The organism is Lacticaseibacillus sp. YLM2-1 (assembly GCF_056583465.1).
Map to the genome: position 1 here is coordinate 1,960,184 of NZ_CM152617.1, position 57,671 is coordinate 2,017,854.

48 protein-coding genes and 2 pseudogenes (2 of these 50 running past the window's edge) are annotated in these 57,671 nt (G+C 43.8%); 10 read left to right on the forward strand and 40 right to left on the reverse strand.

The window, feature by feature from the left end:
• Positions 1-163 carry the 5' portion of a hypothetical protein gene (locus AC07KQ_RS09545; protein ID WP_003566305.1) on the reverse strand. It extends 32 nt beyond the left edge of the window, so only the first 163 of its 195 coding nucleotides appear in the window; the start codon lies at positions 161-163; its stop codon lies off the left edge, out of view.
• A 71-nt stretch (positions 164-234) separates the two neighbouring features.
• Here AC07KQ_RS09545 and AC07KQ_RS09550 point away from each other — a divergent pair, with 71 nt between their 5' ends.
• Genes AC07KQ_RS09550 through AC07KQ_RS09560 form a run of 3 tightly spaced genes read left to right on the forward strand, consistent with a single transcriptional unit; the run spans position 235 to position 3,538 of the window.
• Entirely contained in the window at positions 235-2,064 is a 1,830-nt protein-coding gene (locus tag AC07KQ_RS09550; RefSeq protein ID WP_149591159.1) for a monovalent cation:proton antiporter family protein, read from the forward strand.
• A 55-nt stretch (positions 2,065-2,119) separates the two neighbouring features.
• A complete protein-coding gene (locus AC07KQ_RS09555) occupies positions 2,120-3,019 on the forward strand; it encodes a proline-specific peptidase family protein (protein ID WP_016379770.1) in 900 nt (299 codons plus the stop codon).
• A gap of 57 nt (positions 3,020-3,076) precedes the next feature.
• Positions 3,077-3,538, forward strand: a complete 462-nt coding sequence (locus tag AC07KQ_RS09560; protein ID WP_003595483.1) for a hypothetical protein — start codon at positions 3,077-3,079, stop codon at positions 3,536-3,538.
• A 122-nt stretch (positions 3,539-3,660) separates the two neighbouring features.
• Here AC07KQ_RS09560 and AC07KQ_RS09565 read toward each other — a convergent pair whose 3' ends face one another.
• The 3 genes from AC07KQ_RS09565 to hemH form a co-directional block, all read right to left on the reverse strand.
• Positions 3,661-4,905, reverse strand: a complete 1,245-nt coding sequence (locus AC07KQ_RS09565; protein WP_003577841.1) for an ISL3 family transposase — start codon at positions 4,903-4,905, stop codon at positions 3,661-3,663.
• A 214-nt stretch (positions 4,906-5,119) separates the two neighbouring features.
• A complete protein-coding gene (locus AC07KQ_RS09570) occupies positions 5,120-6,472 on the reverse strand; it encodes an Nramp family divalent metal transporter (protein WP_003595484.1) in 1,353 nt (450 codons plus the stop codon).
• On the reverse strand, positions 6,459-7,424 hold the full coding sequence (gene hemH / locus AC07KQ_RS09575; RefSeq protein ID WP_003566318.1) for a ferrochelatase: 966 nt from the start codon (positions 7,422-7,424) through the stop codon (positions 6,459-6,461). The genes AC07KQ_RS09570 and hemH overlap by 14 nt, the downstream gene beginning before the upstream one ends.
• A 157-nt stretch (positions 7,425-7,581) precedes the next feature.
• On the opposite strand from hemH, the gene AC07KQ_RS09580 reads away from it, so the two are divergent.
• On the forward strand, positions 7,582-8,241 hold the full coding sequence (locus tag AC07KQ_RS09580; protein WP_003566320.1) for a histidine phosphatase family protein: 660 nt from the start codon (positions 7,582-7,584) through the stop codon (positions 8,239-8,241).
• A gap of 352 nt (positions 8,242-8,593) precedes the next feature.
• Here AC07KQ_RS09580 and AC07KQ_RS09585 read toward each other — a convergent pair whose 3' ends face one another.
• Both AC07KQ_RS09585 and AC07KQ_RS09590 read right to left on the reverse strand, forming a co-directional pair.
• Positions 8,594-10,402 (reverse strand): FtsX-like permease family protein, encoded by a 1,809-nt coding sequence (locus AC07KQ_RS09585; RefSeq protein ID WP_003585113.1) that lies wholly within the window; start codon positions 10,400-10,402, stop codon positions 8,594-8,596.
• Positions 10,403-10,414: 12 nt separating this feature from the next.
• Positions 10,415-11,173, reverse strand: coding sequence for an ABC transporter ATP-binding protein (locus tag AC07KQ_RS09590; RefSeq protein ID WP_003595487.1), 759 nt, complete (start codon positions 11,171-11,173; stop codon positions 10,415-10,417).
• 300 nt (positions 11,174-11,473) lie between these two features.
• Here AC07KQ_RS09590 and AC07KQ_RS09595 point away from each other — a divergent pair, with 300 nt between their 5' ends.
• From AC07KQ_RS09595 to hflX, 3 genes are all read left to right on the forward strand, one after another.
• The gene (locus tag AC07KQ_RS09595; protein WP_003602832.1) at positions 11,474-13,129 is read left to right on the forward strand and encodes an APC family permease; all 1,656 of its coding nucleotides are present in this window, start codon (positions 11,474-11,476) and stop codon (positions 13,127-13,129) included.
• A gap of 135 nt (positions 13,130-13,264) precedes the next feature.
• On the forward strand, positions 13,265-14,146 hold the full coding sequence (locus tag AC07KQ_RS09600) for a diacylglycerol/lipid kinase family protein (protein WP_149591162.1): 882 nt from the start codon (positions 13,265-13,267) through the stop codon (positions 14,144-14,146).
• 137 nt (positions 14,147-14,283) lie between these two features.
• Positions 14,284-15,579 (forward strand): GTPase HflX, encoded by a 1,296-nt coding sequence (gene hflX, locus AC07KQ_RS09605; protein ID WP_003595494.1) that lies wholly within the window; start codon positions 14,284-14,286, stop codon positions 15,577-15,579.
• A gap of 137 nt (positions 15,580-15,716) precedes the next feature.
• Here hflX and AC07KQ_RS09610 read toward each other — a convergent pair whose 3' ends face one another.
• The 13 genes from AC07KQ_RS09610 to AC07KQ_RS09670 all read right to left on the reverse strand — a co-directional run bounded on the left by AC07KQ_RS09610 (position 15,717) and on the right by AC07KQ_RS09670 (position 33,393).
• On the reverse strand, positions 15,717-16,673 hold the full coding sequence (locus tag AC07KQ_RS09610) for a polysaccharide deacetylase family protein (RefSeq protein ID WP_016383940.1): 957 nt from the start codon (positions 16,671-16,673) through the stop codon (positions 15,717-15,719).
• 241 nt (positions 16,674-16,914) lie between these two features.
• Positions 16,915-17,967, reverse strand: a complete 1,053-nt coding sequence (locus AC07KQ_RS09615; RefSeq protein WP_003585120.1) for an acyltransferase — start codon at positions 17,965-17,967, stop codon at positions 16,915-16,917.
• A gap of 174 nt (positions 17,968-18,141) precedes the next feature.
• On the reverse strand, positions 18,142-20,973 hold the full coding sequence (locus AC07KQ_RS09620) for a C39 family peptidase (RefSeq protein ID WP_225442011.1): 2,832 nt from the start codon (positions 20,971-20,973) through the stop codon (positions 18,142-18,144).
• Between the two features lie 284 nt (positions 20,974-21,257).
• Positions 21,258-23,213 carry a GH25 family lysozyme gene (locus tag AC07KQ_RS09625; protein WP_149591262.1) on the reverse strand — a complete coding sequence of 652 codons (1,956 nt, stop codon included), beginning with the start codon at positions 23,211-23,213 and terminating at the stop codon, positions 21,258-21,260.
• Between the two features lie 215 nt (positions 23,214-23,428).
• Positions 23,429-24,820: an O-antigen ligase family protein gene (locus AC07KQ_RS09630; protein WP_149591261.1), complete on the reverse strand. Its 1,392-nt coding sequence runs from the start codon at positions 24,818-24,820 to the stop codon at positions 23,429-23,431.
• 11 nt (positions 24,821-24,831) lie between these two features.
• Positions 24,832-25,950, reverse strand: a complete 1,119-nt coding sequence (locus AC07KQ_RS09635; RefSeq protein ID WP_016382140.1) for a glycosyltransferase — start codon at positions 25,948-25,950, stop codon at positions 24,832-24,834.
• Positions 25,951-27,495, reverse strand: a complete 1,545-nt coding sequence (locus tag AC07KQ_RS09640; RefSeq protein ID WP_016379500.1) for a lipopolysaccharide biosynthesis protein — start codon at positions 27,493-27,495, stop codon at positions 25,951-25,953.
• 37 nt (positions 27,496-27,532) lie between these two features.
• Positions 27,533-28,501, reverse strand: a complete 969-nt coding sequence (locus tag AC07KQ_RS09645; protein WP_149591260.1) for a glycosyltransferase — start codon at positions 28,499-28,501, stop codon at positions 27,533-27,535.
• Entirely contained in the window at positions 28,488-29,558 is a 1,071-nt protein-coding gene (locus tag AC07KQ_RS09650; RefSeq protein ID WP_149591259.1) for an NAD-dependent epimerase/dehydratase family protein, read from the reverse strand. The genes AC07KQ_RS09645 and AC07KQ_RS09650 overlap by 14 nt, the downstream gene beginning before the upstream one ends.
• 5 nt (positions 29,559-29,563) lie before the next feature.
• The gene (locus AC07KQ_RS09655) at positions 29,564-30,268 is read right to left on the reverse strand and encodes an IspD/TarI family cytidylyltransferase (RefSeq protein WP_003585138.1); all 705 of its coding nucleotides are present in this window, start codon (positions 30,266-30,268) and stop codon (positions 29,564-29,566) included.
• Position 30,269: 1 nt separating this feature from the next.
• A complete protein-coding gene (locus tag AC07KQ_RS09660; protein ID WP_003585140.1) occupies positions 30,270-31,136 on the reverse strand; it encodes a LicD family protein in 867 nt (288 codons plus the stop codon).
• A gap of 22 nt (positions 31,137-31,158) precedes the next feature.
• Complete coding sequence (locus AC07KQ_RS09665) at positions 31,159-31,977, reverse strand: glycosyltransferase (protein WP_149591258.1); 819 nt, start codon at positions 31,975-31,977, stop codon at positions 31,159-31,161.
• 15 nt (positions 31,978-31,992) lie between these two features.
• On the reverse strand, positions 31,993-33,393 hold the full coding sequence (locus AC07KQ_RS09670) for a sugar transferase (protein ID WP_149591257.1): 1,401 nt from the start codon (positions 33,391-33,393) through the stop codon (positions 31,993-31,995).
• A 279-nt stretch (positions 33,394-33,672) separates the two neighbouring features.
• Between AC07KQ_RS09670 and AC07KQ_RS09675 the strand changes: the two genes are divergently transcribed.
• Positions 33,673-34,284, forward strand: coding sequence for a hypothetical protein (locus AC07KQ_RS09675; RefSeq protein ID WP_016382142.1), 612 nt, complete (start codon positions 33,673-33,675; stop codon positions 34,282-34,284).
• 108 nt (positions 34,285-34,392) lie between these two features.
• Here AC07KQ_RS09675 and AC07KQ_RS09680 read toward each other — a convergent pair whose 3' ends face one another.
• The 15 genes from AC07KQ_RS09680 to AC07KQ_RS09750 form a co-directional block, all read right to left on the reverse strand.
• A complete protein-coding gene (locus AC07KQ_RS09680) occupies positions 34,393-37,089 on the reverse strand; it encodes a L,D-transpeptidase (RefSeq protein ID WP_003585148.1) in 2,697 nt (898 codons plus the stop codon).
• Positions 37,090-37,168: 79 nt separating this feature from the next.
• Positions 37,169-37,804 carry a glycosyltransferase family protein gene (locus tag AC07KQ_RS09685; protein ID WP_480156549.1) on the reverse strand — a complete coding sequence of 212 codons (636 nt, stop codon included), beginning with the start codon at positions 37,802-37,804 and terminating at the stop codon, positions 37,169-37,171.
• An 8-nt stretch (positions 37,805-37,812) separates the two neighbouring features.
• A complete protein-coding gene (locus tag AC07KQ_RS09690) occupies positions 37,813-38,733 on the reverse strand; it encodes an IS30 family transposase (RefSeq protein ID WP_003574021.1) in 921 nt (306 codons plus the stop codon).
• A gap of 105 nt (positions 38,734-38,838) precedes the next feature.
• The gene (locus tag AC07KQ_RS09695; protein WP_019890547.1) at positions 38,839-39,750 is read right to left on the reverse strand and encodes a glycosyltransferase family protein; all 912 of its coding nucleotides are present in this window, start codon (positions 39,748-39,750) and stop codon (positions 38,839-38,841) included.
• A gap of 148 nt (positions 39,751-39,898) precedes the next feature.
• A complete protein-coding gene (locus tag AC07KQ_RS09700; protein ID WP_019890545.1) occupies positions 39,899-40,945 on the reverse strand; it encodes an acyltransferase family protein in 1,047 nt (348 codons plus the stop codon).
• Entirely contained in the window at positions 40,935-42,521 is a 1,587-nt protein-coding gene (locus tag AC07KQ_RS09705) for a glycosyltransferase family protein (protein WP_019890543.1), read from the reverse strand. Before AC07KQ_RS09705 ends, AC07KQ_RS09700 begins: the two co-directional genes overlap by 11 nt.
• A gap of 340 nt (positions 42,522-42,861) precedes the next feature.
• Positions 42,862-44,067: a serine hydrolase domain-containing protein gene (locus AC07KQ_RS09710; protein ID WP_016382161.1), complete on the reverse strand. Its 1,206-nt coding sequence runs from the start codon at positions 44,065-44,067 to the stop codon at positions 42,862-42,864.
• 186 nt (positions 44,068-44,253) lie between these two features.
• Positions 44,254-45,213 carry an NAD-dependent epimerase/dehydratase family protein gene (locus AC07KQ_RS09715; RefSeq protein WP_172618962.1) on the reverse strand — a complete coding sequence of 320 codons (960 nt, stop codon included), beginning with the start codon at positions 45,211-45,213 and terminating at the stop codon, positions 44,254-44,256.
• A gap of 125 nt (positions 45,214-45,338) precedes the next feature.
• A complete protein-coding gene (locus AC07KQ_RS09720; RefSeq protein WP_003575766.1) occupies positions 45,339-46,001 on the reverse strand; it encodes an amino acid ABC transporter permease in 663 nt (220 codons plus the stop codon).
• Positions 46,002-46,016: 15 nt separating this feature from the next.
• Positions 46,017-46,661: an amino acid ABC transporter permease gene (locus AC07KQ_RS09725; protein ID WP_003580078.1), complete on the reverse strand. Its 645-nt coding sequence runs from the start codon at positions 46,659-46,661 to the stop codon at positions 46,017-46,019.
• A gap of 1 nt (position 46,662) precedes the next feature.
• Positions 46,663-47,487: a glutamate ABC transporter substrate-binding protein gene (locus tag AC07KQ_RS09730; RefSeq protein ID WP_003585179.1), complete on the reverse strand. Its 825-nt coding sequence runs from the start codon at positions 47,485-47,487 to the stop codon at positions 46,663-46,665.
• A 127-nt stretch (positions 47,488-47,614) separates the two neighbouring features.
• Positions 47,615-48,352, reverse strand: a complete 738-nt coding sequence (locus AC07KQ_RS09735; protein WP_003566570.1) for an amino acid ABC transporter ATP-binding protein — start codon at positions 48,350-48,352, stop codon at positions 47,615-47,617.
• 416 nt (positions 48,353-48,768) lie between these two features.
• Complete coding sequence (locus AC07KQ_RS09740) at positions 48,769-49,755, reverse strand: DUF6681 family protein (RefSeq protein WP_003580083.1); 987 nt, start codon at positions 49,753-49,755, stop codon at positions 48,769-48,771.
• Between the two features lie 20 nt (positions 49,756-49,775).
• Positions 49,776-50,216 (reverse strand): hypothetical protein, encoded by a 441-nt coding sequence (locus AC07KQ_RS09745; RefSeq protein WP_003580085.1) that lies wholly within the window; start codon positions 50,214-50,216, stop codon positions 49,776-49,778.
• Positions 50,217-50,507: 291 nt separating this feature from the next.
• Positions 50,508-50,954 carry a Fur family transcriptional regulator gene (locus AC07KQ_RS09750; RefSeq protein ID WP_003566577.1) on the reverse strand — a complete coding sequence of 149 codons (447 nt, stop codon included), beginning with the start codon at positions 50,952-50,954 and terminating at the stop codon, positions 50,508-50,510.
• A gap of 108 nt (positions 50,955-51,062) precedes the next feature.
• Here AC07KQ_RS09750 and AC07KQ_RS09755 point away from each other — a divergent pair, with 108 nt between their 5' ends.
• Positions 51,063-51,176 (forward strand): putative metal homeostasis protein, encoded by a 114-nt coding sequence (locus tag AC07KQ_RS09755; RefSeq protein WP_003566579.1) that lies wholly within the window; start codon positions 51,063-51,065, stop codon positions 51,174-51,176.
• Between the two features lie 69 nt (positions 51,177-51,245).
• Here AC07KQ_RS09755 and AC07KQ_RS09760 read toward each other — a convergent pair whose 3' ends face one another.
• The 5 genes and pseudogenes from AC07KQ_RS09760 to AC07KQ_RS09780 form a co-directional block, all read right to left on the reverse strand.
• The gene (locus AC07KQ_RS09760; RefSeq protein ID WP_003585182.1) at positions 51,246-51,848 is read right to left on the reverse strand and encodes a nucleoside/nucleotide kinase family protein; all 603 of its coding nucleotides are present in this window, start codon (positions 51,846-51,848) and stop codon (positions 51,246-51,248) included.
• Between the two features lie 116 nt (positions 51,849-51,964).
• Positions 51,965-52,372, reverse strand: coding sequence for a GNAT family N-acetyltransferase (locus tag AC07KQ_RS09765; RefSeq protein WP_003580091.1), 408 nt, complete (start codon positions 52,370-52,372; stop codon positions 51,965-51,967).
• Between the two features lie 106 nt (positions 52,373-52,478).
• Positions 52,479-53,693 carry a C40 family peptidase gene (locus AC07KQ_RS09770; RefSeq protein WP_480156550.1) on the reverse strand — a complete coding sequence of 405 codons (1,215 nt, stop codon included), beginning with the start codon at positions 53,691-53,693 and terminating at the stop codon, positions 52,479-52,481.
• 306 nt (positions 53,694-53,999) lie between these two features.
• The gene (tyrS, locus tag AC07KQ_RS09775) at positions 54,000-55,274 is read right to left on the reverse strand and encodes a tyrosine--tRNA ligase (RefSeq protein WP_003570829.1); all 1,275 of its coding nucleotides are present in this window, start codon (positions 55,272-55,274) and stop codon (positions 54,000-54,002) included.
• A 533-nt stretch (positions 55,275-55,807) separates the two neighbouring features.
• A pseudogene (locus AC07KQ_RS09780) lies at positions 55,808-56,485 on the reverse strand (cation diffusion facilitator family transporter); the annotation flags it as partial.
• Between the two features lie 111 nt (positions 56,486-56,596).
• Between AC07KQ_RS09780 and AC07KQ_RS09785 the strand changes: the two are divergent.
• The gene (locus AC07KQ_RS09785) at positions 56,597-57,517 is read left to right on the forward strand and encodes an IS30 family transposase (protein WP_003574021.1); all 921 of its coding nucleotides are present in this window, start codon (positions 56,597-56,599) and stop codon (positions 57,515-57,517) included.
• Positions 57,518-57,536: 19 nt separating this feature from the next.
• Here AC07KQ_RS09785 and AC07KQ_RS09790 read toward each other — a convergent pair.
• Positions 57,537-57,671: pseudogene (locus AC07KQ_RS09790) on the reverse strand (cation efflux transmembrane domain-containing protein) (its annotated part continues 135 nt past the right edge of the window); the annotation flags it as partial.

The window sequence follows — 57,671 nt, forward strand, 5'->3', positions numbered from 1 at the left end:
CTTCAAGCACGTACCCAACCGCCAAGCCAATCGCGACGCCTAATAATATTTGCTTGAATGGTAAGCTAATCAAAAGACCTAGCAACACGCATGTACCAACGATGACAGAGCGCCGATTGAAGAACCCCTGGCCTTGTTTTTTTGATTTATTATTTTGTGACATGATATTTCCTTTCTTTTATCCGCACTTTTCGTTACCATTGACCCATCTATTATCGCTGATTGGAGGACATTATGGAATCCATTTCGTTATTAATTGTGCTCACAGCGGCGTTTTTGACGCCGCTGCTGATGGCACATTTTCATATTAATAGTATCCCGACTGCTGTTGCGGAAATTTTGGTTGGCATTGTGCTGGGCAAAAGTGTCTTAGGCTGGGTCAGGACTGGTGGTGAGATGGGCTCGCTGAGTGAGTTGGGTGTCACCATTCTGATTTTTCTTTCCGGCATGGAAATTGACTTCTCGCTGTTCAAGCCCCAGCCCAAAACAACTGATGGACCCAAGCAGCCAAACCCGGTCATGCTAGCAATCACGGGATTTTTGACTGTCATCGTGCTTAGTCTCGGGTTTAGCTACTTCCTGCAACTCATTCACTTCTTTAACTATCCGATTTTTGCTACGATTTTGTTCACCACCATCGCGCTGGGTGTCGTGATTGCCGCGCTGAAGGAAAAAGAGTTGCTGCATCAGCCGATTGGCCAAACTATTTTATTAATTGCCGCCCTTGGTGAAGTGGTGCCGTTGGTAAGTTTGACGGTTTACTCAGCGTTAGCAGGCAAATCGGATCGTAATTTGTGGCTATTATTATTGTTGCTGCTTGCCGCCTTATTCCTCCTGAGCCGGTTTAAGCGCATCTACGGCTTCCTTGCCACCATTGATAAAAGTACGACGCAGTTAGACATTCGGCTGGCTTTCTTTCTGGTTTTTGCCTTAGTCACCGTAGCATCACGGGTCGGCGCCGAATCAATTCTCGGCGCTTTCCTAGCTGGCATGGTGATGAAACTGCTCGGTCCCCGGCAAGAAACGCAGGATAAGTTGACCTCATTAGGTTATGGGTTCTTCATTCCTATTTTCTTCATTGTCACCGGCGCTAATCTTGATCTAAAAGCACTGGTTGCCGACCCAAAAAGTCTTTCATTAATTCCGCTAGTTCTGATCGGCTTCTTTATTGCTAAGATTGGCTTGATCCCAGTGCTGCGCCGGCGGTTTAAGCCTCAAAACGCCTTGGCTGGCGGTTTCTTGCTGACCACGACCATCACGCTGGTCATCCCGACCCTGACAGTTGGCCGCAATCTCGATATTTTATCAGACCAGCAATCCGGCGCGTTCACCCTCGCCGCTGTCATTGCCTGTGTCGCCGGTCCAATTCTCTTTAACACCTTTTTCCAGCCGGAACCGGAACATTTTAAAAAGACAAAAGTGACCTTCATCGGTGGCAATCTGCTGACAGTACCGATTGCCCAACATCTCAGTCCTGATCGCTATGAAGTAAAACTGTTGACAGATAAGCCAGAAAATTACCACACGTATAATTCAGAAATCAACATTGCCTTGGCAGCCTATACCGAATCCGCTTTGAAAGCCGCTGCTGCTTATGACTGTGACATCATGGTTCTTGGCGATTTCGATGCGGACACCAACTACGATCTCGCGACCATGGCATTAGCCGAAAAAGTGCCACGGATCATTGCGCGATTCGCTCCAAAAGATGCTACCAGTGATCGCTATGATCGCTTGCGAGCCCAAGGTGTCGAAGTGTTTAACGCCTTAGAGGCAAATGTTGCTTTGTTGCGGAGTCTCATTGAAACGCCGTCAACCTTGCAAATTCTGGATGACACCGTTGCTGGCATTTACGAAATCACCGTGCGCAACTCGCGATTTGCTGGCCTTGAATTGAAAAATCTGCCATTTATTGATGACATTACCGTTAGTCAAATCTATCGCAATAAAAAGTTCGTCGCACCGCATGGCGACACCCAAATTCATCTCGGCGATCATTTAATCTTTTCCGGTGACAAATACGTGATTCGCGACATTCGCGAACAAGTCGAGAAATTGAATTAAAGCTCACCGCATCGCGTGGTACAATGAGATTATTCTAAGAAAAAAAGGTGATCAAATGAAACAAGGGACAACAATCCTGACCTTAGACAATGGGTATCATTTGTGGACCAACACACAAGGTGAAGGCGATATCCATCTTCTTTGCTTGCATGGCGGCCCTGGTGGCACTCATGAGTATTGGGAAAACTTTGGCGAAGAGCTGGCCGGCGTTCAGGTACATATGTACGACCAACTTGGCTCGTTTTATTCCGATCAGCCGGATTATACCGACCCGGAAATCGCTAAAAAATACCTGACCACTGACTACTTTCTTGGCGAAGTAGAAGAAGTTCGCCAAAAGCTGGGTCTGGATCATTTTTACCTCATCGGCCAAAGCTGGGGCGGTGCCTTAACCCAGCTATATGCCCTGAAATATGGTCAGCATCTTAAAGGCGCAATTATCTCTTCAATGGTCGATAACATCAACGAATACGTTGATCATATCAACCTCGTCCGTGAAGAGGCTTTGCCGCCGTCTGCGGTTAAGTACATGAAGAAAATTGAAAAAGCTGGTAACTGGGACGACCCGCAGTATCAGAAATATGTGGATGTCCTGAATCGCGGTTATGTTGATCGCAAACAGCCACCAGCAATTTCACACCTGATTAGCACCATGGCCACGCCTGTCTACAATGCTTTCCAAGGCGACAATGAGTTTGTTGTGACCGGTAAGTTGAAGAACTGGGATATCAGTGATCAGATTCACAATATCAAAGTTCCAACCTTGCTCACATTCGGCGAACATGAAACCATGCCACTGAAGTCAGCCCAACGTATGGCTGAGGTCATCCCACATGCCCGACTGGTCACCACCCCAGACGGCGGCCACCATCACATGATTGATAACGCCCCAGTTTACTTCAAACATTTGAAGCAATTTATCTCTGATGTCGAAAATGGGACTTTTAACGACTAATATCACCGAACGCGCCGCAGTTAGCGACGCGTTTTTCTGACGAAGGAGTATGAAAGCATGGCTTATACAGTTGATTTTAAAACGGTCAGCACCATTGGTCTTGAAAGCTCGCCTGTTGCTGCAGCATTGGCAGGATTGCGCGCAAATGAAGCGCGTTACATCTGGAATAAGTATAAGGAACCTTATATCACTTATCCGGCTGCCGAAAAACCTGACAGTCTCGCGTGGGTTAATGAAATTCTTGCCGAACGCGACTTGCAAATTTCCGCCAAGCCCTTGGAAGTCAGCGATTTGAACTTACCGGATTTGCACTGGGTTGAGGTTTACTATCAAGACGGATTAGCCATCAACGTGATGTATAGCCTGTCCGACCCCAAAAAACGCGCGGTTGGCTTTAAACTTAGCGATGGCATGGCGGTGCCGACTGAGCTTGAAGACAAGTTTAAATTTGCCCGGCAAAAGTCGAAGCTTGCTGGCACCATTCGGGGGTCTTTTTTCGTCATCAAGGGCAGCTATTGAAAAAAGACAACTTTTTAACTTGATAAGCTTACACATACAAAAGAGGCTCTACGTCAACTGGTGTTGAAGAATAAATTTATCATTTGAGGCGGTTCTCCATTTGGGGAGCCGTCTTTGTCATGTTATGCCGTGATTTGGTAGATTCGTTTGAAGAAGTTCAGCTGATTCTTGAAGCCAAAACAGGATCGTTTGAGTGACTTGATGAGGCGGTTAACCCCTTCGATCGGACCGTTGGAATAAGGGCTGGTGACAGCGGCGAGAACAGCGACTTTGTGTCGCTTAAGCGTCGCGATCGTCATGTCCATTGCCGTACCGTTTGGCTCGTAAGTAGCTAACAGGTTTGCCAGTTCCGTGGGATGTTTCTTCACCATCAAGGCATCATGAAGCGCTAAGTAGGTCTCGTAGGTTTGCTTGAGCTTGGGCTCAGTATCAAGTGCGATATCGATGGCCTCCTGTTGCGTGACGTATTCATTCAAACCAAACAGGAACTGTTTGTGTTTAGCGTCAGGCGCAGTTTGATGAAAAAGCCGCCAGTTTGTCTTCATGATCTTATAAGGACGGCTGTGTTTGTCATCAAGCTGTTTGAGCGCTTGGACGCGTACCTGATCAAGGGCACGAGCCGCAAGTTGAATGATATGGAACCGATCAATGACGACTTGGGCCTTGGGGAAAACCTCATGAATAATCGTCTGATAAGCTGCATTCATGTCCATGGTGACCGTCTGGACCCGAGTGCGTTCAGCGAGTGAATAATGAGCGATGAAGAAGTTTTTAATCGTGCGGTTGAATCGATCACCAAGCAAGGCAATCAGACGATGTGAATCGGCATCAAGACAGATAAACGACATCATGCCATGAGTAGAACGGAACTCATCAAAGCAGAGTCGCGTGGGCAGCCGGCGAGCCGGTCGGAGTTTGAGATTTTGGTCAATGATCCGTTGAACCGAGGAAGCTGAGATTCCGATAATACGGGCGATGGTTTTGACTGGCAACCGTTCATGCGCTAACTTCATGATTCGCTCTGTCATGTGAGTGGCGATCGTGTGGTTGGGTTGCACGAGTGGCGTCTTGGCACTGACTGTGTGGTAACAGTTATGACAGCGCCATCGTTGCTTGTGCAAGTCAATGACTGTCGGCATTTCAACCCCATTGAGGACGCGCACGTGGGCCGTATAAAACCCGTTAGGGTGCAAGGCCTCAAAGCCACACAGTGGGCACCGGGTTAACCGGTAAGTCAGCTCGGCATCAATCACATGATACTGGCGGCGACGTACCCCGTTGCCGCGATATTCATGACGAACAAAGGCAACTTTGATATTATGGTCTGGTATTCCAAGGACGGACAGTGTAGGATCGTATTGGGACATTTACTCATAACCTCGCTTGCTTTTGGTTTCGACGCTAACAAGCATAGCATGGACACTGAGTAGGTGTCTTTTTGCGTTATCCAAAAAGGGCCTACACGTTCAGTGTTGATTATTTCTCAACACCAGAAAGTGTAGACCCACAAAAGACGGCCACGGTGATGTTCCTCAATAATGGAGGTATGACATCACCGTGGCCATTTTTGCGTATAATCGTTTAAACAAAGACTGAAATGGCCAGCTGAATATTTAGAACGGTGATCACACCCGTCAGAAAATAGCCGACCCACCGCACGAGTTGCGAATTAACGTGGGTACCCATCAAATCACGCCGATTCGTCAAGGCCACCAGCGGGAAAAGCGTAAATGGCAAGGCAATGCTCAATGACACCTGCGCATAGACAATAACTTGCTCAAAGTTGTGTTCGCTAAAACCGATCATGAAGCCAATCACCATGATGGGAATGAGCGTCACGAGCCGCGTCAGCAACCTCCGCTCCCACAATGGCATGCGAATGTTCAGATAACCTTCCATCACAATTTGCCCTGCTAAGGTGCTTGCAATCGAGCTAATCAAGCCCGTGATGAGCAACGCAAATGCGAATAATGTGCTCATTAACGGACTAGCCAGCCCGCCAACAATCATCGGATTTTTCAACCCGTTATAGACACCTTGAAAAGCCGTCACATGGCCGCCCACGCCATAAAACAACGCTGCCCCAAGAATCAATAGCAAGGCATTAATCAGAAAAGCGGCGACTAGATGCACATTGGAATCCCACTTACCAAATCGCAGCGCCTCGGTCACCTGTGCCGGAATATGCTCGTCGTATTTGCGACTCTGGGCTAGTGAAGAGTGCAAGTAAATGTTATGTGGCATGATCGTGGCGCCCATGATGCCGAGACTGAGCAGTAACATGCCATGATTCGTCAGGATGTCCGTATGCGGCACAAAACCGCCAGCAATCCCGCCAATTGACGGATCGGCTCGCGCAACTTCAATGCCGAAAATGATGCCGACTGTGAGAATCGATACCAGCACAATCAACTCAATTCGGCGAATGCCAAATCGTAAGAATAATAAAACAACCAGCACATCAGCGATGGTTAGGAGCATTCCCCACATCAAGGGCAGGCCAAACAGTAGTTTTAGCGCAATCGCCGTCCCCACAACGCCAGTCATATCCGTGGCCATCATAGCTGCCTCATTGATCAACCATAAGCAGATGCGGCTCCAGTGCGGAATAAATGCGGCAATTGCTTGGGCCAGATCTAATCGTGCGACCACGCCAAGTTTAATCGCCAGCGTTTGCATGAACATGGCCACCAAAATCGACATCAAGAGTACCGATAGCAAGGCGTAGTGATACCGACTGCCACCTTCAAGTGCCGTTAGCCAGTTACCCGGATCCATATAACCAACAGCAACCAAGGCACCCGGCCCGCTGTATGCCAGAAACTTCTGAAAAAACGAAGATTCATAAACACTCGGCACCTGCACGCTGCGGTTAATGTCATCAAGACTGCGTTTTTCGCGTTGCACTGTTAAGCGTTCATCAGGCCTTGCCATGGTTCGCCTCCGCCGCAATCTTATCCTCAGCCAACTTAGCTAAAAAGTCACAAAACGGCTCGCAACCATTCATCGGTCGGACAGTCGCAAAGTTTTTGCCGCCATTAGCACGAAATGTTTGATAATTCTGGACATTATTTTCTTCCAGTGTTTCCAAACAATCAGCCACAAAACTCGGGGTTGCCACTAACACATTGCGCTTACCCAAAGCAGCCAGTTCCATCAACCGATTGCGTAAATATGGCTTCAACCATGGAACCGGGCCAAACTTTGACTGATAACACATCTCAACCTTAGTCTGGGGCACTTTCTTAAGATACTGCTTCACACCTGCTGTGGTCGTTTCACATTCCTGCTGATACGGATCACCATGCCGCACCATCGCTGTCGGAATGCCATGATAGCTCAGAATCACGGTATCATACGCCCCCGCTTCATAAGCATCGTCGATCTGTTGCGCAAGAATCTTTTGATAGTCTGAATGATCATAAAAACGGTCAATAACCACGGTCTTCACGCCTGAAGCCGCGACCTTATCCAAAATAGTCTTCGTCGTACTTTGCGTGTATTCAGGAAACAGCGGAATCACCACAATCGGCGCATCACCACGCGCCGCCATCGTCTGCAGCGTTTCGCCAATCGGATACTCGCCGCCATAGTTCATCGCCATCTGCACATCCCAGTCAGGCAACCGCTCGCGAAGCCGATCCCGGGTCACCTGCGTATAGGCAATCAATGGCGAGCCAGCTTGGGTCCACTCATGCTTATAGAAAGTTGCTGACCGCCAGCTGCGAAAGGGTAAAATAAAACCACGCAAAATCGGTTGCCACAGGGCTTTAGGCATTGTGATGACGTTCTGATCACTCAGAAACTCCCGTAAATACCGCCGTACATCCTTTGTCTCCGGCGAAACCGGCGATCCCAAATTAACAATCAACAACCCTTTTGCCATCCTGCTACCTCCGCATGTGATTCACTGAATAATTAAAGAATAGCACACGTTAGGACTGATTGCGGCGTTGTTCAAGATGCTCTTTAAGCATAACCACCATGCTTTTCTATGCTAAACTAGTCTTAGCAATCAACTTCCGAGGAGGCAGATGAATACAATGAAAGGCATCACAGTCTATCTGGTGCGCCATGGTCAGACATGGTTCAACCATTTTAATAAAATGCAGGGTTGGTGTGACTCGCCATTAACCGATAATGGGATTAAAGATGGTACTAAAACGGGTGTCATTCTACGCAACGTGGCCTTCACACACGCTTATTGCAGCGACACCATGCGAGCTACTCGCACGGCCGATCTGATTCTCAGCAAAAACGTCACTGGCAAGATTCCGCTAACCGTCACCCAATACTTTCGCGAACAATTTTATGGCTATTTTGAGGGTGAAGATTCTAGCAAAACTTGGTATGAAGTCGGCTTCCCGCATGGTGCCAAGACCTATCCAGAAATTTTGGAAAAATATGGGGTTGACGCCTCAAAAGACTTCATGCACGATGCTGATCCTTTCCACGAAGCCGAAGATGCGCGCACTTACTGGACTCGGCTGATGAAAGGCTTCCGCCAGTTGCGGGCCGAAAACCATGAAGGTGATAAAGTCCTGATGGTCAGCCACGGCACGACCATTCGCAGCATCGTCGATAAGTTCGGCAAAAATGATGGTTATGTGGTCACCGATTCGCCTCGCAACGGCTCCATCAGTAAAATTCTTTTAACTGATGAGGGCATTAAAGTATTGAGTTATAACGAGTTTGAAGCATAGTTTGTCCAAACTGAACCTTTTGCCACTTTTGTATTGTCGAGCAAATAAAAATGCCCTTTCAGACAAAACCAGTCTCTAAGGGCATTTTTATGTTGTTCATCTGTCAATAGATGTCTGCACACGACGTTTTAGTCGGTTAACTTTAAGCGTTCAAATCTGCTATTTTTCAAGAAAACAAAGATGGTGGGCTCAAACTTCTTGCCGTGCCAAACTCCGGTCTTTGAAAATCACAATAATAATCCATGAACAGGTAAAAGCGAACAACTTCCCGATATTAGGGAAATTGTTCGCTTTTTAATTGTCAGCTGAGAATTATGTTCCAGCCTATAGTGCAACCTAAAGGATCTTTTCTTTAGGCTTTTTCCGCTAAGTTCTTATTGATCACAATGCTCTGGTACATCCAAACTGTCGCCAGATAATAGAGTGCATACAGAACGATGAACAAACCGAATGGTAACGCAAGATGCCCGTATGGTGCGCGCAACATGGTCTTAAAAAGCTGAAGGCCAAACAAGACGTGGATAATGCCAACGAAACCTGGGAGTAGGAACAAGGCTCCGATTTCTTGCCGAATTGAGCGTCGCAATGCACGCGGTCGTGCCCCGATTTTCTGCAACATCAGATAACGACTCTTGTCATAATTGGCCCCAGATAGAATCTTGAACATCAGCGTCGAAGCTAACATGCCGAGGAAAGCAATGCCGAGGAAGAAGCCCATAAAGGCGAGGCCAGAGAACATGCTGTTCACTAGCGCATAAATCATAAACTTCTGATCGCCGTTACTGCTCCATAATCGCGGATATTGCTTGCTTTGCAGCTCGACAATTTTCTGAATCGTGTCGTAGTTTTGACCGAAATCCTTAACTTTAAACGTGGTCAAAGTTTCTGCATTCCCGAGCTTCGCGAAGGTCGCGGCATCTGCGACTTTCATTTGTTTACCTCGATTATTGCCGATAAAAATACCAAAAGAACTTGGATAACGTTCAGTCATCTCCGCAAAGTTGCGGCTCGTGACTTTAATATTCGGCGTATCAAGTCCTCCGTCATTGGCTTTAATTTCAAGCGGATGGGCATCGAGAGCTTGCTGGCTGATGTAAACCGTTTTGGCATCCGATTTAATCGTATAGTCTTGCTTAGCAGTGACATCCTGCAACCGACTGATTTGCGCACGGGTCGCAGCATTTGGCGAGGCAACTGTTAAATCGTAGGCGGTCGCCTGACTCGCCAAATCCGGAATATCATGCGTAAAGCCAAGGCCAACAGTAATCGCTCCTAAAGCTAAAGCAAACAGCATGGCAACCACAGATAAAATCCGCGTATAGTCCCGAATCCGGAAACTCAGCTGCGACAAGGTAAACGTATGCAACTGTTTGGCTGCAAACTTGTGGTTTCGCTTCAATAAGCCAATCAGCGCGACAAAGACTGAGTTAAACAGGAAATAGGTTCCTAGAACGATGGTAACCAAGGCCAATGGAATCGCCATAATCCCGATTTTAGCGATGGCATACATGCTGTAGTAGCCAACCGCAAGCAAAATCAGTCCCAAGACAATCTGTAAGACGAAAATTCCTTTGCGTTGTTTGATTCGATTTGGTGTCTGCGCTTGATGCAACAACCGTAGCATTGGTGTTTTCAATAGTTTTCCAGCATTATAGAACGCCGACAGAATGAATAAGACAATGAAGAAGCCTAATGTCCACAATACGGCTGGCAGCCAAAACGCTGAGAAGCCAGTTGCCGGCGCGTGTAGGGTGTTAATGAGCCATTGTCCCACAAAGGTTGTGCCGACCATCCCGACCAAAATACCGGCAACTGTTGCTAAAAGCCCAATTGCCACGGTTTCAAGGAAAATCAGTTGCGCAATCTTTCGCCCTTTTGCACCGAGCATCATAAACATCGCATAGTCGCGTTGGCGCATGCTAAGTAGAAAACTATTGGCATAGACGATATAAACCAACGTGATAATGGCCAGTAGCACCGCGCCGAAACCAAAAATAAATGGTGTAAAACCAATCGGTGAATTTTTCTTTAAAAAGCTTGTGTTTGTGGCAAGTGACATGAACATGTAAAAAACGGCGCTGGCGATAACCAGACCGGAGAATAAAACCGCATAGTCGCGGAAGCGGTTCTTCAGGCCGCCGAGTGCAAGTTTCGTTAACATAGACGACGCCCCTTACTTTTGAAATGTGCCGAGTGTGTCAAGAATCTCCTGATAGAAGGCTTCCTGACTCTTATCACCATGAACCAGCTCGGAACCGATTTGCCCATCTTTAATGAACAAAATACGGCTGGCATAACTAGCCGAAAACGGATCGTGGGTGACCAACAAGATAGAGACATCCTGTTCCTTATTCAACTGTTCCATGGTATCCAATAACTCACGGGCTGACTTGGAATCCAAAGCACCCGTTGGCTCATCCCCGAACAGGATATCTGGCTTCTGCACCAACGCCCGGGCAGCGGCAACTCGTTGTTTTTGACCACCAGATAACTCCGTTGGATAGTGGTCGAGCACTTCATTGATTCCTAATGTTTGGGCAATGCTATCAACAGCCGCCGCCTGCTTCTTCGCACCCACATTTTGCAACGCGAGCGGGAGGGCAATATTTTCGCGGCCAGTTAGGTTCTCCAACAAATTAAAATCTTGGAAAATGAAACCGATTTTTTTAGCTCGAAAATCTGATAAGGCATCCCCTTTTAATTTTGTGACGTCAGCACCTTTGATCAAAACGGAGCCAGAAGTCGGTGTATCTAACGTACTAAGGATATTGAGCAAGGTCGTTTTCCCTGAACCTGATGCGCCCATGATGCCGACGAATTCACCGGGTTGTACTTCGAAACTGACACCTTTCAATGCGGGTGTTTGTTTTTCCCCTTTTTTACCATAGGTTTTCGTAACGTTGTCAACAGTTACGACAGGTTGCTTGTCCATAATAGACCTCCATTTGTATCTTTGTGTTTTGTTTACAAACTTTATGATAGCGGGTTAGGCTGCCTTTTTCCTGATAATGGCCTAACGGATGGTTGTTTGTAACTTACGGCTTTGTAAGCTGCTTTAGTCTTTCTTTACCTTTTGCCGCAAAACCGCCGCAATCCCTGATATAATCACTAATGGCTTTTGAAAATATACATGAAAGTTGGGTCGCAGTGGGAAAACTCCGTAATAAGGCGCCGGGGATGAGTTTAAAAACCCGTCGTTTTTAAACCTTCAGATATTTAAGGAGCCTTTTATATGAATGAATTAGATAAACCACAGAAACAATATATCCCTTGGGTAGTTGTCGGCCTCATGGACTTTGTCACAGTTATTGGGTTCGATGACATCATTTATAACTTCCAGAATCAAGGACTGGTCGCCTTCACCAGTTGGATCATCATGACTTTCTTCTATGTGATTCCTTACAACCTGATTGTCGCGCACATGGGCTCGACTTTTTCCGAGCATGGCGGTGGCATCACCAGCTGGATGCGTGAAACCAACGGCGACACTGTCGGCTACTATGCGGCTTGGTTCTACTGGATTACCGGCCTGCCCTACGTCGTTGATGTTGCCAACTCTGTCGTCATCTCATTTGGCTGGATCGCAAATGGCAATGGCAACATTCAAGCCAACCTTGGCAATGCTTGGTTTGGAATTCTGACCGCCGTCATTTTCGTCATCTTCATCTGGCTTCAGCATTTCTTCAAAAATAAAAGTCTGGAAATCATGTCAACGATCGGCGGTGGCGCGATGTTTATCATGACCGTTCTCTTCGTGGTGATGACCTTTGTCGGTTTGTCCAAAGGTGCACCAATTGCCACGCGACCCTTTGATTTCAAAGCTTTTATTCCCAAAGATTTCTTCTCACTTAGTTTCTTATCAACTTTCGGCCTGTTCGTTTTTGCGATGAACGGCTCCGAACTTGCAGCGCCATACACCAAAGACATGCGCCATCCAGCCCGCGACTTCCCCAAGGCATTGAAAATGATTGCCATCATGACCATGTTTCTCACATTATTCGGCACTTTCTCGCTCGGCGTTTATTTCAACGCTCATCACTTGCCGAATGACTTGAAAATGAATGGTTCCTATTATGCTTTTCAGGCAATCGGTCGCCAGTTTGGATTAGGTAACAGCCTGATGTATCTTTTCGCTGTTGTCCAAGGCATCTACATGTTGGCCCAACTAGCTGTTATTCTTGACGCTTCAACCCGTGTCTTTCTATCTGACGTCGCCAAACGCTTTATGCCACGGCAATTAACGAAAATGAATGAAGACGGCTTGCCAATCAACGGCTATTGGATGACCACGATCCTTTGTGCTTTGATCATGGCGTTAGGTGCTTTGCTACCAAAAATCAACGACATCTTTAATTGGTTGTTGAACCTCAATGGCATTGTCAGCCCGTTGTCAACCTGCTTCCTTTTCTGGTCTTACACCATGGTTCGCTTACATCAGGATCGCTTCCCGACGCCAGCCTATACTTATCTAAAAAATCGGAAGGTTGGCTTATTCGTTGGGATCTGGATGTTGGGGATTACGTTCCTGCTTGGCACGCTTGGCTTCTTCCCGACAGATGCGACTACGGAGACGTTCGCTTTAATGCTGGTTTTAAACATTGTCGTTCCGATTGGCATGGTGGCCCTTGGTGTTTTGATGCCATGGATCGCCCAACGTCAACGAAAAGCGAGAAACGGTCTCGCATTTGGCAGAACAACTTGGCTCGGCTTCACCGTGATCATTTTGCTCGGATTGGTCAGTGCCGCCACATATGGCATGCATGTCAACCTGCTCAACCATCTCAATCCAATCTTGCAATGGAGCATCATTTTTGTCGTTGATCTCGTCATCATTGGTGTCGTTGCCAAAGTCACCGCCAACGGCCGCCGTCAAATTAGCACTGACTAACCGTTTTTAAATTGAATCGTCACTAGCTGCGACCGTCAAAATCATACAAGCGGTCGTCTTTTTATCCTTAAAATTATCACCGGCCAGCATGTGCTATCGTTCACCGTGATAAACTAGTTAATAGGAGGTGCCGCCATGCTCAGCTATACGATTATCTACAACCCGGCGTCCGGGCATTCTAAAGGACCAACTGCTGCCGAACAACTCAAAACGAAACTGGAAGATCGCCAGCATCAGGTCACGATGGCGCCAACCAAAAGTGCCGATGACGCGCGCGAGTTCGCCTATCACGCCCAAGCAGACATTGTGGTGGCTGTCGGTGGTGACGGCACCATCAATCAAGTTGTCGCTGGTCTCGCACCGCGCAAAAATCCGCCACTGTTGGCCATTTTGCCTGAAGGAACCGTTAATAATCTCGCCAAGGTTTTGCATATTCCGTTACTGTTGCCGTTAGCCATCAAAAACATTCTTGAAGCTGCCCCACAGCCACTCGACGTTGCTCAGGTCAATAATCACTACATGGTCAGCACGTTGACCCTCGGTGTTTTAGCAAATGCGGCTTTATCCGTGACCCAGAAAGAAAAACAGCACTTCGGCCCGATCATCTACCTCATGAAGGGCTTTAAAGTTCTGGTTCAACATCAACATTGGATCCTGCAGTTGGATAGCGCCGATGGTAAGTGGCAAAAAGACACGCAGTTCCTATTAATCACAATGACAAACTCAGTCGGCGGCTTCACCAACGCCGTCCCTGACGCTGCCCCTGATGATGGTCGGCTGCACGTTTTCCTCGCCCCCAAACTGACCTTGTGGCGATCACTACTAGCAATCCCGTACTTCATCACCGGCAACTTCCAAAAACTGCCCGGTATGACCTACTTTGCAACCAAAGAGTTGACCATCAAAACACCGAAAACCTTACAAAGCAGGATTGACGGCGATCCTAGTACCAAAACGCCATTGACGCTGAAGGTGATTAGCGATCATATTCAGGTCCTGGCACCGAATGTTGGGTAGATTTGGGCTACCGTGTTACACTTGGTCTAATGAATCGAAAGGGGTGAATCGCCATGCGGTTACGTCAGGCGCGCCATGAATGATGATCTGCTAGCACCGATCCGCGGCGACCAAGCCCGGATCAATGAAAGGAATTTATGACTGAACAATTATCCAATGAACCTCAATCAGAAAATGTTTTAATTACCGGTATCTCGCGTCAGCAGCCCGACTTTGATTACACCATGACCGAACTCGGCGAACTTGCCAAAGCGGATAACTACACCGTCGTCGGCGAGGTCCGCCAAAGTCTCGATCGCGCCGCAGCCGCCACCTATTTTGGCAGTGGCAAAGTCGATGAGATTCGCGAACTTGCTGACGTCAAAAACGCAACGACTATCATCATCAACGATGAACTGTCGCCATCACAACTCCGCAATCTCGAAAAGCAAACCAAACTGCACGTGATTGATCGAACCCAGCTGATCCTAGATATCTTCGCTGATCGTGCCCGTAGCAAGGCAGCCAAAACCCAAGTTGAAATTGCCCAACTGCAATACGCCTTACCACGGCTGCATCCCAGCGCCAACCGGCTTGATCAGCAGGTTGGTGGTGGTGCTGGTTTTGCCACACGTGGTTCAGGGGAAACGCAACTTGAACTTGATCGACGGGTTCTCAACAAGCGGATCAGCCATCTGCGTCGCGAACTCAAAGACGCGAGTGTTGGTGATCAGGTCCGCCGCGCCCGGCGCGAAGGTAATGACATCCCCGTCGTTGCACTAGTCGGTTACACCAACGCTGGCAAAAGCACCACGATGAATGGCTTACTCAATCTTTTTGCCGACCGTCCGGAAGACAAACAAGTTTTTGAAAAAGACATGCTCTTTGCCACCTTGGACACCAGTGTCCGGCAACTCACCTTGCCAGACAATCGCAAGTTCCTGCTCAGCGACACAGTCGGCTTCGTCTCAAAACTGCCACATAATTTGATTGACAGTTTCAAAGCCACCCTCGCTGAAGCAGCCAACGCCGATCTTTTGATTCAAGTCGTGGACTACTCCGACGAAAACTATCCGGAAATGATGGCTATCACTGAAAAGACGTTGAAAGAAGTCGGCATCGAAAATATTCCGATGATCGAAGCTTACAACAAAGCCGATTTGCGTGAAGGCACCCGCTATCCTGAAGTCACTGGCCAACGCATCGTGTATTCCGCCCGTGATAAAAACTCGTTGGAAGCCCTGACCCGTCTGATCAAAGCCGACATCTTCGGCCAAGACGAAGAACACACCTACCTGATCCCATTTGATCAAGGTCAACTCGTCAGTTATCTGAATCAGGAAACTGTCGTCAAGGCCACTGACTACCGCGAAGATGGCACGCTTATTACCGCTGTCGTCAACCCAGCACAAAAAGGTAAGTTGGCCCGATTCGCTGTAAAAGAAGAAGTTTAACCCCTTTTCGCTGGGAAAGCACAAAAGAAGAGCACCAACGGCAATCAGCTTGCCGTTGGTGCTCTTTTCTTTTTGTCTAGGTTGCTCTGGTTAGACGCACCACTAGCTGTCCGGCAAAGAAACGCCTGTCAGGGTCTTTATTCCAAAACGCCAAATTTATAACCATTGTCACGATAATACTGAATGATCCGCGGCAACGTTTTAACCGTCAGATCCTTACCAAGGGCATCATGCATTAAGACAACTCGCACGTTACTGGCCGGATAAACATTCAGGGAACGTAGATGGTATTGCAGCATCGCATCCTCAGTCTTCGGCTCCTGCGCCGGACTAAGTGCATCGCCGACTGCCGCATCCCAATCAATCCAATCGAGACCAAGCCGACTAAGCGCGACGTCTGCGGCAGCCAAGCCCTTCCAGCTAAAATGACCACCCGGATATCGCCAAATATGACTGCGAAAATCCGATCCCAAAACCTGTTGGACAGCGGCTTGGGCACTCTTCGCCTCATTCTCGATTACTGCCGTGGCTCCCACCCGACTAGGATAAAGCAAACTATAATCGTGCGTCATGCTATGTAATCCAATTGCATGCCCAGCATCATATTCCGCCTTAAGAACCGGCGCTGTCTCTGGACTGACCTGCTTGCCAACGACGAAAAAAGTCCCATGAACGCCAGCCTGACTGAGAATATCCAAAACCTTAGGCGAATTAACCGTATTCGGACCATCATCGAAAGTTAAAAATACCACCTTCTCTTTAATTGGACTTGTATACGGTGCATCCATCTCTTGTTTGACTTGGGCAACTGGATAAGCATATTGATTGGCACTTTCGATGTGATTCTGTCCCATTTTGGCCGCTGCAACTTTTTCCATCTCTCGATGTTTAGCCACCCTCGCTGCAGTGCGTAAACGCTCCTTTGATGCTTGCCGCTGTGACTCCGCTATCTTTGATTTTTGCTTGCTAATACGAACAGCATGGCGTTTAATTTGTTCATCGTGGAAATAACGCGTAGTTGTATAAATACCGCCAACGATCAACAATAGTGCTAAGAAAACCACCGATACTCTTGTAACTTTGCGAAGACTCACCGATCCACCTCAATATCTTTATCCGTTAATTTCAAAAATATTTTAACATGAATCGGGTAAACTATGGTTTAAATTTGATTCGAAAAAGAGATAACTCCAAAAATGAATGTCTTCCAGACCATTAAAATCATGAAAAATTAAGTGCTGATGGTCTCACAAATTAGCCGATTAAAAAAATTCTCGATGAGAGACTCATCCCACCTCAACAGCTTTTCAGCAACATTTTAGTGAGCTTGAAAATCTACAATTTGTCTATTAACCATTTGCCAGACCGATCAATCAATGCCAAGCCTTGATTAATATGAAGTAGTTTAAAAATTAATAAACGCACAAAATCTAGTAATGCGAAAACAAGGTACATTAACAAAGAAATACCCAGTATTCTAAGTGCAAAATAGGTTGGTTGCTCACGAATCATACTCGTGAACATTCTTGGCAGAATAACATCATAAAAATTTGACTCATCTATTAAGTAAACACCAAAGGAAATTGGGGCGAAAAATTTCAATATTGCCCTTAATAATCGATTCTTAATTCGCAATCGTACACCCCAAATAAAGATCGCGATAGCTTCCACAATTACAAATGGCGAAGTATATCGAATAAACCACCATTTATCCGTATGAAACCATCCTGCATTCCATTGTAGATATGTTGACAAACAAGCCATTAAGAAATAAATGCCCAGAAAAGCAACTGGTTTCCATCTAATAGCATCAGGATATAACTGGATATAAGCGCCAACCAAGTACATCACGACAAGCCAATAAGCTGTATAACCGTTCAGCAGGAAAAAGTGACTGCCGGCATCAAGGCCCGCCGAAACAATAAGCAAAACGACAAGCAGACGTTTAAAAGTCCTCCTCGAAACATGTTTGACACCAAAAGCAAGAACAGGTGAAAGCAAAAACAGACCAATATATGCATTAACATACCAAAACTGAGCAAGAGGGTAGAAACTAGCTTTAACCGTTTCTACGGAAATTGGCATTCTCAGTTGATATAACGTGACTGAGACAGTGACTGACCAAAAAATTGTCTGAAAAACCACCTGCAAAACTCGATCACTTTTAAATCTATGCATCATGGAAACATAGCCCGTAATCATCGCAAAAACGTTAACAGCTACTATTGCCAAGTTTTCCAACAACCAAAACTGCCACCAATTCGGATTATTTGTTTTTAACTGCGGTAAAATACCACCTTGATACAGATTGTGGAGAATAACAACCGATACCATTGAAAAAATCCGTAGTAAATCGATACCATAGTTTCTTTCATTATTCGTTTTCATTTTTACTTTACCCCAATATCATCTAGCAAAAAAGGCTCGCAATTTGCGAGCCTCTGATGCTTTGTTCAAGAAATTTCACCTAGTAGCCCCAAAACAAGTGTCAAACTTATTTATTATTTGGGTTGAAGGATTAGTCACACTTTAAAAGTTTATAAGCACAGCCTAAGCTGACGCTTAAAACGCAATTGCCCGTTTAACTGCTTCGGACCCATACTGATGCGCATATTCACTTTCAAAGCTTGAGAGTGAGATCCAATAAACAGGACCATGATCAAAGCGACTGTTCCCGCCAGCGCTTCCAGCACGATCAAACTGCGTATTATAACCTGGATCCATAATTTCGAAGCCACGGTTTGGATCAAAACCTGCAATGACATGGCAATGGTTACGATTATAGTCTCCACTCTTTTGATATGGTGAGAAACCATAATACAGAACAGGATGCCCTGTAACAACCTCTGCAATAATCTGTGTGGTTGATGCACCGGAAATATTCCGAGCATTTTTATCCCAGTTCTGGGCATAAACGGTTAATGCAGCTGGCGTGATAACATACTGGAACCCACCACCATAAATACTACCAGCCTGACCACCGGGAACCGATCCGGCCATAGGCAAGTTATTCATCAAGTAAGACAGTGATGGATTAACGCCAACGGCTTGTAACGCCATACTCACTGCTGGTGCACATCCGTCTGGAGCCATAATTGGTCGGAATTGGCTGACATAAGGCACATTTAAGAATCGTAATTCGTAAGGTACGGTTGCCCAAGAAGCAAGATATCCTAACCAACGATTCCCGTCGTACAGGGAGTAGTAAGTGGTCCCATTAACATGACTATACTTGCCGCTGACCTGATAAACACCGCCATACAACGATGACGTATCACGGGTCATATTAAAGAAAGAACTATACAGTGCTGCGTTTGAAGCTGTAATGAGCACGTTGGCGTTATAGTTCATCCAAACCCCTTGTGCTTCTTTACTCTCGCTTCCAAGTGCTGAATTGAGATAACCCATCCAGTTGCCGCTGCCGTCATAAAGTGAATAATAAGTTGCACCATTATAGTGCTTATATTCGCCCATGATCCGGAAGGTTCTTTGATAATTTGCCGTGGTCGTCCGCCCACCTGCAAAACTATCCAAGTTCGTGTAAATCATTTGACCACTTTGGGTGGTTGTCAAATAACCATCGTGTGGCAACCATAGTCCAGCTGCACTTGATGTCGTTTTCACTTGACTAGCATCCACATAGCCCAACCATTTGCCACGAACGTCATAGATCGAATAATAAACAACGCCACCGAAGGCATGATATTGACCCGAAATATTAACCGTTTGGTTAACCAATCCAGCACCTGAAGTAGCGACTTTTTGTTGATTAAAGTCCGCATAGGCATTCACGTTTGCCGCTGTAAAGGTCGTATAAGCATTAGCAGGCAACCATGCCCCGCCATCAGAAACCCCAGCTGTGATTGATTGTTGATTGATATAACCACGCCAGTTTCCATCCTTGTCATACAGGGACAAATAGGTCAGACCGTTTAGATTATGGTACTTACCGGTTGACTTGAAGGTCTGCAACATAACATCTGTTGCCGCTTGCTTCTTAGTCCAATTAAAGTCTGAGTACAAGGTGGCTCGGTTATCAGTAACCGTCACATAACGGTCATCTGCCTGCCAAGTGCCTTCAGGGTTGGCAATCGTCACATTTTGAACAGCCGCACTATTTACATAGCCAAGCCAATGACCGAATAGGTCAAAGACTGAATAATAAACAGCTCCATTGACATGATGGTATTGGCCAACCTTCTTAAAGTACTGCTGATAGTAATGATCTGTACTACCCGTGGCGTCAAACTTAAAGCTATTGTAGATCGCATAGTTCTTATCCACGACCTTAGCATAACCAGAAGCTGCTGCCCAAGCGCCTTCGGCACTATTGACCGTTTCGAAACCTGAACCGGCCATATAGCCGAGCCAGTTGTTATGACTGTCATAGAGTGAATAGTAAACTTGACCATCAAGATGATGATAGGCCCCAGAAATAAAGTACGTATTGTCTAAGACGTCATCACTTTTCTTAATGACCTGCTTAGTATCAAGATTGCCATAAACATCTTGGCCAGGTTTAGTTAAACTAGCATAGCCACTAGCGTTGGTCCAAACACCACCAGCACCTGCCGCAACTTTGATCGACGCTTGATTCATGTAACCCTGCAACGTCTGATTGGCATCATACAAGGCCAAATAAGTAACGCCATCTTTTTGATACTTAGCTTGCGATTTAAAGGTCCGCTGGTAAACAGCTGCGCCTTCCTGCTTCTTGGTACCATTTAAATCTGCATATAACACCGCATTTTTGTCAGTTACGGAAACATAACGATTATCCGTAACCGGTGCAGGTGTAGCTGCCGCACTAGCCGCCTCATTTTTAGCCGGTGCAGCTTCTGGCTTGCTTTGACTGCTACTAGAGGCCGCCGCCGAAGAACTGCTTGATGAAGCAGCTGCACTCGAGGCCGCAGAACTTGGGTTCTGCGCAGAAGCATTGCTTGCCTGATTCGAAGCATCACTTTCAGCACTTGGTGCAGCCGCTTTAGGTGCTGGCACCACAATCTTGGTTTCATTGTACAAGATAACCTGTTCACGATGACTCGTGGACAAATCCTGATCTGCAACGCGCTTAGCAACTGTCAACCACGCTTCTTGTTGATCTGAAGGAACCCCGTCTTTCATCTTCAGGATATCCTGTGTCGGTGTCGCATCAGAGCGATCAATCAACTTTTCAAGATCATCATCAGACAACGTGCCCGCCTTGCGATCGGTTGCTGCTGCCTGTCCTTGTTGCGAAGTAGCGCTACTCTGTACTGATTCGTTCACTGCAGGCGTTTTATCAGTGTTGTCAGAAGCATGAACGGTTGTAACCCCTGATAAAGCAACCGCCGCCAACAACGTCAATAACGGTGAAACGACCTGTCGTGTCCGAATAATTTTAGCTTTTCTCATTTTTTCCCCTCCCCAATTTGAAAACATCAGTAATTATAACACGGAGCCTTGATAACAGAAACTTAATTTTAAACAAAAACAATTTTTAAGAAACAATTGAATAACAAACGTTGTCCCGCCGCGAATACTACATCCCCATAGCCAATTGTCATCCTTAAATTTTTTGAGGAAAAGGCTAAAAAAAAAGGTATATCTAGGTATTGGCGGATTCGTCAATGTTTAGATATACCTTTAAGACTGTGTCCATGGGCTTCATAACATACTTTGAAAAAAACACTAACAAACTACTTAAGCGAAATTGCCCCTGAATTAACATAACCAATCCACTGGCCGTTTAAATCATAGACAGAGTAGTAGATAGCCCCGTTAACATGATGATAGACACCGTTAATCCTTACTGATTGGCCATAAAGCATGTTTGAGTTTTTGCCAATATAGTTCCAGTTAAAGTTACTCCAGAAATAATATCCTGGTTGAGATACCGTAGCGCCAGATGAAAAGTTCAGCCACGCACCTTGACTCTCTGATGAATATGTGCCTGCACCTGCATTCACGTAACCCAACCAACTACCATTGTTTCTGTACAACGAGTAGTAAACAGTGCCGTCAGCATGATGATATGCACCGCCGATTTGAAAGGTCTGCTGGAAAAACTGATCGGTATTCGCAATCTGTCCTCCAGAAAAGTTACTTGAAATCGGACTATTTCGTTGTGTCAAAGTTAAATAACCACTCTGGCTTTGCCAAGCGCCTTCTGGACGGGTGGTAAAGATACCTGCAGCAGCATCAAGATAACCGACCCATTTTCTTTGCGCCGTATATACAGAATAATAGGTATGTCCATTAGAGTGTTTGTACTGGCCATCAACAACTAGCGTCTGGTGAAGATAAGCATTAGCGTTAGCAGTTGGATTGTTGAAACTAAAATTACTCCAGAAGTTAGCTGAAGCATCCGTCATGGTGACATAACCAGATTTAGGCAACCAAGGTCCTTCCGGGCGATCTTTCGTTAACCCATCGGCATTCATATAGCCGATCCAAGTGGAGCCTTGGTATAGAGAATAATACGTTGCACCATTAAAATGATGATACATACCGGTCGCCTGAACTGTTTGTCCAGTATACTTGTTGTCATCCTGTTTTTCCGTCCAAGAATTCAAATCAGTCCAAATTGGGTATGATCCCTTAATTTGATATGAATCTTGAAATGGCAGCCAAGCGCCTTGAGCACCACTAGCAACTGTTGCCCCAGCAGCATTCATATATCCCTGCCAATTGCCTTTCGCATCATAAAGAGAATAGTAAGTGCTGCCATTTTGATGATTATAGTGGCCCTCAGCACGTAATGTTTTTTGGAACAATTCTGCTCCAGAGTGAGTGGTAGAAGTGAAGTCAAAACTCGACCATAGATCATAATCTTTGCTGGTAATTGTTACATAACGGCCGTCAGAAATGTATGGGCCTTGAGGTGCACTATTAGAAAAAATGCCTGTATAATCAGCGGAAATATCAAACTGCCGGGGACTACCAGTAAAGTCAGTCACCCCAGGAAATTTCAAGTCCGATGCCCACTGCCAAGCGCCATAATCAGAATAGTCAGCTCTATTGGCATAAAGTGAACTATCATTTGGATAAGCCGCAATCCACATATTCTTCTTGCCAAGACTAGCCGTATTCATATTAGTTTTGGAAATAACCCATGGACCCGTGTATACCCTGACATTGTTGTATCCGAGGCGCTTTACTTCATCAATAAATGCCTGCATATTTTGGGTATGATCCACTGATTGCCCAATGACTTTTGGTTCTTCAAAATCAAGTACCATGGTATCTGAACGACCAATGCCATCTGCAGCTGCATTATTAACAAAATAATCTGCTTCACTTCTAGCATCTGTGGTTGAATTCATCCAACCATAATGATAAGCGGATACCTTTAAACCAGCAGCTCGTGCGTTCGCAATTTGTGATGTGGCAAATGGATTATGATAACTTGATGCTTCTGTGACCTTAACGACAACGCCAGTAACACCACTGCTCTTCATCTTTTGATAATCAGAGACAGAAACGGATCCGTTGTTAGAAGAAACATCGACAAAATCTTTTCGTGGTGTGTTGGTATTAGTCGACATCACCGCTTGAACTGAATGTGTTGGCGATACCCCAAATGTTATAAGTGTACTGCCTAAAATCCCCACGCCAATGAAAAAAAAGAACCCCAATTTACTAACTTTTTTCAAAATTCGTCATTACCTCCTCAGTTTTAACTTAGTTTTAGCTACTCCGTTAGTCTATGATATTTCCGCATCGCTTGTCAAAGAAGAAAGATTAAAAATATGTGACAAAAAAGTCGGTGAGAATGCTTCTTGCAAACTCAACCGGCTTAAAAATGGTTAACGATCAATTTATCCTGAGGCAACGCTTGAAAGAGGGCATTGCATGTCAACGCAGATGCTTAAGAAAGTGCGCTTTGCCGCTGGCGGAATTGAAAATACATATTCCCTAGAACCATCCAGAAGATGAAACTGCATACATCATTTGTAAAGAAAATGACATTGACGAAGAACGTGAAGCCAATCAGCGATGCAACGATTAGGAATTGGACATTAGAATCAGCCGAGAGCATCTTTTTGCCAAATTGAAGTGAACGCAAAGCCATAAAAGCGCTCTTGATAGAAAACCCAATCATCGTCACAAAACCGACTAAACCAGTAGATGCCAGTACATCAATCCAAGCGTTATGAGTCTTGAATCCTTGCTGGGCAATTAGACTTTTAGGAAGCATGTCTTTTGCATAAGCAACCATATTACGTGGAGAAACGCCAAAAATCCATTTTGTCTTGAAGATTTCGATGGCACTCGACCAAATTGAAAAACGCATATTAGAAACATCGTTGTTATCAGCTACGTCCGCACGTTTTAGTGATACAACCTCGCGCCCATGCGGTCGATGAATTTGTAAGAATTCAAACAGTGGTGGTAATTTTTCAAGCAGCCATTTTAGACTAGCAACAAAGAACGTCAATGCCACAACACTGACAGCCAATGTAATAACGCTAGCTACAATATTGACTAATAAATTGGTGCCACGAGCCGCCAAATATCTAGCCACCAGAGCCACGAAAACAACAGCTGCTAAGGCTTCACCAATTAATATCGCTGATCGTGACCCTGTTAAAACTAAAACAAAGGTTTGTAAAAAAAGGTTTGTAAATAGGAACCATCTAGGAAAAACATGACTTTTTACGACAATGCCGTAAATACAAACGATGACCAATATCAGTGCAAACATACCACCGAAGTTTGGATCCCCAAATGCTCCAAAAAGTCGACCTTCCAGGAAACCGATACGGATACGTGTTTCAATGGTGCCAGGGCGAAGATAACTATATTGAATTAAATACATGCCGAAACTGACTAGCGACACGAAGAAATACGCCCATCCAAAAATTCTAATAACTGTTTGATAAAAATACTTGCTAAGCCGTCCGTTGGCTGCAAGAGCATATATGAGAAAAAAGTAGATAGCACTCCACACAATTGTTTTAAAATTGCCAGAAACACCATAATGTCTGTTCAACAGACTAGAAATAAACATCACGATCAAGAATCCTATAAGCCACCAATCGTAAGAAACGAATGACTTATGACGTAAAAAGTCTAAGCAATTCCAAGCAATCATGGCACCTCCGGCAACTGCCAACAGTGCAAACACAATAGAATCAAAGACTGACGGTATAAGGCTATAGTAGTTAATCGACCGCAAAATCAAAAAAACGAACAGTATGTAAAGGTAGTACTCAGTAATTACTGACCCAGCTCTGGAACCTTCTCGAATGTTTTCCAAAATACTCTCCCCTAGTTGTCATTAAGAATCTGATACCATCTTTGAATGATGGTTTGAGTTTTAAAATCTTGATAGCGTCCTATGGATTTTACACCAAATTGCTGTCTGAGGTCCAGATCACCTATAAGTTTCATCAAGTGCTCATGAACGCTCCCAGTATCGCCAATTGGACTAAGCAGCCCAACTTGCCCCTTTTCTAGGATTTCCTGTGCCCCAGGATGATCAAAACTTACAATTGGCAGGCCGAAAGAAAGTGCTTCAATCATCACAAGTGGAAGAGCTTCAGTGCGTGAGGTCGACAAGAAAATAGAACTACTCTCATAATGCTTTACTAGTTCCTGCCCTTTCTTGGCACCAACAAAATCTAACTTATCGCCAACTCCAGATTCATCTATCAACTTTTTAAAAGCTCGAACATCCTCAGCAGATCCTTCCCCAGCAACCCGGACCTTCCAACCGCTAGGCAGATCAGCAGCAATCTGACAAAGATAATCAAGCCCCTTAATATGCACGTTTAACCTCGCAGTAAACGAAATAATGTGTTCACTTAGATTGGCAAGACCATGATCAGGCAAATCAATCGGGTTATAGATGATTCGAATATTATTGTTAAACTGCTTATAATAGTTGAGGGCTTCATGTGTCAAGCAAACTAACACATCGGAGTTTTTAACGGCAAATAAAAATCGATTGCGATAATACCTTGTCAAATGCTTGCCAAATTCGACAGATTCATGTAACCAAGTAATGACTTTCGCATCAGGAATTTCTTTCTTGATTGCCTCACAGAAAAGTGTTCCTGCAATAAACGAATTTAAAATCACCGTCTTGATTCTTTCCCGTTTCAGTAGTTCAATCGTCGTCTCTATCTCTTGCTTAAAATACTTTGCAGGAGAAAAGTTATGCGTAATTAATACGCTCAAGCCTTTTTCAAACTTTTGAATTGTACGAGTTGCTCTATCACGATGTTTACCGACGAAATAAAAATGGTCTGAATGCAAAGGCTCTCGATCAAATTGATAGGCTATGAAAAAAACTTCATTTTCCTTCTCTAATTGTTGCCCTACATTACGAGCAACCATATTCGATCCGCCAAAACCAAACTCAGGACTAATAATAGCAAGCCTCATTTAAGCACCAACTTTCAAGATCCGTTTTACAATGCTAAGTAGATATTTCGTGCCATCATTGCGCCAATACAAAACAGCATAGAGGACAACGGTTACCAATAGCGCAATAACTGCGCGAAGTGCCAAGCCAACAATGCCAGTTAAATTTGTCAAACTCAATGCATAATTTGTGACACTGTAAACAATCGTAGTTGCGACTGCTAATTGGATCATGTTGGTTAACAACATCTTGGCAAATTCTGCAAGGTTTCGATGAAAAGCATGTTTGAACACAACATATGCCTCATACCAAATGACAAATCCAAATGAAGAAACAATGGTGCCTAACAAGACGCCGTTGATCCCCAATTTAAACCAACCTAACAAAATTAAAGAAACTGATAAATTGATGGCAGCTTCAATAAATGCCTTGGTTCTTTGATACCAAAAAAGTCCAAAAGATTCAATAAACGCAAAACCGGTATTTCGATAAACCTGAATTGCATAATTAGCAACAATCAACACAACCGTCAAAAATGTCAGATTATATTTTCCACCTACCCACCACGTAATAAATGGATTAATCATTGTCAATAACATAGTTGTTGTAAAAAATACTAGTGTGTGGTTAATAAAAAAATGTCTTTTAAAAAGGACATAGCTTGATTGAGCATCTCTTTCTGCCGCATAATTACCGATACTCGCTGTAATTGAGTTAGTAATTTGTGTACATACATTCTGTATAGCATTAACAATCAACGTGTAATTAGAATACAACCCAACAGCAGATAGATTAACGAACGCCGAAATCAGAATGTTGTCGGTACCCATCACAATCTGTCCGCCGATTTTTGATGAAACATTCCCAATAACATTTCGTTTAATTTCTTTAACTGACCCCGCATCTAGTTTTTGAACATCTTTTTCCTTAATATATGGGTATCTTCGATCAGCAATAATCGAAATTGTAATATTTGAAGCGATGGTCGAAATGATTTGGATAATCAGATAGACAATGAAATTAGATGTTAATATTAAAAAGACAATTTGGAAAACATTTGTCACCAGCAAAAACAGAAAATCATTAAGCGAAACAATATAAGCCTTTTGGTCAGCCGTGATTAGCGATCTTTTATAAGTAAAGAAGTAACTGACAACAGAATTAGCCAAAAAAAGCAAGAATATTAAATACAAATTTTCAAAATGTTGATCTTTATTAACAATCAGCTTTAAGAACGGCATGATTGCCAATCCGACAGCGGCTATTGCAAGTCCGATTGCTTCATAAGCTCTTTTATAAAGCCTCATTAATGACTTGACCTGCTCATGATCTTGGACCGCTAAGGGTTTGTATAAAGCAAAAATAATTGAAGTCCCAATGCCAAGTTCTGCCACTGATAAAAGACTAAGGATATTTGTGAACAAACCATTGAGCCCTAAATAAACTTCGCCCAAGTATCGAATAAAAAAGCTTCGGGCAACGAATTGGATGACCAACCGAAGCACATATATCAATGTGGAAATGCCAGAATTCATAATTGAGTAATCCAAACGACTGCGTTTCAAGTTCTCGCCACCTCTATTATTCGAGCCTTTAATCAATTTAATCTCCTAAAGTTGTTTTCGTTTGAAGAATGATCTGTCTATATAAGACTTCATTAATCACTAAAGCTAGAAACGCTAACTTTCTGCCCTTAGTTAGCCGGTTGTTCTTGATGATGAACCGCCAATTCTTCTTTAAAAACAGAATAATCTTCTTTCTAACCGCAATCGTTCGCCAGTTCTTACTTACCATGATCTTGTCTAAAACCAAGAAATTAGCCCAACAAACACGGGTGTGACATGCATATGCCAACGCTGGGAAGGTGCGTTTAACTATTTCCTCATTTCTCTCCCATACGTTAATCGTATCTAGATCACGATCAGAAAACGAACGAGACGAAATTGTTCCAACGTGATGAATATAATAATACTGCTGCTTTGTATTGATAACCACTTTTTTACAGGCTTGCAAAATGGGAATGATAACCGCCGCATCCTCAGTAATGACATTGACTGGATATCTGATTTTGGAAAAAATCTCTCTTCTATAAAGTTTATTAACTGCATGGACTGAAATAAGTTTCGCATCCAAAATCATTTTCAAGGTTTGCTCTGGGGTCAAAACTTTTCTTACTTCCGGAAGCTGTTTTGGGTCCTTGTTTTCATAGATATCGTAAATACCGCAGATGGCAAGATCTGCCTGCCCATCAATCATATCAAAATAGAGTTGTTCATACATATCTGGGGCAATATAGTCGTCACTGTCAATAAATCCCAGAAATGGAGCGCTGGCAACATTAATACCCGCGTTGCGCGCGTCACTGAGCCCACCATTTTGCTTGTGGATGACTTTCACTCGTTGATCTTTCTCCGCATAATCGTCGCAAATGCTGGGGCTTGCATCCGTGGCCCCGTCATCAACCAAGATAAGCTCATAATCTCGAAACGACTGTGCCAAAATAGAATCAACACATTTCTGCAAATACTTTTCAACATTATAGACGGGAACGATAATGCTAATTTTGGGCATCGGTTTCCAACTCACTTCTCAGAATTTCAACAGTGTGTTTCAATGACTCATTGCGATCAAACAAAGGCTGCCACCCTAAAGCGTTGATTTTACTAGTATCAAGCAGGGCCTTTGTCGCTTTCGAATAACCGGCAGCTTCAACATCGTCTGGTAAATCAAAGACTAGCTTTCGATTGACCATTGTGGCAAGTGCACCCGCAAACTCTTGCAAATGCAAATCTAGGTCAGGATTAGCCACGTTATAGGCCTCTCCAGTTTTGCCTTGAACTATTAAAAACAGAAGGGCAGAAACAACATCCCCAACGTAAGCGTAAGAATAATGTTGCGTCCCTTTACTTTTAAGGACAATATCTTCCTGATTGACGGCTTTTAAGATGAACTGGGACGATGCTTTAGAGTCATCCAGCTTCATGCTAGGACCGAATGCGCGACTTAGTCTGGGAATGACAATGTCGAGATGATGCGCAGCAATATATGCCTGACATAATGCTTCACTGACCCGTTTACTCTCTGGGTAACCAGCGCGCAATGTATTGGGATCGAGATAACCGGAATAATCTTCCGCAAACTTTTCAACATCCCCACGGTTCTCACCGTAAACTTCTACACTCGAAAGAAACAAGATTCTCTGTTCAGGATGTGCAACCGCATGCTTAAGAACCTGTTCGTTGCCTAAAAAATTGGTTGTGATGGTACCAATTGGATCAGTTGCGTATGCCCGTGGATGCGTATTGCTGGCTGCATTGATCACATAATCTGTTTGCAAATCATCAGGCAGGGCATCGGTCACATCACCGACAACCAAATGGAAGTTCGACATGGTTTGATAATGCAAGAACCGTTGCGTTAAATGTTCTCTGCTGCGGCCCATGGCATAGACCTCGATATGAGCATTTGCTTGACTATTCCGACGCATCAAAACGTCAATCAAAAAAGTGCCAATCATGCCGGATGCGCCAATTATCAAAAAAGACCGGCCATCTAAGGCAGACCAGTCCTTTTGACCCTTGATGACCTTATCTAAGTCACTTAGATACATGGCATTCTGGGTTAACATTCAGCTCACAGCTCCTTCTCGCGTAAATAGGCTTTGAACAACGCCAGATCGTCTGTATTTGTTAATTTAATATTCTTATCAGACCCAGCGGCAAAATGTAGCGTATGGCCAAGATCAACCATCATCGTATTCGTATAAGAAGAATCAGTCATGCCGATATTTTTGGCAATGGCTTCGTTGTATGCATCTCGTAACATGCCGTATTTGTAGGCTTGTGGTGTGCCAACTCGACGCAGTGTATTACGATCAATATATTTCTCAGTTGTTTCTTCTGTTTTCTTGATAAAGATCTGTTCATTGTATGGCAGCGAAGTAACTGCTGTGCCATACTCTTGGCACTTAACAATCACATCCGACAGAACCAATTCATCAACAAGTGGTCGAATACCATCATGAATAACAACCGTCTCTTCATCCTCACACTTATCATTGAGGAACTGGACACCATTATTAATGGATTCCTGACCAATTTTACCACCAGGAATCACCCACTTGACTTTCTTGATACCAAATTCGTGTATGTATCCCCACATGGTATCTTCCCAGCCATGTTTGCAAACGACCACGACTTGGTCAATTTTTGGATGGCGGTCGAATGATTCTAATGTATAGATAATAATGGGCTTTTCATTTACCATGATAAATTGCTTAGGGATTTCCATGCCCATTCGTTTACCAACGCCACCTGCGATAACAATTGCTGTTGCCATTTTATTTTTCTCCTTTTGTCAAATAGTAAATGCCACGATACTTAGTATATGGAGTGTCTGGATCAACAAACACCGCATCATGGTGTGGAACTTGCTGACTAACTTTAGGACGCCTCATATAGTCACCAAACACGTGACGGAGGTATCGGTCATAACCAACAGGTACTGGTAATTTAACGTCTTCAAAAGGCAACCACACGGCGGAAGCAAAGTCCTCTGTTGGGTAACGATTGCCCATATATTTAGGTCCAACACACAATTCAGTAACCCAAGGTGTGTTCTTGTCGTCATACCGCATCATCTGTTTTTCAGCGTACTTCCAAATATGATAACGCTGATTCGGAGATCTGAATGTACTGAGTAATAAACGACTACCACCTGTGACAAGACCGCCATGGCTAACAGGGACAATCTGTTCATTAAACAGAGCGTAAATTAATGCCCATAACTTTTGACGCTTTTGTTGAAATTTGCCAATTGGTGCTCGATCAAGTGGAAAAACGTCTACTGTAATGCCATGAACAATGTCTAAATTTCTTTGATATGTTTTAACAAATGTTGTCTCTGGATCGCGAATCGTCGTAAAGTTATTATGGTTAATAAAGTGTTGTGATGTTCGCTCCAACACATAACCCTTAGGCTTTTCCATCTGCCAAAGTTGGCAAAAACGCTCATAATCTTTTCTTGGCATGAAGAAGTCTAGATCATCATCCCAAGGAACAAACCCCTTTTCGCGAATCGCACCAATAGCACCACCGCCACAAAGGTAACACAACAAATTATGCTTTTGACAAAAATCGGCGATAGTTTTAGCAATCTTTAGGGTTCGTTCTTGAACTTTCTTAAGCTGTGAATCCTGACTATACAAGAGACTCCCTCCCACCACGTTATTAGTGCAATGCTTCTTGATAAAACCTCGCTCGGATTCTGTTTGGCATCAGACTTACGACGATATGCACCCCAGTAGTGATTATAAAATCAAAGAAATTCCCCAACCCGGCGTGATAAACAGCAATACGCCCTCGAACGCCGTTGATCAAATATTGCCACCCTCCACGCCGCTTATACATGTCTTTCCCCACACGAGCTTTAACCAAGAAGTCTTGAATGTTATATGCCTTGTAACCTGCCTTCAAGAGTCTTGCCCACAAATAATAATCTTCAAACCCCTGCATCGGTTGATAATTACCAACCTTCAAGATATCAGAACGTCTGAACATCACTGTCATGTGGTTAAATGGGTTACGTTTTTTGGAAAATTGACGAATTGCTTGATTTGATTTTGGCACAAGCCTCCTACTGATGATATTGGATGAGTCTTCAATAAACTCTTCAATATTTGTGCCACAAATTGCCAGATCAGTATTCTGATTAAAACAGTTAGCTTGCTCCTCTAACCTTGTCGGTAACATTAAATCATCTGTATCCATTCGCGCAACCAGCTCATATTGACAAGCTTCAACCCCAATTGCCAAAGTGTATCCTAATCCCTTATTTTCTTTTTGTGGCAACAATCGCAAAAGCCCGCTCTTAGATTGATATTCGTCAAGCACTTGCTGCAATTTGGATGTGATTGGCCCATCAATGACGATAACGATTTCCTTTGGTAACAACGTTTGTGCTAACACACTATCCAAGCAAGCAACTAAAAAAGCAGGATTTTCTTTTTTATACAGTGACATCAATACGCTGATTTCATTTCTCTGCATTTTTAAATCTCCCACTTAGTCGAGATGCTTAATATCTTGGTCCACAACAATCTCGTGCAGTTTTGCCATTTGTGGTGTTTGATCTTCATCTAGCCCCTGTGAAGAGACTTTGTCAAAAAGGATCTTCACAGTTTGCAGTAGAATACGAAAATCAAGAAAAACGCTATATGCCTTGATGTAAAGCAAATCAAATTTTAATTTACTATGATAATCAGACGCATATTTACCATAGACTTGTGCATAGCCTGTAATTCCAGCTCGAACATTGTGCCGCAGATAATAATGAGGATCCTCACGATTAAACTGGTTAACAAAAAATGGTCGTTCTGGACGAGGTCCAACAACGGACATATCGCCCTTCAGCACATTAAATATCTGTGGAAGTTCATCCAAGCGGAATTTTCTTAAATACTTGCCCACGGAAGTAATCCGCGGATCATGGTCTTTAGCGAGCTCCGGTCCCGTTTTAGCTTCTGCATCTGCCTTCATAGTCCGAAATTTATAAATTTTAAACTCTCGTTGATTCAACGTGATTCGCGTTTGTTTGTAAATAACTGGGCCGCGAGATGTTGCTTTGACAAGGATCGCAGTAATCAACATCAGCGGTGATGTGACAATTAATAACAACAGTGCTACCAAAATATCAAAAAAGCGCTTGACAGCGGCATCTTCTGCCGTAATTCTGAACTCACTGATACCCATAATGCTCTCGTCTTCAAAGTTCATCATGTTTGGTCGGAGCATCAACAAGTTATCAAATGTTGAAGGCAACATGATATGCTTTTCACGTTTGATCACCATGTCAATAATTGTCCGTCGTTGATCATCAGAAAGACTTGTCGTCAAGTAGAATATGTCAACTTTATCTAATATTTTTTTGGTGTTTTCAACAAAATGATCCGTGATAACATAAGTTACTTTGTGTTTGTTGTTCTTTGCTGAATCAAAGTTCTCTAAAATCGATGGTAGTTCCTCTTTATAAGAAACAACTGCCACGTGTTTATCTGCGGTAAAATGCACGTAAAGGTAGTAAACCGCAACCCGATAAACTGCCAAAACAACAACACTAACGAGGAATGAAATCGCCAGAATCGTCCGGGGAAATGCAAACCATCGACCAATAAAGGTAATCATAGTCAGGCCGAGCACTGTGACTCCCTGCCCGAGCACTGTGTTGAAAACGATGTCGCTAATTCGGCGGTTATAATAAACATAAACACCGATAAGAAAGTTAACTAAGAGAAATAACGCCGAAATATAAACAGCGGAACGCTCATAAGTATAGAAATTTCGATCTGGAATTTGCGGCCAGAACCGCACATAAAATGAAAACCACATGCTGAAATTAAACAGAGCAACGTCAACAATGATTGTTAACCATCGACGAACTCCGCTCCAATCAGTTTTCTGCTTCATACAATAACCCTCTCAAACTGGATTCAAACATACTGCTGCAAGCCATTTCTTGAACACATCAGCAAATTATACCATAATTCTATATTTGGCGGGCAGTGATACAAACTTGTAACAACTCTTGCGACTATGAATTTTCCTTAGAAAAGTTCAAAATAATCCTGTAGAACAAAATCTAAGATTCTTTAAAGTTTAGACTTCTATGAAATTTTTTGTATAAACTGAAACGACACGTTTTTTATGGCATAATGTTAATAGATTTAGCCTATTAGGGGGATATTTATGAAAAAAAGATATTGGATCATCGCCGTCTTAGTTGTCGCTATTGCAGGATTGGGTGGCTGGTGGTGGCATGTCGCAGCATCAACAAATAACGTTCCCACTTCGCAGGTACAGAAGGATTCAAGCTCTAAAACGAAGACTACGAAATCCAAGCGTTCTTCTTCTAAACGTGCGAGTTCGCAGTCTATAGTTAGCTCATCAAAGTCGTCAACGAACACCGTCAGTGCTGAAAGTAATTCTAAGTCGAGCGCTTCGGATGCTTCAAGCTCAACCACAGGTCAAACGTCGAGTTATAAGCCTAAGACAGTGGATGTTAGCAATTCACAAATTGCAATGATGGTTTACGCAGCCCGTGGGGGTTCCGAAATGCTTCAAGAACCAAGCACCATCGTTTATGGGAAAGACTCTGAGGGTAAGCTATACATTTCCCGTCATAATGGTGAGTCAAAAATGACTTTCACTATAGAAGGCAACAACGTTAAAGTATTCAGTTTTGCACAGTCTAACATCGAGCAAAATTATACGGTTGACGCACTGGTCCAAAAATTTTACCAAACACCAAGTGAAAAGCAACTTGTTGATAACGCTGTAGCAGGCGCAACAGTTCAGTAAACCGCTCTAAATTTAATGTTTACTATATTTTTTACAACTCGACCATTAAAAAGAGGACTCGTTATTTGAGTCCTCTTTTAGTGTTCATTTATGACAACCACTTTTATGTTAATAGATGTAAACTGGCGTTCCCACTTTAATATGAGCATTAATCCACTGCGCATCAGGAATTGTCAAACGAACGCATCCATGTGACCCGGGTTGTTTGCCAAGCATTTTGGCTTGAGAAACAATGTAATTGCCGTTCGCATCCGTTGGCACAGAGTGGAACAGGTACACGCCATGGTCTAGAAAACTAGTCCAGTAACGGGCCCCCATTCCTTCATTGGCATTATAAAAACTATACCCGCGTTCGGTTTGAATCGCAAAATGTCCACGTGGTGTTGAATTATCGATACCCGTCGAGGCATACATAGTATATAGGTTTGTTGAGCCATTCTTTATATAAACTCTTTGCTTGGCAATATCGACTTCAATGCTTAAATTAGGATACATATTAACATCTGGATACGGTTTAGATTGAGAAGGCTTCGTCCAATCATAATAGTCCATATAAGGTGTTGTTGCCCAAGAAGCAAGATATCCTAACCAACGATTCCCGTCGTACAGGGAGTAGTAAGTGGTCCCATTAACATGACTATACTTGCCGCTGACCTGATAAACACCGCCATACAACGATGACGTATCACGGGTCATATTAAAGAAAGAACTATACAGTGCTGCGTTTGAAGCTGTAATGAGCACGTTGGCGTTATAGTTCATCCAAACCCCTTGTGCTTCTTTACTCTCGCTTCCAAGTGCTGAATTGAGATAACCCATCCAGTTGCCGTTGCCGTCATAAAGTGAATAATAAGTTGCACCATTATAGTGCTTATATTCGCCCATGATCCGGAAGGTTCTTTGATAATTTGCCGTGGTCGTCCGCCCACCTGCAAAACTATCCAAGTTCGTGTAAATCATTTGACCACTTTGGGTGGTTGTCAAATAACCATCGTGTGGCAACCATAGTCCAGCTGCACTTGATGTCGTTTTCACTTGACTAGCATCCACATAGCCCAACCATTTGCCACGAACGTCATAGATCGAATAATAAACAACGCCACCGAAGGCATGATATTGACCCGAAATATTAACCGTTTGGTTAACCAATCCAGCACCTGAAGTAGCGACTTTTTGTTGATTAAAGTCCGCATAGGCATTCACGTTTGCCGCTGTAAAGGTCGTATAAGCATTAGCAGGCAACCATGCCCCGCCATCAGAAACCCCAGCTGTGATTGATTGTTGATTGATATAACCACGCCAGTTTCCATCCTTGTCATACAGGGACAAATAGGTCAGACCGTTTAGATTATGGTACTTACCGGTTGACTTGAAGGTCTGCAACATAACATCTGTTGCCGCTTGCTTCTTAGTCCAATTAAAGTCTGAGTACAAGGTGGCTCGGTTATCAGTAACCGTCACATAACGGTCATCTGCCTGCCAAGTGCCTTCAGGGTTGGCAATCGTCACATTTTGAACAGCCGCACTATTTACATAGCCAAGCCAATGACCGAATAGGTCAAAGACTGAATAATAAACAGCTCCATTGACATGATGGTATTGGCCAACCTTCTTAAAGTACTGCTGATAGTAATGGTCTGTACTACCCGTGGCGTCAAACTTAAAGCTATTGTAGATCGCATAGTTCTTATCCACGACCTTAGCATAACCAGAAGCTGCTGCCCAAGCGCCTTCGGCACTATTGACCGTTTCGAAACCTGAACCGGCCATATAGCCGAGCCAGTTGTTATGACTGTCATAGAGTGAATAGTAAACTTGACCATCAAGATGATGATAGGCCCCAGAAATAAAGTACGTATTGTCTAAGACGTCATCACTTTTCTTAATGACCTGCTTAGTATCAAGATTGCCATAAACATCTTGGCCAGGTTTAGTTAAACTAGCATAGCCACTAGCGTTGGTCCAAACACCACCAGCACCTGCCGCAACTTTGATCGACGCTTGATTCATGTAACCCTGCAACGTCTGATTGGCATCATACAAGGCCAAATAAGTAACGCCATCTTTTTGATACTTAGCTTGCGATTTAAAGGTCCGCTGGTAAACAGCTGCGCCTTCCTGCTTCTTGGTACCATTTAAATCTGCATATAACACCGCATTTTTGTCAGTTACGGAAACATAACGATTATCCGTAACCGGTGCAGGTGTAGCTGCCGCACTAGCCGCCTCATTTTTAGCCGGTGCAGCTTCTGGCTTGCTTTGACTGCTACTAGAGGCCGCCGCCGAAGAACTGCTTGATGAAGCAGCTGCACTCGAGGCCGCAGAACTTGGGTTCTGCGCAGAAGCATTGCTTGCCTGATTCGAAGCATCACTTTCAGCACTTGGTGCAGCCGCTTTAGGTGCTGGCACCACAATCTTGGTTTCATTGTACAAGATAACCTGTTCACGATGACTCGTGGACAAATCCTGATCTGCAACGCGCTTAGCAACTGTCAACCACGCTTCTTGTTGATCTGAAGGAACCCCGTCTTTCATCTTCAGGATATCCTGTGTCGGTGTCGCATCAGAGCGATCAATCAACTTTTCAAGATCATCGTCAGACAACGTGTCCGCCTTGCGATCGGTTGCTGCTGCCTGTTCTTGTTGCGAAGTAGCGCTACTCTGTACTGATTCGTTCACTGCAGGCGTTTTATCAGTGTTGTCAGAAGCATGAACGGTTGTAACCCCTGATAAAGCAACCGCCGCCAACAATGTCAATAACGGTGAAACGACCTGTCGTGTCCGAATAATTTTAGCTTTTCTCATTTTTTCCCCTCCCCAATTTGAAAACATCAGTTATTATAGCATCAATGGTTCATCATTTCACAAGGCCATCAACGATTAATTAATTTTCGATGTTTTTTTCAGTGTTGACATACCATCCCCAAGCGGATAAGGGTATTAGCGTTGGCAAATATTGAATAAGATACCTGGAGCGGCCACCTTCAAATAAGAGCAAGTATAAGAAAGCCCCCAGCATGCTAAGAATTAAGATGCTAACCCACTTGTCTTTCACCGGATTCACCTTCACCAAACTCAACAAAATACCTACCAATGCTAACAGCCAAACAACCTGATAATAAAAGCTCATATCAACCTGATGCCTGCCCCCAATTAAATAGACACTTCGAATGCGATCTTGAAGTGACCCTTTTGTTCGATTAAAAGGTGGTTGCGGGATGCCTTCCTGCCCCCAAGAAAAATCACCTCTGTCGGTATTCCTTATCTGCTTGCCAGCCAAAAACTGAAGATAAGAAACAAATCCCAAAGTATTTAATCGCTTCGAAATTTGTTGTGAAGAATATTGAGCCATTTTTTTAGTCGTCACAAAATCCAAGGTTGTGTGCCTAATAGGTGAATTATACCCACCATTGCCGGTCATCCCAATCAAGACAAAATGCTGCCAAGGTAAAGCTCTATTTTTTACTACTCGTACGGGAGAATGTGTTTCCACAAATTTATTAGCAACCCTAGATTGCAATAATAAAGTTACCACCTAGAAAGAGGCTTGCTCACTGCTTGAACTGGGGTTTGCCAACGGAGACATTTTCTAGGTTTGTTATTGATAAGCGCTGTGGCTTGTTGAATATCGGTCTCTGAAACCTGATCAAACTGTGTTCCCTTCGGGAAATAGTAGCGAAGTTCTCGATTGAACCGTTCATTTGTGCCCCGTTCATTCGGGTGATAGGCGTGGCAAAAGTAAACCGGTATCCGATAGCGCTTTGTAAGCGCCTGATCGCAGGAAAACTCTTTACCGTGATCAACCGTCACTGATCGAACCGGACCCGGAAAGTCCACCATCAGTCTTGCAAATCCCTTGAGAACAGCATTTTGTGATAAGTTTTCAAGCTTAGTTGTCGCCATTAAACGTGTCACCCGATCGACAATGGTCAAAACAGCAGCCTTTGACCCGCGACCACCGCGAACTGTATCCATCTCTAAATGTCCTTTTTCGGTTCGCCGATTAGCTGACTCACTGCGAATCTCAATTGAGGTGCCTACTGCTTGGTTATAGCGCGACCGAAGGTCTTGTCTTCTTTTATGACGTTTACCGTGATCAAAGAGTTGGCTTGGCTGAAAATCGACTTGTCTTTGATAAATCCAGTGGTAAATCGTGTGTGGCGCACAGTGAACGGCATAACCGACCATTTCAGGGGACCAACCTAGGTTTAGCTTCTCAGTTACCATCCGCTTCAACTTAGGCGTTAAAATCGAGTGCCGACCACAACGATGCCGACAAGTATCGGCATGATCCTGAGCTATAATGGCGCAGTAATCACCTTCAGGGCAACGGTGAAGCTCATGCCTAATAGAAATACGAGAGCGGCCTAAGGTCGCGGCGATGTATTGAATCGTGTGGTGTTGCATCAGTTCTATCTGAGATCGTTCAATTAAGGTTATAATGGCCATGGGACCTGTCCTTCTCTCTAGATGGTATGTTATGCAAACACCATTTTAGCAAGAACGGACAGGTCTTTTTTCACATTTTCTGGGTGGTAACTTTAATTATGCAATCTAGGCAACATATTGCCCTCCAACAAAACTTAACATTACCACTAGCACAACAATTAAATTTAACGTCTTCCGAGATTTATGCTTATTGAGCAATTCTCGCGTTATATCATCAAGTGTCCAAGCAATCAGCAAAACAATCCCCGATGGCTTTGTCTCATAAACGACCACAAAAAGAAAACCAATTAAGATTGCAAAAAGAAGTTTCAAATAGACATGAGTCGCTGTTTCCAAACCGGCAAAGCATAGCAAGGCGAGTGAAATAGGCACCAAAACTGCGATATCTGAATATGGTGTTTGAATATAAGGTGTTAGCATAAAAAGGAAAAAGAAAAGTAGATAGGCATTAAGTGCTACTCTCCTGTTGAAAACTTTATATGTGAAGAGGACGATGCAAATTATCGAAAAATCCAATTCGATCGCAGTCAATATTTGAAAAAAAAGCCAAGTGGTGGCTAAAGAGGTTCCTTGGGACAAAAAGAGCTGATAAAGACTATGGTGAATAGATATCAAGAATAAGTTATTCGGGTTAATGGACACATACTCTATTCCACTTCTAGGATGTATAACAGCGTTCATGACATCCCCGACATCCCAACCAATCGGGGTTTGGGTATTTAGCAATATTAAAACTTGAAGAGCAACAATCATGATCATCGAAGTACAAACTACAATACCAATATGCTTAAGCAGTATCTTATAAACATTGGAAAAAAAGGCTTTAGATTTGTTACGAAAAAGGCACATAGTCACGACAATAACAGTAGTTAAAACAATAATTATACTAAATAACCAATGCGAAACAAGCGTAAAATCGAATTGCTGTACACGAATCGCCCCAAAAAGAGTCAAAAAGAAAAGTGGAAATACTAGTATTTTTATGAAATCATGGTAGCCATCAAAAAGTTTTTGCACCGTTTACGCCCCATTAAAAACGACCAAAATTTATATTCTGTCAAAAAGTCCTGAAATAATATACCAAACCATCTGTCAATACAAAGAGCTGGAAACTACTTTGCATCTGCAAAAGATGATCATCTTGAACACTCCGTTCTTGATAGCTCTAATGGCTTAATCTTAACCATTTGAAAAACGGAACTTTTTCTAAACGTAAAATTAGAAGCGTAAGCAACCAACTCACGAAAACAGTCACAAACCAAACTAATAACGACTCACGAAAACGTTGAACTGGCATACCCGCGGTCATTAACAGATACTTCAAAACAACCGCAAATGACGCGTGAAAACAATATGCGATCGTACTAAATGCACGAAGATGCCAACTTCCAGGAACAGACCAATGAGTCGAAAGAATCCAGCCGAAAAAGAAAGTACAGAGGGGGATGAGCATAAAAAAACAATCTGTGTACAGAGAAGACGCTGCTTTGTACGTGCCATATTCTTCAAAATAAAGCAAAACGAGAAACAATCCCACAAAATATTTTGATCGTTTATTAACCAGTGCTTTTAGGTCGCCATCTGCAAATAGCTTGCCTATCATTAACCACAGCAGACCAACAATAAAGCTTAAATAAGGCGAGTATCCGAAAAAGTGATTTTGAGTCCAGCTCCAAAGCAACTTTCCGACCACTGTCTGTCCATAATTTGTTAGTAAAACACAATAAACATTTAATGCCAGAGTAATAGTACACAGTAACCATTTGTTTATAAACTTGCTTAATAAATATATGATTGGAATACCAATGATCAAACCCATGATGTACCAAGAGGCAATAAACGTTGAACCAAGAAAGAAATTACTAATAATGGTTAGAATTCCTTGAGTAAGACCATGCTGAAAGTATTTTCGTACCTCGACTGTAACCGGAAACGTAATAACAAACCAAATACCATAAAGTTGTAAATATCTTATGATATTCCGCTTCAAAAATGGTAGCTGCTCTGTTGCTGGTATTTTGTCCATTTTTTTAAAGAAGAAGTAACCGCTAAACAAGAAGAAAACCGGTACCGCCGTTCGGACCAAAGGTAATAGCATTAATCCAATTTTTGTGCTACTACTCAACAAGAGTGTGTGAATTGCAATAACAAAAAGGGCCATAATGCTTTTAACTAGATCAAAACCTTCGTTGTATGCATTTTTATTCTTCAAGACTGCTCTCCCTTTCAATCATTGGCTTAGAGGATGTCTGCTGCCCTAAAGATTTTCCGATCATTATTAAGGCAATCGGGAATATTCCGATTGCATATCTGGGGTTCACCTCCCAAAGTAACAGGAATGCAAAATATCCACTCAGAAAGATCGAACCAAATAACAATACCGGCTCTTTCTTATTCCAACTCTTTATAAGCGCCATTATAACACCAAGATAAAGTATGAGCTGACTGACTGTCATTATAAGGTATATCACTAAACCACTAACACCCTCTGAAAATATCTTGTTGGTTCGTTCTTGATTATGTGTTCCTCTTATCAGACTAAATGATGTTTTGAGATCACCCGATCCCCAAGCTACTGAGACTTTATTGTTCAAGGCGTCGCATAATTGGACTGGGGTCATAGCTAACAACCGCTGCTTATAAACTGCAATTTGTTTTTGAGTAATTGCTGATTTTGAAAGGTGACGATTATAAAAAAGATTCCAGGAATAATCCTGATCTTTTGCTGCATATGTACCAACAGACCAATTTGCAGCCTCTCGAGCGCTAAGGTTATCAGGGATTGGCGTATTGCTTAATCCCATCATGACATAATGCGTATTGGGTTGCCCATAATTTGCATCAACGTAGACGCCTGAATAATTGATTGCTTGAGTCCATCCAAAGTTTCCTAATAATAATACAAGTATTGGAATAAATCCTGTCAGCTTTTTAATACGGTGATTATACACAAAAATGAATATCGAAAGTGCGATGATTAATACTAAACTCGTTCCTTTGCTGAGAAATGCGAAAAACGAAGATAAACTGATTAGACCAAGCCAAAAAAATTGGAGTTTTCCATGAGTCACTAAGTAGCGCGCAAAGCAATAAACGGTCAGGGAGGTAAAAAAGAAAGCCAAAATATCCGTGTAAGCAATAGCCGCATGAAATGTTACTTGAATTGAAATTAGAAGCAGTTGAATTATTATCAAGGAAATCCAGTTGTCAAGTTTCAGAGCACGCATTGTGCAAAACAAAAGAACGATTGATAATACATAGATGGCAAGAAATGTAATGACTATTCCCCCAAAACCATTTCCTAGAAAAAGGTTAACCATCTTATAGGTAAGAGCCAAAAACAAGTTTTGAGGATTCGCGTATAAATAGTGCATTAGCCAAGAAGGGTGCGTCCATGGATCTATAACCGTATAGTGTGTAACCCAGTTATAAACAACTTGCGCATCATCTACTGTTTTATAGTACCCAATGTATTTCAAAAAAATTAGTATGCCCCCGCTGTAAAGAATCATTTCTAAAAGCAGCAGCACCCATGCAGTTTTATCCGACAAATCTTTCTTATTCTTGACAAGCCTTGTAAACTGACGAATACCCAAAAGTACCATTAACGCTATTAAAGCAGCAACAAAATTGAGGATTATGGTGTGCAACACTGAATGACTCATCCGAAATGGTGAATAAATCGCACCCATCCTTGGCATTAATAAAAAAGTAAAGATAACCCACGTAAAGCAAAAAACGACGATACTACTAAAAAAACGCCGTAGGAAGATTTTAGAATTTCGCATGAAAACTCCTTCCATTTCTCTATACCGGATCATAGATTTCAAGCTTAAAAGACATCTTACGTGATTCTGTCTATATATGGGACATAAATATGGAATCTAACTTTTTGAAGAAGGAAAAAAAGACCTCCTAGTTTACTGACAAGTTATACCAGAACAACAGATCAATCATCTTTTCAAACCTGTAATTGACCTTCAAAAATTAAAAAAAGTCGCAATGTGCTTTACAATTTATATGGTGTGAAGACCACTTATTACGCGTACTATTCAACCATCACCGACCAAAATTCATATATTTTCAATTTCAACTTTGCGAAGGCTCTTCAAAGTCCATATCGTGACATTAGTTTGTTTTCATAATCGTTTCCAAAAATGGCTGCGCGTAGTTGTGTAATACCATGCCTTGTAAAATGTTATTGCTCATCAAGACAACCGCATTCTTACCACTGTTGTCAATTGCTGTTGTTGCCGCTTGGGCACCGACAACTCCTTGACTCATCGTGTACGTGTCGTAGTTATAAACTCCAGCAGTATATTGTCCATCACCACGATCACGTAATTTAGCAAGATTAGATTTTTTAAAAACCTGGCCTTGATCAATACCGTTTAACATTTTAAACAGATCCCCAGTTGTCGCATAAATGTTGCCTGTTCCAAGTTCTCGATTATACCCAACTTCGGATTGTGTATAGGGATTTGTGTAGACAGCCTTTTCACCAGAGCCAGTATAACTAATCGCCCTATTTGGTTCTTTCAACAGTCCCGGCATGAAGCCAGTATTATACAATCCAATTTTATTAATGATTTCCTTTTGAACAAGCTCATTGTACGATTTTCCAGAAACTTTTTCGATGACGCCGGCCAAAAGGGCAAAATTAACAGGTTGATAAGAGTACTCTTGGGGATAATACTGCATATTTTCGATGGACCACCGCACAATCCCGTCATCAGACAACACTTGATTCTGCAAAGTGGAAAGTCGAAAGCCACTTCGCATATCAAGCATCATTCTCAACGTCACTTGATTTCCTGTACGAATACCAGAAAGATATTTTCCAACGGGATCTGATAGCTTCACCTTGCCCTGTTCAACCAGTTTCATTAACAGGGCCGCCGTCAGCCCTTTCTGGATTGAGCCAATTTGAAATAGTGTTTGTGGCCCATTCTTTCTTCCTTGATTAGCATCTGCATAACCAAATCCTTTATTTAAAATAATCTGGCCATTTTTAATAATAAGAGCGGACCCCACAAAGCCCTTATTCTCTAACTGCTGCTCAAAGGTTTTACCCTCAGTCGTTGATACTTCCTTTTGATAAGCAGTGTCTTGTGAATTATCTTTTTTGGCGGCATTTTTGTAACGCTGCGCTTGCGCCCGTTGAACAACAAGTTCCGCCTCATACTTTTGACGTATTTTTTCTACTTCTTGTTGTTTTCGTGGAACGATTTCAAAATGATAATAGGCAAAGCTGCACAAACCACCGATAAGAATACCAATGAGCATCGCGAGAAGAAATTTGAATCTAAAGTTACGAGCCTGATGTTTTGCCATGAACAAATCTCCAAAGTTATCAATTATAGTGGCCAAATACAACTGTTAAAGTAAATTTATTGATGATGCATACCGGTCTGTAAATTAAGGAAATTAAAATACCTACAGTGACATAAAAACATCTCTGAAAGCTGTCATCAATCAGAGATGTTGAAAAACCCCTTACATATCACCAGCAATTAATAATTAAGCCTTATCTTGAACAGACGCAACATATTTCGCTAAGCCTTCACTTAATGACGTATGTTGCATAAAATCAAAGTGATCGATCTTACTTGCATCTGCATATGAGTCTCGAATATCACCAAGACGAGGAGCCTTATGAGTTGCGTCTAGTTTTTTGCCGGTCAAATTTTCTAGCGCGGCAGCCACCTGATTTAATGTTGTTTGCTGGCCATTGGCAACGTTAAACACATCATCACGAGCATCTGGCGTCTCCACTAAACCGCGAATTGCCCTGACAACATCGCCAACATAGATAAAGTCGCGTGTTTGTTCGCCGTCGCCGAAAAAAGTGAATGGCTTACCATCTTTAAGAGAATCCATCATGATTGACAAAACACCACTGTATGGTGATTTTGGATTTTGTTTAGGGCCATAAACATTGAAGAAACGCGTGCAAACAACAGGCATGTTGTATAGACGACCATAATTAAGGACTTCACGTTCTGTTGCAAACTTATCAACTGCATATTGAGTTAATGGTTTAACCGCCATTGTTTCTTTCTTCGGTAGCTCTGGTGAGTCACCATAAACAGCTGCAGAACTTGCAAAATATAGTTTCTTAAATGGGATCTTATTGACACGCAGCGTTTCTAGCATACTTAGATTAGCTTCTTGATTAACCTGATGCGTCTCATAAGGTCGCTCAACGGAATCAGCAACACTAGCAATCGCCGCCAATAAGACAATATAATCAAAGTGCTCATCGATCAACAACTTTGACATAAAATCATGATCGGTAATGCTGTGCTCAAAGAAAGTCACCCGATCAGATTTTGGGATATTTCGTTTTAACCCCATTGATAAATCATCCACAATAACAACTTTATTAGATGGATCCGTTAGCAAAAGTTCGGTTAAGTTAGCTCCAATAAAACCGGCTCCGCCAGTCACTAAGTAGCTGCTCAAAGTAGTAGCCTCCATTACTTCAATTTAAACACATCAACATCATATCACAGCTAAAACATACAACCACGTCATTAGCCGTTTGTTCACAAAATACTAAAAAACGCCGCCACGTGTGCGACGTTTAAAAGTCTAACATAAACCTAATTCGACTGCACGAGCCGCCGATCCAACCAACGACTTGCCAGTGACAAGGCATAGTTGACCACGAAGTACATCACTGCCAGCGCCACAAACATCGGAATCATATAGTTGATATTCTGCCCATAAATAATTTGCGCGTGGTAGGTTGCTTCTGGCAAGAGAATGATGGTGGCCAGCGATGTGTCCTTGACCAGCGAGATAAACTGGCTGACGATTGGCGGAATCATTTTCTTCAAAGCTTGTGGCATGATGATGTAGCGCATGGCTTGATAGAACGTGAGCCCATTGCTGCGAGCGGCTTCCATCTGGCCACGCGGCACCGCGTTAATGCCGGACCGGACGATTTCGGCGAGCATGGCCGATTCGAAAATGCTCATGGCGATAATCGCCGCAGCGACAACATTCAAGCGAATGCCAATGTCAGGTAAGGCAAAATAAGTGAAGAACAAAATCAGCAGTAATGGCAGATTTCGAATCAAATCAATCACAAAACCTACAATTGCTGAAAAATATTTAATTTTCACGTAACGTGCTAGGCCAAGAATCACGCCCAGAATAAAGCTAAAAAATATCGAGACAATCGAAACTTCCAGTGTCACCCCTAGTCCTTGAAGCAGGTAACGCAGGTTAATCCATGAATACGCGTCAATAAAATTATGCATAAGCCCTGCTCCTTTCTAGGCGGTGACCCATTTTTTCTCAAGATATCGCATCAGATAACTTAGTGGCATCGTCAACACGAGGTAGAATACCCCAACGATCAGGTACGTATCGAAGGTGGAAAACGTCGTGGCGGCGATCAGTTTGCCTTGGTACATCAGGTCAAACCCAGCAACAAAAGCGAGGACAGAACTGTTCTTGACCAAGTTGATGAACTGATTGCCCAATGGCGGAATAACCATTTTAAAAGCCTGCGGGAAAATAATCTGGATCATCGCTTGATTGTACGTCATACCAATGCTACGAGCGCCTTCCATTTGCCCGCCTGGCACAGCTTCGATGCCGGCACGCACCGTTTCTGCGATGAATGCACTGGTGTAAATCAGCAAACCAATCGTCCCAGCCGTAAAACCGTCAATTTTAACGATGAACTGCGGTACGATCACGTAAAAAGCCAATGTAATAACTAGCAGCGGGATATTCCGCACTATTTCAACGTAAATGCGCCCGATCACCCGCAAACTCTTGAATGGCGAAATTTCTAGGAGTGCGAACAAGGTACCAACAATTAAACTGCCAATCAAGCCGAGAATGCTGGAAGCCAGTGTGTAACCGACACCGGACATAAAGGTTCCCCAGTTATTGGTGAGAATTGACCACATGCTATTCCACCTCCTTGAGACTGAAGCCTGGCACGTCGCCAAACCACTTCTTAATTAACTTGGCATAGGTGCCGTTTTGCTTAAGTTGCTTAATCGCCTTATTGACAGCCCGCACAAATGGTTTTTGACCCTTGTTGATCGCAATCCCATAAGGCTCCTTCGTAAAGGTACCGCCTGTGACGATATAATTTGGATCTTGTTCGGACATCCCATAAAGAATGCCATTGTCAGTCGTGAGTGCATCGCCTTGCCCTGACTTCAGCGCAGTAAAAGCCTGCGCATAATCAGACAACTGCAAAACGGTGGTATCTGGTGCGGCCTTTTTAACGTTGTCAACGGAATTGGAGCCTTGCACCCCGATGACCTTTGTCCCCTTCTTCAAGTCTTTGACGGACTTAATCGGGCTGCCTTTTTTAACCAAAATACTTTGGCCAGCGTTGAAGTAAACATCGGAAAAATCCAAAATCTTTTGACGTTCTGGCGTAATTGTCATCGTTGCAATCACCGCATCGACGTTGCCGCCTTTGATCATCGGCACCCGAGTATCACTGGTGACCTGGACCAGTTGGGCCTTGCCTTTGCTACCAAGGATCTGCTTCGTGATTGCCTTAGCCATATCGACATCAAAACCTTCAATTTTACCGGTTTTGATATCCATCAGTCCAAACAAACGGGTGTCAGCTTTAACACCCCAGACAATCGTATTTGTCGTCTTGGCAGTTGTTAAAATATCGCGATCGGCGACACTTTTGCCGCAACTACTTAGTGGCATCATTAACAACACTAAGAGCAACGGCAGGAGCATGCGTTTCCACAATTTTGCCATTCAACTTCCTCCTCTTTAAACGCGATCGCTGGCGTAGAAATCTGCGCATAAGGAACTTGATCGTAGTGGCCAAGGCCATCACTTTCAAGGCCGTTTATACGCCATTTTCACCGCCCAGCTCACGCCCTTAGTGGTTAATAATTTTACTGAGAAATTCCTTGGCCCGTGGTTCTTGAGGATCATCAAAGAATTGATCGACATTGGCCGAGTCAACCAGAATCTGGCCGTCATCCATAAAGACAATCCGATTACCGACGTGACGAGCAAAGCCCATTTCGTGAGTGACAACCACCATGGTCATCCCCTGTTCGGCAATTTTCTGCATCACATCCAGCACATCGCCGATCATTTCCGGATCCAGTGCACTGGTCGGTTCGTCAAACAAAATAGCTTTAGGTTTCATCGCCAAACTGCGGGCGATAGCTACCCGCTGTTGCTGTCCACCAGAAAGCTCACCTGGGAAACTGTCGGCTTTATTTTCGAGGCCAACCATTTTCAACAGATCATGCGCTTCCTGCTCAACTTCTTGCTTATTTCGTTTCAGAACCAAATCTGGTCCTAAGGTCACGTTTTGCAACACATTCTTATTGGCATACAGGTTAAAATGCTGGAAAACCATCCCCACATTTTTGCGAATGCGGTTCATATCGGTTTTCTTGTCAGCTAGGTCAAAATCATTCACGATTAGTTGTCCAGATGTGATCCGCTCCAGCCCATTGATGCAACGAAGTAAGGTACTTTTGCCGGATCCAGACGGCCCAATGATGGTGACAACTTCACCACGATCAACTGTGAGATTGATATTCTTTAAAGCATGAAATTTACCAAAGTACTTATTAACGTCATGAAATTCGATCATTGACATGTTCGAGGACCTCCTTGGGTTCACTGATGCTTATCATGGATTTTACAGAGAAACTTAATAATGCGCAAATATTTCTTATTCATTATGACAACCTTTTTGCTTTGAAGAGCTTCTCATCGCCTTTATTTGGGACTTCTGAGCGTTCTATGAAGTTTTAAAAGGTCTTGTGATCACTGGTATCTAAAACCGCTCAGACGTCAGTAGCTACCCTTCTATGACAAATGAATCAGTCCTAAAACGTTATGATTGCCTTGCTACCATTCAAAAGGACAGTTATCTTGATTGCCCGCCGCTGGTTAATCACCGAACGCACACTCAAAAAAATCAGGCCAACGTCACTTTTGCGTTTCTAGAAAAGTAACGTCGTCCTGACTGTAGCCTTTTTTCAATTGATGGCACAACTATTTCATAACAGTTTATTCATCGTGGCGATGCCGTCTGCTTTCGCGAGTCGGCAAGGGCTTGGATGCAGCCTGCGAGGTTGACGGGGCTGGCTCATTGGTCATCTTAGCAGTTTCGCGTTGGCTTTCGCGCGTTGTGTGTTGTGAATCCAAAGGCTCCGCCTCATGCTCAGGCTGCCGATCACCAGTAGTTGCCTTGTCCTGATACGCCAACTGCACGGTTAAACTGTAAGGTTGCGCTTCCTTGCGTAAGCCGCTTCGACCCAGCAGCTTCTGTTCACCACCGATCAAAAAGACATTGGCAACCACAAGATGATAGTCACGCTGCGCCGCTTTGACCGGCAACAAACCAACCCGATCAACGGTGGCCAGTGGCTTGGCCATTAAGGCATTCAAGCCGCCCGTGATGACAAGCTTACTGTCTAGGTGCTGTAGATCAAAGAATGGCAACGGGAACGGTGCGCCAATCGCCAGAACCGGTTGTTGCGTCTCCTGCGCCACACGACCAACGGCTTTGTCATCTAGTCCTTGATAATTCAAACTCAGCACACCTTGTTTAACGAGGCTATCGACAAGCGTATCCAAATTGGCTTGCTGTTCCTCCGTCATGGTGACATCGGCCGTCAGCAATTGATCTTGTGAAAAAACGCCTTGGGCCGGTGCTGCACCCAATTGTGTGCGCAATTCATTTTCGACAGCGGTTTTTTTGGCAGCGTTACTGCCAAGCCATTTTTCAACCTTGGGTGAAATGTCAAACTTCGTTGTCTTATTTGTAAAATAATATAAGAAGTTCAAGCCAATAAAATACAAAAAGACAACAAATGCAAGCATAAACAGTGCGCCGCGAATGCGAAAGTCCGGATAGCGCAGGTTTTGAATCGCCACATATAGTAAATAGAAGTTGGCAATGAGTGCCACCCACGTGAAGGCTTTCCCCTTGGGTTTGTCGGCAACGTTAAAATAGCCCAACACGCGGTTGATTATATCAATAACAGTTAACATGATCTCATCCTTTCCGCGAGTTACTGACCACCAGAGCCGGTTGTGTCTGTTTCTTGACTATTTTGATTATTATTCTGCTCACTAGGCGTTGTTGCGCTTGTTGAGGCAGAAGCAGACGGGGTTGACGTTGTGTCTGAGCTGCTTGGTTCCTGCGTTGAAGCAGCCGAACTCACGGTGCTGTTATCATCATTTTGATCTTGATTGCTAGTTTCAGCCTGCGATTGGCTAGCCTCTGGTTGCCGCGACGCCGAAGCTTGACTCGGTGCAACATGTGACGACGCGGACTGACCAGCACGCGAGGCAGATTCTGATTTTATTTTTGATACCAATTCACTTTGCTCAGTCGCCGATTTTGGTTGGTTCACCGGATTAATCGTGTTCACAATGTTATATGCACTGATCAAAACAATGAGTGACACAATCGCAGTCGGTGGTAATAATGGCGGGGTACGATAAGCCATGAAGCCAGCTCCTTTCATCCATCGTTTAATTGTACCTCAATAACTAGATGATACCATTTAAGTTCTTGCTAAGATGACAAGGTTGCCATTTCCGGGGTCTTTAAATGGTGGTCATGTCTGGCCTGATAACACGCTCCCATTCAAAGATGGAAGAAGCCGACAACGTACACCTAAACGTCTTCCACCTCAACTCATTCGGGGCGCATTCCGCTGACGCCGTGTCTTCAAAGCGCTGCCGCCTGCGTTCATAAAAAAAGCACATACATCAACATGTACATGCTCGCCTGTCGCTTAGGCATTTTTAAGGCGGTCTGCATGTTGCTGGCATTCCGCACACAGCCCATAAAGTTCAAAATTATGACTTTGAATTTTTGCACCCGGCACTTGTTTCTCGAAGTAATTGAGTGGACACATTTTCAACTCGATCACTTTCCCGCAATTTGTACAAATAAAGTGGTGGTGATGCGGATGCTGGAAATCACACTGTAATTTCACAACAATCTGATCATCTTGCATCCGGCTTTCAACAATGCCCATCTCAATAAATGATTTGACATTTCGATAAATAGTATCGTGAGAGACTCCCGGAAATTGGGTACGCATATAACGATCCAGTATCGTCACCGCCGTGTAGCGATGCTGATTCCTGCCGAGATAATCAACCATCGATTCACGCTGCTTGGTCACGCGATAACCGTGCTGTTTCAATTCTTCTAATGCAATCGTTGTGTTATCCATGCGAACTCCTTTAGCTTGACACTTTGATTAATGGCGTGTAGACTATTAAATCGTATTGATTACGATTAATCAATCATTAGTGTACCACGCAAAACAGGAGGAAGCAATATGGCAGAAAAAACTGACTACGCATCCGCAGCACGGCGGTTGAAGAGTAAAAACCCGAAAACCCGTTCACGGGCAAAACGCGTGATTAAAGCCGTTAAGAAACCAGTCAAGTAATTTTATCGCATTATTCAAACAGAATGTAGCAAGGCGCGAGCCACGGTGATGATCACCGGTGCTCGCGCCTTATTTTTGTTCTAAATCGATGCGGGCAAGGCCGCAACTTTTCAAAGCCAAGGTTTTCATAAATTGATCCACTTGCTCGCGCGCCTCATCCCAACTGTCATTTTTGATCACAGTGGCAAACGGCTTTAGTTCGTCTGGCAAGGTTAAATCGCGTTTATATTCCGGACTTTTCAACCGCGCAGCAACCATGGCAGGATCATCACCACGGCTCAACAACCGATCTTTTAATACCGTTGGGTTATCAATTGTTAAAAATAAGACCACGACCTCCTTTGGCAACTCACGCACATAGGTAATGGCACCTTTTGTGTCTAGAACAATACTAAGGAAGGGATGCTTGGTCCAGTTTTTTTCAAGCGATTCATGGGAGGAACCGTACTCATAACCAGCATAAGTGACTTTTTCGATAAAATGTTTGGTCGCAAAACTCGCCGGTGTTTCGAAATAGTAATCGACCCCATTCTTTTCCCCTGTGCGCGCCGGACGGGTGGTGTGCGTCATCACGCGGTGGATGCGATAATTATCGCGAAGATAACCACTCACCGTCGTTTTGCCAGTCCCTGTTGCCCCAGTGATCACAATCAACTTATGCGCAGCTTTCATGATCAGCCTCCTCTTAAATGATTGCCTCGATTGTACCAAATCAGCGCGGATTCGTCAGCTTGAAAACAGGTTGATTGATTCGGTTTATCAATAACGCTGTTGCCAACTAAGAATGGCTAATGCTGATCATGATAAAAAGCAATCACGCCCATTTGTTGACTCTCCACAAACCCAGCGGCTTTATAAAAGCTTCGCGTTTTCGGATCATCGTCCGTCAATAAAACCCGCTGCCGCACTTCAGGGAACCGCGCCAGCAAAGCTTCTATTAATTGTTTGCCGATACCTCGACGCTGATATTCTGGCAAAACCAACAGATCCTGAATAAAAAGAATGGTTTCGCCGTCACCGACTGCCCGGATTAAGCCAACTAACTGTTTGCCCTCATAGGCACTTAACACCGTCAATGAATGGGTCAGTGCCCGTTCAAGTCGCGCAGGATCGCGAGTATACATGCTCCAACCGACACTTTTATAAAGTGCCAAAACCTCGGGCATAGTTGGTTTTTGATCAGTAATTGTCACCATGGCGTGTGTCCTCCTTTATAAAAGAATGCTTTGCTTAGAGTAGAAAAAAAGATCGATCACGCTTGATCGACCTTTCAAATGCTATTGCAGGATGTGAACGATATTTTTACAGACGACGACCAAAGCTTGGTGCGAAGTATGCCATGCTCTGAATTGTAACGTTTTGACCAGGAGCTGGTGCGTGCAGATATTGGCCACCGCCAATGTAAATACCAACGTGGTAAGCACTACCAACGCCGCCCCAGAAGACCAAGTCACCGGCCTTTAAGTCAGAAACGGAAACGTATGAGCCAAGCGTACTTTGAGCTTGCGAAGTCCGTGGCAAGCTGATCCCAGCTTCTTTAGCTGCATAGTAGATCAAACCTGAGCAGTCAAAGCCTGATGGTGAAGTGCCGCCATAAACGTACGGAACACCGATATACTTAGCAGCGTTGCTAGCAATACTGCCACCGGAAACTGAAACTGAGCTATTGTTTGAAGCAGGTGCCTGTGAAGCGCTGGCGCTTGAAGAAGCACTGGTGGTGCTGGTATTGGTGCTGGTGTTAACACTACTTGAAGCTGCACTGCTTGAGGCGGTGCTGGTTGAAGAAGCAGATGGTGTTGCGGCAACAGCAGCGGTTGCTGCGGCAGCTTTAGCAGCATCTTCGCTGGCGGCCAACTGAGCCAACTTATCTTTGTTAGCTTCAAGTGTTTGCTGTAAATCGGATGCAGATTTTTCAGCATCACTCTTTAAGCTTTCGATTTTAGCCTTGTCGCTTTCCAACTGGCTCTTTGTCGCAACAAGTGTTTCTTGCTTGGCTTCTTGTTCAGTTTGCAGGGTCTTAACTTTGGCCTGTGAATCCTTAACCGCCTGCAATGCTTCTGCACTGGCTTGGCTAAGTTTGTTGACCGTCAGTGAACGACCAACAAGATCTGTAAGGCTGTTTGAATTCAAAACAAAGTCAAAATAGATATTGCCTGTAACTGAATTACCAACCTGCTTTTGCAATGAAATCAATTGTTCCTTCAGATTGTCTTTACGCTTGCCGACTTCGACTTGCGCCTTAACAATTTGTTGGTTGTAAGAGGCAATTTTAGCCTGACTAGCACTAATTTTTTCTTCAGCATTCTTAATGTCTAATGCTTTGTTAGAAACATCATTGCTCAACTTCGCGGTTTTTTCATTTGCCGTTTGGATTTGCTTGATCAAGGCATCATTCTTGGCAGTCAAACTAGACTTATCGTCATCAGCTTTAACTGTTGTGGCAGCCACCCCTGAAACCCCAACCCCAGCCAATGTTGCAACTGTGATAAAGCCTGTAACTAATTGCTTTAATTTCATCTTTATCGTCACTCCTGCTTTCGTTTTGTTCACAACTGCTACATTAACACTGGACTGTTACAGTCTCGTTACAGCATGTTTACTATCAGAATACTTTCTTCAACATATTGTCATGGTTTGATATAAGGAAGTTCATAAAGATTTTTTATTTCAGTAATTTTCAAGAGGAAAAAGAGCGTCGAACGCACAAAAAAAGACCAGTGATAAACGTTTGTTTTATCACTGGCCTAAATCGCTAGTCGTCATTTTTATTAACAGTTATTGTTTAATAGTCAATTGGCTATACCAATCATGCGACTTACGGGGTTACTTTGCCGCCTTGATATCGACTAAAAAGTACCGCTTTTTACCACGCCGAACGATGACATATTGGCCATCAAAATGAGTGCTCGGATCAACCTCGAAATCGAGCTCCCGCTGACGTGTACCGTTGATCGTGATCGCACCATTTTGAATGTCTTCGCGGGCTTGACGGCGGCTTGGTTCGATTTTGGTAGTGTCGACTAACCAAGTCACAATGTTTTCTGCAGTTTCTGGTGCCTCAACTGTTGGAAACTGCTTGAATCCCTGCTTGATATCATCAGCACTCAGCTCAGCGACATCACCGGAAAAAAGGGCAGCACTGATGTTTTCGGCCTGATCAACCGCTTTTTGACCGTGGACAAACTTTGTCACCGCACGCGCCAATTCACGCTGTGCTTCACGTTTTTCCGGGTGTGTTTTCGTTGCTTCAACCAATTCGGCAATAGCATCGCGCGACAAGAACGTGAAGAACTTGAGGAACTTCTCGACATCGGCATCATCCTGATTGAACCAGAACTGATAGAACTCGTAAGGTGACGTCTTCTCCGGATCAAGCCAAACGGCGCCGCCAGCAGACTTACCGAACTTGGTACCGTCAGCCTTCAACATCAATGGATTGGTTAGACCATAAGCACGGGCTTCTGGTCCCTCGATGCGATGAATCAAATCGATCCCAGCCGTAATATTGCCCCACTGATCGGCCCCGCCAATTTGCAATTGAACATCTTCGTGTTTGAACAAGTGCAGGAAATCGACCGACTGCAGAATCTGATACGTGAATTCCGTGTACGAGATGCCGTTTTCCAAACGACTGGCGACGACTTCTTTATTTAGCATACTGTTAACGGAAAAAAGCTTGCCATAATCCCGCAGAAAATCAAGCATGGATAATTTCGATAACCAATCATAATTATCGACAATCCGAAAATCATCGGTTCCGAATAGGTTCTCCATTTGGGCGGTCAATTTCTTTTTATTTGCAGCAATCGTGTCCATGGTTTGCAAGACCCGCTCGGAATTACGCCCGGATGGATCGCCAATCGAGCCAGTGCCCCCACCAATGACAATCACGGGACGATGGCCCAGAAGTTGAAACCGTTTGAGAATCATGAACGGAATCAAATGGCCAACATGTAGTGAATCACCAGTCGGATCGGTGCCACAGTAGACACTGACTGCTTTTTCCTCGGTCAGTTTCCGCAGACCATCTTCATCGGTTAATTGATTCAACGCCCCACGCCACTTTAATTCGTCTAAAATTTTGCCTCTGTCTGTCATGTTACTTGTTCCTCCCTAAACACATTTGCTGGCACAGCAACCGCTGTATAAGCGCCTTGGGGCTATTATGGCCAAAAGGCGCTTACATTTAACTTTTAAGCACGCCAGTTCACGCTCTTGACTAAAATTTGTCTTTGCCAGAATTTACCGCTACCTGTGAGCTGAGATGCAGGATGGCAACGTCTAGATCGTTGGTCAAGGTCATTCACAATGGCATAAAAAAAGCCCCTGATCTTCAACGATCAGGGACGATTTTCACCGCGGTACCACCCACATTATGCTTTGCATCACTCTAATGGATATCGGCATGACCCGTTAACCAGGCTTTCATTGAGGTGTAATTCGTGATCAAAGGCGGAACGGTTTGCAGCAACCACCGTTTTTCTTAGACCTGCCTAGGACCACTACTGCGGCTCATCTGGTGACTTTATGGTTTAGATCTTAACACATGTAGGCGAACGGTTCTATTCTTTTTAGACATTCTTCCGGAGTTCGCGCTAATGACGCAGCACTTCTGAAGTGCGTCTAACTTTTCACTTTTGCGGGTCTTGTGGTGCTTCTTTTGGATCTCGATCGGCTGGATAGGCTTTGACGTCAGCGTCTAGAATATCGTATTCATCCATGAGCCTGCGTTCGACGCGCTCTCCTAGATCATAGGAATCGGCTACGGTCATATTGGGATTGACACGAATACCGATGGTTAGCAAGACAGCATCGCCTGCATATCGTGCTTCAATACTTTGAACGCCTTTGACACCTGGGACTGCACTGATGGTTTGGCGGTAGGCAGCAATTTTTTTGGTGTCGAATCCATCTGTTAATTCAAAAATGGACTCTCGCAGGATAGTCCAAGCCGCATATAAAATCAAACAACCAACGGCCACCGCTGCGCCACCATCCAGCCAAAGCCAGCCAGCTTTGGCACCTAAGATGGCGAGTAACGTGCCACCGCTGGTCACAGCGTCGGCAAAGCTGTCCTTGGCCGCCGCTCGCAAAACACTGCTGTCCAATTGCTTCGCCCTAATATGGTTAATCAGTGAAACGGTGCCCATTGCCAATCCTGCCGCTAAGCTAACATAAACCGCAAGTTCTCCGGGAACCTGCAGCTTACCTTGATACCAAGCTTGCAGACCGTGATAGCCGTCAATGACAACATCTAGACCGACGACGAGCATGATTAAGCCAGAAAAGAGTGTTGCGATGGTTTGAAAGCCTAGATTGCATAATTAAAGTTACCACCCAGAAAATGTGAAAAAAGACCTGTCCGTTCTTGCTAAAATGGTGTTTGCATAACATACCATCTAGAGAGAAGGACAGGTCCCATGGCCATTATAACCTTAATTGAACGATCTCAGATAGAACTGATGCAACACCACACGATTCAATACATCGCCGCGACCTTAGGCCGCTCTCGTATTTCTATTAGGCATGAGCTTCACCGTTGCCCTGAAGGTGATTACTGCGCCATTATAGCTCAGGATCATGCCGATACTTGTCGGCATCGTTGTGGTCGGCACTCGATTTTAACGCCTAAGTTGAAGCGGATGGTAACTGAGAAGCTAAACCTAGGTTGGTCCCCTGAAATGGTCGGTTATGCCGTTCACTGTGCGCCACACACGATTTACCACTGGATTTATCAAAGACAAGTCGATTTTCAGCCAAGCCAACTCTTTGATCACGGTAAACGTCATAAAAGAAGACAAGACCTTCGGTCGCGCTATAACCAAGCAGTAGGCACCTCAATTGAGATTCGCAGTGAGTCAGCTAATCGGCGAACCGAAAAAGGACATTTAGAGATGGATACAGTTCGCGGTGGTCGCGGGTCAAAGGCTGCTGTTTTGACCATTGTCGATCGGGTGACACGTTTAATGGCGACAACTAAGCTTGAAAACTTATCACAAAATGCTGTTCTCAAGGGATTTGCAAGACTGATGGTGGACTTTCCGGGTCCGGTTCGATCAGTGACGGTTGATCACGGTAAAGAGTTTTCCTGCGATCAGGCGCTTACAAAGCGCTATCGGATACCGGTTTACTTTTGCCACGCCTATCACCCGAATGAACGGGGCACAAATGAACGGTTCAATCGAGAACTTCGCTACTATTTCCCGAAGGGAACACAGTTTGATCAGGTTTCAGAGACCGATATTCAACAAGCCACAGCGCTTATCAATAACAAACCTAGAAAATGTCTCCGTTGGCAAACCCCAGTTCAAGCAGTGAGCAAGCCTCTTTCTAGGTGGTAACTTTATTATTGCAATCTAGGAAGCGCCAGTGGCCAAATCGGTGTTCACTGTCAGGCCGTTGTTGGGAAATCTGCAAACCCCAAAGTAAAATCAACGCAGAGGCCACACCAGTCAGGTTATTCAACCCATCCGCAGCCAATGCCCGAGAATGAGC

Bases quoted from the DNA above. Each gene is read 5' to 3' on its own strand.
- AC07KQ_RS09615 (WP_003585120.1), bottom strand. From the start codon at position 17,967: ATGAAAACGAATAATGAAAGAAACTATGGTATCGATTTACTACGGATT.
- AC07KQ_RS09565 (WP_003577841.1), bottom strand. From the start codon at position 4,905: ATGTCCCAATACGATCCTACACTGTCCGTCCTTGGAATACCAGACCAT.
- AC07KQ_RS09675 (WP_016382142.1), top strand. From the start codon at position 33,673: ATGAAAAAAAGATATTGGATCATCGCCGTCTTAGTTGTCGCTATTGCA.
- hflX (WP_003595494.1), top strand. From the start codon at position 14,284: ATGACTGAACAATTATCCAATGAACCTCAATCAGAAAATGTTTTAATT.
- AC07KQ_RS09635 (WP_016382140.1), bottom strand. From the start codon at position 25,950: ATGAGGCTTGCTATTATTAGTCCTGAGTTTGGTTTTGGCGGATCGAAT.
- AC07KQ_RS09785 (WP_003574021.1), top strand. From the start codon at position 56,597: ATGGCCATTATAACCTTAATTGAACGATCTCAGATAGAACTGATGCAA.
- tyrS (WP_003570829.1), bottom strand. From the start codon at position 55,274: ATGACAGACAGAGGCAAAATTTTAGACGAATTAAAGTGGCGTGGGGCG.
- AC07KQ_RS09580 (WP_003566320.1), top strand. From the start codon at position 7,582: ATGAAAGGCATCACAGTCTATCTGGTGCGCCATGGTCAGACATGGTTC.
- AC07KQ_RS09665 (WP_149591258.1), bottom strand. From the start codon at position 31,977: ATGCAGAGAAATGAAATCAGCGTATTGATGTCACTGTATAAAAAAGAA.
- AC07KQ_RS09770 (WP_480156550.1), bottom strand. From the start codon at position 53,693: ATGAAATTAAAGCAATTAGTTACAGGCTTTATCACAGTTGCAACATTG.
- AC07KQ_RS09555 (WP_016379770.1), top strand. From the start codon at position 2,120: ATGAAACAAGGGACAACAATCCTGACCTTAGACAATGGGTATCATTTG.
- AC07KQ_RS09740 (WP_003580083.1), bottom strand. From the start codon at position 49,755: ATGTTAACTGTTATTGATATAATCAACCGCGTGTTGGGCTATTTTAAC.
- AC07KQ_RS09595 (WP_003602832.1), top strand. From the start codon at position 11,474: ATGAATGAATTAGATAAACCACAGAAACAATATATCCCTTGGGTAGTT.
- hemH (WP_003566318.1), bottom strand. From the start codon at position 7,424: ATGGCAAAAGGGTTGTTGATTGTTAATTTGGGATCGCCGGTTTCGCCG.
- AC07KQ_RS09620 (WP_225442011.1), bottom strand. From the start codon at position 20,973: ATGAGAAAAGCTAAAATTATTCGGACACGACAGGTCGTTTCACCGTTA.
- AC07KQ_RS09670 (WP_149591257.1), bottom strand. From the start codon at position 33,393: ATGAAGCAGAAAACTGATTGGAGCGGAGTTCGTCGATGGTTAACAATC.
- AC07KQ_RS09760 (WP_003585182.1), bottom strand. From the start codon at position 51,848: ATGAAAGCTGCGCATAAGTTGATTGTGATCACTGGGGCAACAGGGACT.
- AC07KQ_RS09550 (WP_149591159.1), top strand. From the start codon at position 235: ATGGAATCCATTTCGTTATTAATTGTGCTCACAGCGGCGTTTTTGACG.
- AC07KQ_RS09680 (WP_003585148.1), bottom strand. From the start codon at position 37,089: ATGAGAAAAGCTAAAATTATTCGGACACGACAGGTCGTTTCACCGTTA.
- AC07KQ_RS09730 (WP_003585179.1), bottom strand. From the start codon at position 47,487: ATGGCAAAATTGTGGAAACGCATGCTCCTGCCGTTGCTCTTAGTGTTG.
- AC07KQ_RS09750 (WP_003566577.1), bottom strand. From the start codon at position 50,954: ATGGATAACACAACGATTGCATTAGAAGAATTGAAACAGCACGGTTAT.
- AC07KQ_RS09755 (WP_003566579.1), top strand. From the start codon at position 51,063: ATGGCAGAAAAAACTGACTACGCATCCGCAGCACGGCGGTTGAAGAGT.
- AC07KQ_RS09725 (WP_003580078.1), bottom strand. From the start codon at position 46,661: ATGTGGTCAATTCTCACCAATAACTGGGGAACCTTTATGTCCGGTGTC.
- AC07KQ_RS09765 (WP_003580091.1), bottom strand. From the start codon at position 52,372: ATGGTGACAATTACTGATCAAAAACCAACTATGCCCGAGGTTTTGGCA.
- AC07KQ_RS09715 (WP_172618962.1), bottom strand. From the start codon at position 45,213: ATGGAGGCTACTACTTTGAGCAGCTACTTAGTGACTGGCGGAGCCGGT.
- AC07KQ_RS09590 (WP_003595487.1), bottom strand. From the start codon at position 11,173: ATGGACAAGCAACCTGTCGTAACTGTTGACAACGTTACGAAAACCTAT.
- AC07KQ_RS09710 (WP_016382161.1), bottom strand. From the start codon at position 44,067: ATGGCAAAACATCAGGCTCGTAACTTTAGATTCAAATTTCTTCTCGCG.
- AC07KQ_RS09745 (WP_003580085.1), bottom strand. From the start codon at position 50,216: ATGGCTTATCGTACCCCGCCATTATTACCACCGACTGCGATTGTGTCA.
- AC07KQ_RS09690 (WP_003574021.1), bottom strand. From the start codon at position 38,733: ATGGCCATTATAACCTTAATTGAACGATCTCAGATAGAACTGATGCAA.
- AC07KQ_RS09570 (WP_003595484.1), bottom strand. From the start codon at position 6,472: ATGGCAAGGCCTGATGAACGCTTAACAGTGCAACGCGAAAAACGCAGT.
- AC07KQ_RS09600 (WP_149591162.1), top strand. From the start codon at position 13,265: ATGCTCAGCTATACGATTATCTACAACCCGGCGTCCGGGCATTCTAAA.
- AC07KQ_RS09585 (WP_003585113.1), bottom strand. From the start codon at position 10,402: ATGTTAACGAAACTTGCACTCGGCGGCCTGAAGAACCGCTTCCGCGAC.
- AC07KQ_RS09645 (WP_149591260.1), bottom strand. From the start codon at position 28,501: ATGCCCAAAATTAGCATTATCGTTCCCGTCTATAATGTTGAAAAGTAT.
- AC07KQ_RS09655 (WP_003585138.1), bottom strand. From the start codon at position 30,268: ATGGCAACAGCAATTGTTATCGCAGGTGGCGTTGGTAAACGAATGGGC.
- AC07KQ_RS09720 (WP_003575766.1), bottom strand. From the start codon at position 46,001: ATGCATAATTTTATTGACGCGTATTCATGGATTAACCTGCGTTACCTG.
- AC07KQ_RS09560 (WP_003595483.1), top strand. From the start codon at position 3,077: ATGGCTTATACAGTTGATTTTAAAACGGTCAGCACCATTGGTCTTGAA.
- AC07KQ_RS09735 (WP_003566570.1), bottom strand. From the start codon at position 48,352: ATGTCAATGATCGAATTTCATGACGTTAATAAGTACTTTGGTAAATTT.
- AC07KQ_RS09650 (WP_149591259.1), bottom strand. From the start codon at position 29,558: ATGTTAACCCAGAATGCCATGTATCTAAGTGACTTAGATAAGGTCATC.
- AC07KQ_RS09705 (WP_019890543.1), bottom strand. From the start codon at position 42,521: ATGCGAAATTCTAAAATCTTCCTACGGCGTTTTTTTAGTAGTATCGTC.